Source organism: Lysobacter soli (assembly GCF_003382285.1).
Classification (GTDB): Bacteria; Pseudomonadota; Gammaproteobacteria; order Xanthomonadales; family Xanthomonadaceae; genus Lysobacter_J; species Lysobacter_J soli.
Genome location: NZ_QTJR01000011.1, coordinates 57,672 through 114,190 on the forward strand (window position 1 = coordinate 57,672; position 56,519 = coordinate 114,190).

General features: G+C 67.5%; 54 protein-coding genes, 1 tRNA gene, 1 pseudogene and 1 riboswitch (2 of these 57 cut by a window edge). Of the genes and pseudogenes, 33 read left to right on the plus strand and 23 right to left on the minus strand.

Features of this window, described 5'->3' with window-relative positions:
* From DX912_RS14305 to DX912_RS14330, 6 genes are all read left to right on the plus strand, one after another.
* On the plus strand, positions 1-7 hold the end of the coding sequence (locus tag DX912_RS14305) for a ribokinase (RefSeq protein ID WP_115843441.1). The gene continues 962 nt to the left of window position 1, outside the view; only the last 7 of its 969 coding nucleotides appear in the window; the start codon falls outside the window, past its left edge; its stop codon occupies positions 5-7.
* A gap of 141 nt (positions 8-148) precedes the next feature.
* Positions 149-2,290 carry a TonB-dependent receptor gene (locus DX912_RS14310; protein WP_115843443.1) on the plus strand — a complete coding sequence of 714 codons (2,142 nt, stop codon included), beginning with the start codon at positions 149-151 and terminating at the stop codon, positions 2,288-2,290.
* A gap of 18 nt (positions 2,291-2,308) precedes the next feature.
* Positions 2,309-3,391, plus strand: a complete 1,083-nt coding sequence (locus tag DX912_RS14315; RefSeq protein WP_181902844.1) for a PepSY-associated TM helix domain-containing protein — start codon at positions 2,309-2,311, stop codon at positions 3,389-3,391.
* A gap of 79 nt (positions 3,392-3,470) precedes the next feature.
* Positions 3,471-4,481: a tRNA dihydrouridine synthase DusB gene (dusB, locus tag DX912_RS14320; RefSeq protein WP_115843447.1), complete on the plus strand. Its 1,011-nt coding sequence runs from the start codon at positions 3,471-3,473 to the stop codon at positions 4,479-4,481.
* 78 nt (positions 4,482-4,559) lie between these two features.
* Positions 4,560-5,396 carry a class I SAM-dependent methyltransferase gene (locus tag DX912_RS14325; RefSeq protein WP_115843449.1) on the plus strand — a complete coding sequence of 279 codons (837 nt, stop codon included), beginning with the start codon at positions 4,560-4,562 and terminating at the stop codon, positions 5,394-5,396.
* 217 nt (positions 5,397-5,613) lie between these two features.
* Positions 5,614-5,931, plus strand: a complete 318-nt coding sequence (locus DX912_RS14330) for a hypothetical protein (RefSeq protein WP_115843451.1) — start codon at positions 5,614-5,616, stop codon at positions 5,929-5,931.
* Between the two features lie 143 nt (positions 5,932-6,074).
* Here the strand turns inward: DX912_RS14330 and DX912_RS14335 are convergent, their stop codons facing one another.
* Genes DX912_RS14335 through olsF form a run of 3 tightly spaced genes read right to left on the minus strand, consistent with a single transcriptional unit; the run spans position 6,075 to position 9,768 of the window.
* Positions 6,075-7,148, minus strand: a complete 1,074-nt coding sequence (locus tag DX912_RS14335; protein ID WP_115843453.1) for a metal-dependent hydrolase — start codon at positions 7,146-7,148, stop codon at positions 6,075-6,077.
* Positions 7,149-7,204: 56 nt separating this feature from the next.
* On the minus strand, positions 7,205-8,026 hold the full coding sequence (locus DX912_RS14340; RefSeq protein ID WP_115843455.1) for a UDP-2,3-diacylglucosamine diphosphatase: 822 nt from the start codon (positions 8,024-8,026) through the stop codon (positions 7,205-7,207).
* Complete coding sequence (gene olsF / locus DX912_RS14345) at positions 8,023-9,768, minus strand: bifunctional ornithine lipid synthase OlsF (protein WP_181902845.1); 1,746 nt, start codon at positions 9,766-9,768, stop codon at positions 8,023-8,025. The genes DX912_RS14340 and olsF overlap by 4 nt, the downstream gene beginning before the upstream one ends.
* Positions 9,769-10,007: 239 nt before the next feature.
* On the opposite strand from olsF, the gene metK reads away from it, so the two are divergent.
* The 6 genes from metK to DX912_RS14375 all read left to right on the plus strand — a co-directional run bounded on the left by metK (position 10,008) and on the right by DX912_RS14375 (position 16,320).
* The gene (metK, locus tag DX912_RS14350; RefSeq protein WP_115843457.1) at positions 10,008-11,228 is read left to right on the plus strand and encodes a methionine adenosyltransferase; all 1,221 of its coding nucleotides are present in this window, start codon (positions 10,008-10,010) and stop codon (positions 11,226-11,228) included.
* A 133-nt stretch (positions 11,229-11,361) separates the two neighbouring features.
* Positions 11,362-11,456, plus strand: a riboswitch (S-adenosyl-L-homocysteine riboswitch).
* A gap of 72 nt (positions 11,457-11,528) precedes the next feature.
* Entirely contained in the window at positions 11,529-12,974 is a 1,446-nt protein-coding gene (gene ahcY / locus DX912_RS14355; protein WP_115843459.1) for an adenosylhomocysteinase, read from the plus strand.
* A 144-nt stretch (positions 12,975-13,118) separates the two neighbouring features.
* Positions 13,119-13,946 (plus strand): methylenetetrahydrofolate reductase [NAD(P)H], encoded by an 828-nt coding sequence (gene metF / locus DX912_RS14360; RefSeq protein WP_115843461.1) that lies wholly within the window; start codon positions 13,119-13,121, stop codon positions 13,944-13,946.
* 86 nt (positions 13,947-14,032) lie between these two features.
* Positions 14,033-14,650, plus strand: a complete 618-nt coding sequence (locus tag DX912_RS14365; protein WP_115843463.1) for a hypothetical protein — start codon at positions 14,033-14,035, stop codon at positions 14,648-14,650.
* Positions 14,651-14,715: 65 nt separating this feature from the next.
* Positions 14,716-15,324 (plus strand): hypothetical protein, encoded by a 609-nt coding sequence (locus DX912_RS14370; RefSeq protein ID WP_115843465.1) that lies wholly within the window; start codon positions 14,716-14,718, stop codon positions 15,322-15,324.
* Positions 15,325-15,408: 84 nt separating this feature from the next.
* Complete coding sequence (locus DX912_RS14375; protein ID WP_115843467.1) at positions 15,409-16,320, plus strand: branched-chain amino acid transaminase; 912 nt, start codon at positions 15,409-15,411, stop codon at positions 16,318-16,320.
* A 69-nt stretch (positions 16,321-16,389) separates the two neighbouring features.
* Here the strand turns inward: DX912_RS14375 and DX912_RS14380 are convergent, their stop codons facing one another.
* The 6 genes from DX912_RS14380 to DX912_RS14405 all read right to left on the minus strand — a co-directional run bounded on the left by DX912_RS14380 (position 16,390) and on the right by DX912_RS14405 (position 22,381).
* Positions 16,390-17,742: a sensor histidine kinase gene (locus DX912_RS14380; RefSeq protein WP_233433601.1), complete on the minus strand. Its 1,353-nt coding sequence runs from the start codon at positions 17,740-17,742 to the stop codon at positions 16,390-16,392.
* Between the two features lie 4 nt (positions 17,743-17,746).
* Positions 17,747-18,427, minus strand: coding sequence for a response regulator transcription factor (locus tag DX912_RS14385; RefSeq protein ID WP_115843471.1), 681 nt, complete (start codon positions 18,425-18,427; stop codon positions 17,747-17,749).
* A gap of 458 nt (positions 18,428-18,885) precedes the next feature.
* Entirely contained in the window at positions 18,886-19,791 is a 906-nt protein-coding gene (rimK, locus tag DX912_RS14390; RefSeq protein ID WP_115843473.1) for a 30S ribosomal protein S6--L-glutamate ligase, read from the minus strand.
* A complete protein-coding gene (locus DX912_RS14395; RefSeq protein ID WP_325050585.1) occupies positions 19,788-20,402 on the minus strand; it encodes an ATP-dependent zinc protease family protein in 615 nt (204 codons plus the stop codon). The genes rimK and DX912_RS14395 overlap by 4 nt, the downstream gene beginning before the upstream one ends.
* Positions 20,375-20,448 (minus strand) — tRNA-Gly (locus tag DX912_RS14400). Before DX912_RS14400 ends, DX912_RS14395 begins: the two co-directional genes overlap by 28 nt.
* 97 nt (positions 20,449-20,545) lie before the next feature.
* Positions 20,546-22,381 carry an autotransporter domain-containing protein gene (locus tag DX912_RS14405; protein ID WP_115843477.1) on the minus strand — a complete coding sequence of 612 codons (1,836 nt, stop codon included), beginning with the start codon at positions 22,379-22,381 and terminating at the stop codon, positions 20,546-20,548.
* 182 nt (positions 22,382-22,563) lie between these two features.
* On the opposite strand from DX912_RS14405, the gene thiS reads away from it, so the two are divergent.
* The 4 genes from thiS (at position 22,564) to DX912_RS14425 (ending at position 26,446) form a co-directional block, all read left to right on the plus strand.
* On the plus strand, positions 22,564-22,764 hold the full coding sequence (gene thiS, locus DX912_RS14410; RefSeq protein ID WP_115843562.1) for a sulfur carrier protein ThiS: 201 nt from the start codon (positions 22,564-22,566) through the stop codon (positions 22,762-22,764).
* Between the two features lie 181 nt (positions 22,765-22,945).
* On the plus strand, positions 22,946-23,752 hold the full coding sequence (locus DX912_RS14415) for a thiazole synthase (protein ID WP_115843479.1): 807 nt from the start codon (positions 22,946-22,948) through the stop codon (positions 23,750-23,752).
* Positions 23,752-24,486, plus strand: a complete 735-nt coding sequence (trmB, locus tag DX912_RS14420) for a tRNA (guanosine(46)-N7)-methyltransferase TrmB (RefSeq protein ID WP_115843481.1) — start codon at positions 23,752-23,754, stop codon at positions 24,484-24,486. Before DX912_RS14415 ends, trmB begins: the two co-directional genes overlap by 1 nt.
* A 118-nt stretch (positions 24,487-24,604) precedes the next feature.
* Positions 24,605-26,446, plus strand: a complete 1,842-nt coding sequence (locus tag DX912_RS14425) for an SLC13 family permease (protein ID WP_115843483.1) — start codon at positions 24,605-24,607, stop codon at positions 26,444-26,446.
* A gap of 65 nt (positions 26,447-26,511) precedes the next feature.
* On the opposite strand, the gene DX912_RS14430 is transcribed toward DX912_RS14425, so the two are convergent.
* The 3 genes from DX912_RS14430 to DX912_RS14440 are packed head-to-tail and all read right to left on the minus strand — an operon-like array spanning position 26,512 to position 27,796.
* Positions 26,512-26,892, minus strand: a complete 381-nt coding sequence (locus DX912_RS14430) for an MAPEG family protein (RefSeq protein WP_220340812.1) — start codon at positions 26,890-26,892, stop codon at positions 26,512-26,514.
* A gap of 52 nt (positions 26,893-26,944) precedes the next feature.
* Positions 26,945-27,364, minus strand: a complete 420-nt coding sequence (locus tag DX912_RS14435; RefSeq protein ID WP_115843488.1) for a hypothetical protein — start codon at positions 27,362-27,364, stop codon at positions 26,945-26,947.
* Between the two features lie 48 nt (positions 27,365-27,412).
* Positions 27,413-27,796: a Rieske (2Fe-2S) protein gene (locus DX912_RS14440; protein ID WP_115843490.1), complete on the minus strand. Its 384-nt coding sequence runs from the start codon at positions 27,794-27,796 to the stop codon at positions 27,413-27,415.
* 60 nt (positions 27,797-27,856) lie between these two features.
* Between DX912_RS14440 and DX912_RS14445 the strand changes: the two genes are divergently transcribed.
* From DX912_RS14445 to DX912_RS14465, 5 genes are all read left to right on the plus strand, one after another.
* On the plus strand, positions 27,857-28,174 hold the full coding sequence (locus DX912_RS14445; RefSeq protein ID WP_115843492.1) for a hypothetical protein: 318 nt from the start codon (positions 27,857-27,859) through the stop codon (positions 28,172-28,174).
* 8 nt (positions 28,175-28,182) lie between these two features.
* A complete protein-coding gene (locus DX912_RS14450) occupies positions 28,183-28,902 on the plus strand; it encodes a fumarylacetoacetate hydrolase family protein (protein ID WP_115843495.1) in 720 nt (239 codons plus the stop codon).
* Positions 28,903-28,959: 57 nt separating this feature from the next.
* Complete coding sequence (gene mscL, locus DX912_RS14455) at positions 28,960-29,373, plus strand: large-conductance mechanosensitive channel protein MscL (RefSeq protein WP_115843497.1); 414 nt, start codon at positions 28,960-28,962, stop codon at positions 29,371-29,373.
* Positions 29,374-29,849: 476 nt separating this feature from the next.
* The gene (locus DX912_RS14460) at positions 29,850-31,277 is read left to right on the plus strand and encodes a M28 family peptidase (protein ID WP_181902850.1); all 1,428 of its coding nucleotides are present in this window, start codon (positions 29,850-29,852) and stop codon (positions 31,275-31,277) included.
* 9 nt (positions 31,278-31,286) lie between these two features.
* Positions 31,287-33,023 carry an EAL domain-containing protein gene (locus tag DX912_RS14465; RefSeq protein WP_115843501.1) on the plus strand — a complete coding sequence of 579 codons (1,737 nt, stop codon included), beginning with the start codon at positions 31,287-31,289 and terminating at the stop codon, positions 33,021-33,023.
* Between the two features lie 4 nt (positions 33,024-33,027).
* Here DX912_RS14465 and DX912_RS14470 read toward each other — a convergent pair whose 3' ends face one another.
* From DX912_RS14470 to DX912_RS14500, 7 genes are all read right to left on the minus strand, one after another.
* A complete protein-coding gene (locus tag DX912_RS14470; RefSeq protein ID WP_115843503.1) occupies positions 33,028-35,028 on the minus strand; it encodes a S9 family peptidase in 2,001 nt (666 codons plus the stop codon).
* Positions 35,029-35,101: 73 nt separating this feature from the next.
* Positions 35,102-35,461: a hypothetical protein gene (locus DX912_RS14475; protein ID WP_181902846.1), complete on the minus strand. Its 360-nt coding sequence runs from the start codon at positions 35,459-35,461 to the stop codon at positions 35,102-35,104.
* Positions 35,462-35,857: 396 nt separating this feature from the next.
* A complete protein-coding gene (locus tag DX912_RS14480) occupies positions 35,858-38,419 on the minus strand; it encodes a glycoside hydrolase family 3 protein (protein WP_233433602.1) in 2,562 nt (853 codons plus the stop codon).
* 31 nt (positions 38,420-38,450) lie between these two features.
* Positions 38,451-39,971: a tryptophan halogenase family protein gene (locus DX912_RS14485; protein ID WP_115843505.1), complete on the minus strand. Its 1,521-nt coding sequence runs from the start codon at positions 39,969-39,971 to the stop codon at positions 38,451-38,453.
* 39 nt (positions 39,972-40,010) lie between these two features.
* Entirely contained in the window at positions 40,011-41,042 is a 1,032-nt protein-coding gene (locus tag DX912_RS14490; RefSeq protein WP_115843566.1) for a cupin-like domain-containing protein, read from the minus strand.
* 23 nt (positions 41,043-41,065) lie between these two features.
* A complete protein-coding gene (locus DX912_RS14495; protein ID WP_115843507.1) occupies positions 41,066-41,803 on the minus strand; it encodes a SapC family protein in 738 nt (245 codons plus the stop codon).
* A gap of 254 nt (positions 41,804-42,057) precedes the next feature.
* Positions 42,058-45,249: a TonB-dependent receptor gene (locus tag DX912_RS14500; RefSeq protein ID WP_115843509.1), complete on the minus strand. Its 3,192-nt coding sequence runs from the start codon at positions 45,247-45,249 to the stop codon at positions 42,058-42,060.
* A 713-nt stretch (positions 45,250-45,962) separates the two neighbouring features.
* On the opposite strand from DX912_RS14500, the gene DX912_RS18705 reads away from it, so the two are divergent.
* Both DX912_RS18705 and DX912_RS18455 read left to right on the plus strand, forming a co-directional pair.
* Complete coding sequence (locus DX912_RS18705; protein ID WP_267896523.1) at positions 45,963-46,091, plus strand: hypothetical protein; 129 nt, start codon at positions 45,963-45,965, stop codon at positions 46,089-46,091.
* Positions 46,092-46,133: 42 nt separating this feature from the next.
* Complete coding sequence (locus DX912_RS18455; RefSeq protein WP_181902847.1) at positions 46,134-46,583, plus strand: hypothetical protein; 450 nt, start codon at positions 46,134-46,136, stop codon at positions 46,581-46,583.
* A 337-nt stretch (positions 46,584-46,920) separates the two neighbouring features.
* On the opposite strand, the gene DX912_RS14510 is transcribed toward DX912_RS18455, so the two are convergent.
* The 4 genes from DX912_RS14510 to flgA all read right to left on the minus strand — a co-directional run bounded on the left by DX912_RS14510 (position 46,921) and on the right by flgA (position 49,838).
* Entirely contained in the window at positions 46,921-48,168 is a 1,248-nt protein-coding gene (locus DX912_RS14510) for an ATP-binding protein (RefSeq protein WP_232338450.1), read from the minus strand.
* Positions 48,169-48,420: 252 nt separating this feature from the next.
* Positions 48,421-48,753, minus strand: coding sequence for a flagellar protein FlgN (locus DX912_RS14515; protein ID WP_115843513.1), 333 nt, complete (start codon positions 48,751-48,753; stop codon positions 48,421-48,423).
* Between the two features lie 10 nt (positions 48,754-48,763).
* A complete protein-coding gene (flgM, locus tag DX912_RS14520) occupies positions 48,764-49,081 on the minus strand; it encodes a flagellar biosynthesis anti-sigma factor FlgM (RefSeq protein WP_115843515.1) in 318 nt (105 codons plus the stop codon).
* An 88-nt stretch (positions 49,082-49,169) separates the two neighbouring features.
* Positions 49,170-49,838 (minus strand): flagellar basal body P-ring formation chaperone FlgA, encoded by a 669-nt coding sequence (gene flgA / locus DX912_RS14525; protein WP_115843517.1) that lies wholly within the window; start codon positions 49,836-49,838, stop codon positions 49,170-49,172.
* A 348-nt stretch (positions 49,839-50,186) separates the two neighbouring features.
* On the opposite strand from flgA, the gene DX912_RS14530 reads away from it, so the two are divergent.
* The 10 genes and pseudogenes from DX912_RS14530 to DX912_RS14570 form a co-directional block, all read left to right on the plus strand.
* Positions 50,187-51,113, plus strand: a complete 927-nt coding sequence (locus DX912_RS14530; protein ID WP_115843519.1) for a chemotaxis protein — start codon at positions 50,187-50,189, stop codon at positions 51,111-51,113.
* A 201-nt stretch (positions 51,114-51,314) separates the two neighbouring features.
* Positions 51,315-51,380, plus strand: a pseudogene (flgB, locus tag DX912_RS18805) (flagellar basal body rod protein FlgB); the annotation flags it as partial.
* A complete protein-coding gene (gene flgB, locus DX912_RS14535) occupies positions 51,375-51,674 on the plus strand; it encodes a flagellar basal body rod protein FlgB (RefSeq protein ID WP_425477954.1) in 300 nt (99 codons plus the stop codon). The pseudogene flgB (DX912_RS18805) and the gene flgB (DX912_RS14535), both read left to right, overlap by 6 nt.
* An 11-nt stretch (positions 51,675-51,685) precedes the next feature.
* Positions 51,686-52,093 carry a flagellar basal body rod protein FlgC gene (flgC, locus tag DX912_RS14540; protein WP_115843523.1) on the plus strand — a complete coding sequence of 136 codons (408 nt, stop codon included), beginning with the start codon at positions 51,686-51,688 and terminating at the stop codon, positions 52,091-52,093.
* Positions 52,094-52,125: 32 nt separating this feature from the next.
* On the plus strand, positions 52,126-52,788 hold the full coding sequence (locus DX912_RS14545) for a flagellar hook capping FlgD N-terminal domain-containing protein (protein ID WP_115843525.1): 663 nt from the start codon (positions 52,126-52,128) through the stop codon (positions 52,786-52,788).
* A 73-nt stretch (positions 52,789-52,861) separates the two neighbouring features.
* Positions 52,862-54,085 (plus strand): flagellar hook protein FlgE, encoded by a 1,224-nt coding sequence (flgE, locus tag DX912_RS14550; RefSeq protein WP_115843527.1) that lies wholly within the window; start codon positions 52,862-52,864, stop codon positions 54,083-54,085.
* Positions 54,086-54,115: 30 nt separating this feature from the next.
* Positions 54,116-54,859 (plus strand): flagellar basal body rod protein FlgF, encoded by a 744-nt coding sequence (locus tag DX912_RS14555; protein WP_115843529.1) that lies wholly within the window; start codon positions 54,116-54,118, stop codon positions 54,857-54,859.
* 167 nt (positions 54,860-55,026) lie between these two features.
* A complete protein-coding gene (flgG, locus tag DX912_RS14560) occupies positions 55,027-55,812 on the plus strand; it encodes a flagellar basal-body rod protein FlgG (RefSeq protein ID WP_115843532.1) in 786 nt (261 codons plus the stop codon).
* A gap of 8 nt (positions 55,813-55,820) precedes the next feature.
* Positions 55,821-56,504 (plus strand): flagellar basal body L-ring protein FlgH, encoded by a 684-nt coding sequence (flgH, locus tag DX912_RS14565; protein ID WP_115843570.1) that lies wholly within the window; start codon positions 55,821-55,823, stop codon positions 56,502-56,504.
* A 9-nt stretch (positions 56,505-56,513) separates the two neighbouring features.
* On the plus strand, positions 56,514-56,519 hold the 5' portion of the coding sequence (locus DX912_RS14570) for a flagellar basal body P-ring protein FlgI (protein WP_233433603.1). Its footprint extends 1,197 nt past the window's final position; the window shows 6 of its 1,203 coding nt (coding positions 1-6); its start codon is at positions 56,514-56,516; its stop codon lies beyond the right edge, outside the window.

Below are 56,519 nucleotides of genomic sequence, written 5' to 3' on the forward strand. Positions count from 1 at the left end.
CAGCTGACGCTTGAGCCCTCTCCCACCGGGAGAGGGGCTTTCACCGCGGGATGCGCGCGCCTGCCCGGACGCTACCACAAACCCGCGCCCTATCAAATAAGAATTATTCGCATTACCATGGCGGGCTTCGAAAGTCCCGGATCCCACGATGCTCCGCCGCCATGCCCTCGCCAGCGCCCTGCTGGCCGCCCTTGTCGTGCCCGTCGCCCATGCCGATGAGGCCACCGACATCGATCGCGTCACCGTCTCGGCCAGCACCAGCCGCGTTCCCGATTCCGAAGCCGCGCTGCCCAACACGATCACGGTGATCGACCAGGCGCAGCTGCAGCAACAGCTCGCGCTGACTCAGGACGTCTCGCAGGTGCTGGCGAACCTGATTCCGTCCTTCGCGCCGTCCCGCCAGAAGCTCACCAACAGCGGCGAGACGCTGCGCGGCCGCAAGCCGCTGTACCTGGTGGACGGCGTGCCGCAATCCACGCCGCTGCGCGACGGCGGCCGCGACGGTCACACCATCGATCCGTCGATGATCGAACGCATCGAGGTCATCCACGGCGCCAACGCGTTGCAGGGCCTGGGCGCGTCGGGCGGCATCATCAACATCATTACCAAGCGCGCGCCGCGCGAGGACGGCGCGACGCTCCAGGACGTCTCCGTCGCCGCATCGACGGCCGTCCCGCACGAAAGCGACAGCACCGGCTATCGCGCCTCGTATCTGTTCGGCACGCGCTCGGGTGCGTTCGATTTCGTCGGCGGCGCGTCCTTCGCCAGCGAAGGCCTGTACTACGACGGCGACGGCGACTCCATCGCGGTCAACGACGTGCAGGGCGACCTGATGGACGCGGAGAGCTACAACCTCTTCGCGAAGGCCGGCTGGAACTTCGGCGAAACCCGCCGCCTGCAGCTCAGCGCGAACCGCTACGAATTGCAGGGCAACAACAACTACCACGCTGTGAACGGCAACCCCGCGACAGGCCAGCTGGCGACGTCCGCGCGCGGCGGCAGCATCGGCGAAGGCCCGCGCAACCGCTCCACGTCGCTGACGCTGGACTACACCGACAAGGCGCTTGCCGGCGGCTACTTCCAGGCGCAGCTGTACTGGGTCGATTTCGAAGCCCTCTACGGCGGCAGCTACTGGGGCGATTTCTGGGGCGACGGCCGCGATCCGAACTGGTTCGACCAGTCGCAGAACCTCTCCGAGAAGCTGGGCGGCAAGTTCAGCTGGTCGCGCGGCGACCTGTTCGGCCTGCGCCTGCGCGCCACGGTCGGCCTGGACATCGCGCGCGACACCACCTCGCAGGAACTCGTGCGCGCCGGCATGGACTGGGTGCCGGAAACCTCGTACGAATCGGTGTCGCCCTTCGTGCAGCTGGAATGGTGGGTGGCCGACTCGGTCATGCTCACCGGCGGCCTGCGCCACGAGCGCGGCAAGCTGGACGTCGACGACTACCTCACCATTCCCGACCAGCGCCTCGCGCCTGCCGTGCACGGTCGCCGCTACCTGGTCGAAGGCGGCTCGCCGGAAACCAGCGAAACGCTGCCCAACGTCGGCATCGTGTGGGAAGCCACCGACGCGCTGAAGCTCTACGCGTCGTATTCGGAAGGCTATACGGTCGCCGACATCGGCCGCGTGCTGCGCGCGATCAACACGCCGAACCAGCGCGTGGACACCCTCGTCGACCTGCAGCCGGTGATCGCCGACAACCAGGAAATCGGCCTCGACTACGACAACGGCCGCTGGCTGGTGCACCTGGCGGCGTACTGGTCGGATTCCGACCTCGGTTCGCGCCTCGCGTTCGACAACGCGACGCAGACGTACAACGTCGTGCGCGAGCGCACCGAGATCGACGGCTTCGAAGGCAGCGTCGCCTACCAGTTCACCGATGCCACGCGTATCGGCTTGGCGTACGCGCAGACCGACGGCCGCTACGACAGCAACGGCGACGATCGCGTCGACAGCGACCTTCCGGGCATCAACGTCGCGCCCGACCGAGCGACCGCGTTCTGGGACCAGACGTGGACACAGGCGATCTCCACGCGCCTGCAGGCCAGCCATTCGTTCGATCGCGATTTCGACTATCGCGGCACCACGCTGCCGGACGACTTCGAGGGCTACACGACGGTCGACCTGCAGGCGCGCTTCCAGCTGCCGCTGGGTGCGTTGAACGTCGGCGTCGAGAACCTGTGCGGCGAGCAGTACACGACGTACTACTCGCAGACCACGCCGCGCGCCGACACCTACACCGCAGGCCGCGGTCGCGTGCTGACGGTGGGCTGGTCGCACCGGTTCTGATAAATCGCTCCGATGGACATGGCCGCGACAACGCCCGCCACGAAAGCAGTGCCGAAACGGCGGCTGCGGGCGGTGCTGTCCTGGCTGCACCTGTGGACCGGGCTGACGGCGGGGCTGGTGTTCGCGCTGGCCTCGCTCGCCGGCACGGTGCTGGTGTTCCATGTCGACCTGCTCAAGCTGCAGCATCCGCAACTCGCGCAGCACGCGCCCGTTGCCGATGGACGCGTGCTCGCGCAGCTGATCGAACGCTGGGGCCCGGACGGCATGCGCTCGCTCGACGTTCCACGCGATGAACTGCCGGTCTGGCAGGCGTATTTCGAGGACGGCCACCGCCAGTACTTCGCCCCCGAGGACGGCGCGCTGCTGCTCTATCGCAGCCAGCACGATGACGTGCTGCTGTGGCTGCACGAATGGCACGTCGACCTGCTCGGCGGAAAGACCGGGCGCGAAGTGTGGGGCGTGATCGGCTGCATCAGCCTGGCGATGATCCTCATCGGCCTGTACCTGTGGTGGCCGAAGCGCGGGCGCCTCATTGCGCAGCTGAAGATGCACGCCGGCCCGCCGGTACGGCGCTGGCTCACGTGGCATCGCAGCACCGGCGTGATCCTGCTTCCGTTGCTGTTGCTGGCGACGGTGACCGGCGTGGGCATGGTGTATTCGAAGGCCTTCCAGAAGGCACTGACGGCAACGCTCGGCGGGAAGAACGTGAAGGCGCCGGAACTGCCTGCCAGCGAGGCGGCGATCGACTGGACGACCGCGATCGCGAACGCGCGCGTCGCGATTCCCGATGCGCGGCTGGCGCGCGTGTCGGTGCCCGATGCGAGTGAAGGCGCGGTGTCGTTCCGCCTGCAGGCGAAGGACGAATGGCACCCCGTCGGCCGCAGCACGGTGGTGATGTCGCGCGATGGCCGCGTCGTGCAGGCCTTCGACGCGACGACGCACAAGCTCGGCATGCGCATGAGCCAGGCGTTCTACCCGCTGCACGTCGGCGCGGTGGGCGGCACGGCGATGAAATGGATCACCGCGTTCACCGGCCTGTTGCCGATGTTCCTGCTGGTCACCGGTTTCCTGTTCTGGCGGCGGCGGCGCGGGAAGCGCTGATCCGGGCTCGCGGATGGTTCGGGGCCCCGGGTCCCGGCCTTCGCCGGGATGACGGTTGGGGGCCGGTACAATCGACCCAATGTCCGCCCCCTCCTTCCGCATCGGTCCGCACGAGATCGCCCCGCGCGTCGTCCTGGCGCCGATGGCGGGCGTGACCGACAAGCCCTTCCGCATCCTGTGCAAGCGCATGGGGGCCGGGCTGTGCGTGTCGGAGATGACGACGTCCGATCCCCGCTTCTGGTCGACATCGAAGTCGCGCCATCGCATGGACCACGACGGCGAACCGTCGCCGATCAGCGTGCAGATCGCCGGCACGGTGCCCGAGGTGATGGCCGACGCGGCGCGTTACAACGTCGACCACGGCGCGCAGGTCATCGACATCAACATGGGCTGCCCCGCGAAGAAGGTGTGCAACGCATGGGCGGGCTCGGCGCTGATGCGCGAACCCGAACTCGTCGCGCGCATCCTCGACGCCGTCGTGCGCGCGGTGGACGTGCCGGTCACGCTGAAGATCCGCACCGGCTGGGCCGAAGGCCAGCGCAACGCGCTGCAGATCGCGCGCATCGCGCAGGACGCCGGCATCGCCGCGCTCGCCGTCCACGGCCGCACGCGCGACCAGCAGTACTCCGGCGTCGCCGAGTACGACACGATCGCCGAGGTGAAGGCCGCGCTGTCGATCCCGGTGTTCGCCAACGGCGACATCGATTCGCCGCAGAAGGCCGCGCAGGTGCTGGCGCATACGGGCTGCGACGCAGTGCTCGTCGGCCGCGCCGCGCAGGGCCGGCCGTGGATCTTCCGCGAGATCGCGCATTACCTCGAACACGGCGAAGTGCTTGCGGAGCCGACGCTGGCCGAGGTGCGCGACGTGCTGCTCGGGCACCTGGAACACCTTCACGCGTTCTACGGCGAGACTTCCGGCGTTCGCATCGCGCGCAAGCACCTGGGCTGGTACGCGAAGGACCGGCCGGAGAACGCGGCGTTCCGCGCTGTGGTCAATCGTGCGGAGACTGCCGAAGCGCAGCTGTCGCTCACGCGCGACTACTTCGATGCGCTGATCGCGGGCGTGCAGCCGCTGGGCGTGGCAGCGTAGGCGCAAGGCCGCGACCACGGCCCGCCCTTAACTTCTCCCGTGCGAGCATCTGCGCATCCGAACGCCAAGGGTGCGGCCATGTCCGACACGTCGTCTTCCTGCTCCGACTTCCCCTATCTGCACGGCTTCTCCTCGACCGAACAGGCGCGCCTGGTAAAGCAGGCCCGGCTGGCAGAGTCGACGATCTTTCACGACATCGACTACAGCAACGCGCGGCGGCTGCTCGAAGTGGGGAGCGGCGTCGGCGCGCAGACGGAGATCCTGCTGCGCCGCTTCCCCGAACTGCACGCGACCTGCGTCGATCTCAACGAGGCGCAGCTCGATGCGGCCCGCACCAACCTCGAGGCGATGCCGTGGCTGAAGGGACGCTACGAACTGCACCAGTCCGACGCGACGAACCTGCCGTTCGAACCGCGGACCTTCGATGCCGCGTTCCTGTGCTGGGTGCTCGAGCACGTGCCCTCGCCGGCGCGCGTGCTCAACGAGGTGCGTCGCGTGCTCGCGCCGGGCTCGCCGGTGTACATCACCGAGGTGATGAACTCCTCGTTCCTGCTCGACCCGTATTCGCCGAACGTCTGGCGTTACTGGATGGCCTTCAACGATTTCCAGTACGACAGCGGCGGCGATCCGTTCGTCGGCGCCAAGCTCGGCAACCTGCTGCTGGCCGGTGGGTTCCGCGACGTCACCACCGACGTGAAGACGTTCTATTTCGACAACCGCGAACCCGCGCGGCGCAAGACGATGATCGCGTTCTGGGAAGAGCTGCTGCTGTCCGCCGCCGACCAGCTCATCCAGGCCGGCAAGGTCACGCAGGACGTCGTCGATGGCATGCGGCGCGAAATGCATCAGGTGCAGAACGATCCGAACGCGGTGTTCTTCTATGCGTTCGTGCAGGCGCGCGCGGTGGTTTACTGAAGTTTCCGGTTTCGTGAGAAAGGTGAAGAAGGCGAAGCGCTTTCGCATGAAACCTTCATGCGCATGTGCGCTCGTCGCGCTCGCGACGAGCGGTGCAGGTCGAAAGTAACAGCCCCCTTCGGCCGATGTTTTTCTGGTCCGCATGACCCAACCTGCAAGCGTCGGGGCGTCCCCTCTGCGGGCCACCGCAGCGCCCCGGCGGACCAGGAGGCCACACATGAAAGCCAAGATTGCATTCATCGCGCTGGCGATGGCGGTAACGGCGCCGGCATGGGCCGCCGATCCGGTGGGCGATCTGTCGAAGATCACCGGACTGTCCGAGCGCAAGGTCACGATGATCGTCGGCAATCGCACCGCGTTTGCCGAGTATCCGTATACCTACGATCGCGCGCTCGACAAGTTCGTCGCCGCCATCGGCAAGGACAACTACAACCGCCTCATGGACGGCGAAGCCGTCGCGCTGCACGACGCCAAGGGCAACGAGTACATCGTGCAGATCGACGACGCGTTGCTGGAAGCGCATAACGCGCTGTGAGTCGGTTCGGGGCGCACGCGACGCGCGCGCTCCGGACCGGCCGGGTTTCGTCCTTCACAAGGTGCTGAAAGTGAAAAGCTCAACGTCCGCCTGAAGGGACCGCGTGTGCACGCCACGCGGCCCCGGCGGCAATGTTCGCCTTTTCAGTTTCCAGATCCTGGGGATCGTTCGATCGTCACGCCGTCGGCGTCGGCCGCAGCGGTTCCGTCTGCGGGTTCGTGCCAGATGCGCTCCCACATCGTGCGCAGGCGACGCCCGGCTTCCCACGGCCACTGCAGCTGTCGCGGTGGGATTTGCGTCCAGCTGCCGTCCGCGTCCTTGCGCGCGACGGCGAAACGGAAGCTGTAGTCGGGCTCGGCGCCCATGCGCAGGTCGGAGAGCACGAGTTCGCCTTCGCGTACCTGCGCCTTCATGAACCCGCGGTTGAACCACTGCAGCCGCTGTACGGCGGGAAAGTCGCGCACCTGCTCCATCGCGGGGACATCCGATGCGTGACGGCGAAACTGCATCGGTCCCGAGTCGGCCGCCAGTGAGCGTTCGCCTTCGACGAAGCCATCCGGCGTCATCGCCACCACGCGCCACAGCAGGATGTTGAACGGCATCGGCCCGGAAAACCTCGGCGCGGTCGCGAGGTCCCGCGACGCCAGCGCCTGTTCCGCCGCGCGTTCGACCTGGTGTTTCGCGACGAGCGACAGGCCCAGGTACAGCGAACTCAAGGCCAGACCTGCGACGAGCGCTGGCTGCACGATCCGGCGCTCGCGCGCGAACCACGCGACGACGCACGCGAGCAGCAGCCACACCGTATAGAGCGGATCGATGATGAACACGCTGGACCACATCACCGGCTGCGTCGGCAACGGCCACAGCAGCTGCGTGCCGTAGACGGTGAAGGCGTCCAGCAGCGGATGCGTCAACAATGCGCCCTGCATCGCCCAGAACCACCGCGTTGGCGATTGGGCCACACGGCCGCCGCGCGAACGGAACCACGCCCACAGCGCCCACGCGACGAACGGCAGCACCAGCAGCGAGTGACTCCAGCTGCGATGCCAGGTCATGCGCGCGACCGGGTCGTCGGTGATCAGGTTGATGGGCAACACGTCGAGGTCGGGCAAGGTGCCGAGCGCTGCTCCTGCGAGCAGTGCGGCACGACGGTGTTGAGGCGGGGCGATGGCGGCGGCAGCGGCCGCGCCGAGGACGATCTGCGTGAAGGAATCCATCGGGCGATGCTAGCGGCTTCCCGACGCCAGGTCGTCACCGCGGCGAGCCGGCGGACTCACGCTGCCCGCGGCTGCTCCATCGCCTCGGAACGATGACGCGGTTCGATCAGTGCGCGCGTCTCGCCCGTATGCGTCAGGAGACGCAACGTGCCATCCGGATCCTCCGCGAGCGCGCTGAGGCTTTCGACCCAGTCGCCGTCATTGGCGTAGATCAGGCCGTCGCGCTCGATGAGCGCCGCGCGGTGTATGTGGCCGCAGACGATGCCATCCAGGCCGCGACGCCGCGCATCGTCCAGGCCCGCATGGACGAAACGCTCGATGTAACGCTCGGCCGCGCCACTCTGCCGCTTCAGGAATTCCGATAGCGACCAGTAGCGTTGGCCGGCGAGGCGTCGCGCCCGGTTGAGCCACTGGTTGCCCGTCAGGATGCGGTAATACAGCCAGTCGCCGAACTGCTCCTGCAGCCCGCCGAAATGCGTGATGCCGTCGTAGTCGTCGCCGTGCGTGACGAGCAGGCGGCGGCCGTCGGCGGTGACATGCACCATGCGTCGGCGCACCCGCATGCGCGGCAACGCGAGACCGCAGAAGCGGCGGATCGGGCGATCGTGGTTGCCCGGCACGTAGATCAGTTCGGTGCCGCTGCGACGCAGCGCGTGCAGCGCCTCGACCACGCGGTTGTGCGGCGCGCCCCAGCGCGCGCGGCGTTGCGCCATCCACCACAGGTCGACGATGTCGCCGACCAGGTACAGGCGATCGCAGCGAAGTCCGGCGAGAAAGTCGGCGAATTCGGCGGCGTGGCAGTGTTTGGAGCCCAGGTGGACGTCGGACACGAAGACCGCGCGACGGCGCGGCGGCAACACGGTCGGCATCGACGTCATCCTGCGGTCTCCATGCACGGGTGGGCGGGCGCGACGCCGAGGTAGCGTTCGCGTTTCTTCGGACGAAGCAGGTCCAGGTCGACTTCGATCAATCCGTCGACCGCATCGCTGAAGGCCGGGTCCACGCCGAACGCGAGGAAGCGCGCGCCGCCCGGCTCGCACAGGTCGGTGTATTGCTTGTAGAGCATCGGCAGCGTGGCGCCGAGCGCGTCGAGGTTGGTCTTCAGCACGCGGAACGCCGTGCCCGCATCGACCTCGCCGAACTGCGGCGGCGCGGCCTGGTAGACGAAGGGCTGTCGCGATACCGCGCGCGTGGCCTCACTGCCGTAGTAGCGCGCGTAGTACGCGACGATCTGCTCGCGCGCCGCGGCCGGCAGCGCGGCGCTGATCGACACCGGCCCGAACAGGTAGCGCACATTCGGATGCCTGCCCAGGTACGCGCCGATGCCCTGCCACAGGTAGTCGATGCTGCGGCTGCCCCAGTAATCGGGCACGACGAAGCTGCGCCCCAGCTCCATGCCCTGCGCGATCCGCGGCACCGCGTCGTCGGCGTACTGGAAGAGCGAGGCGGTGTAGAAGCCGGCCAGGCCGCGTTCGCCCAGCACGCTCGCGCCGCGCGCGATGCGATATGCGCCGGCGATCTTCGACACCTCCGCATCCCACAGCACGATGTGTTCGTACCAGCTGTCGTAGAGGTCGACGTCCACCCGCTGGCCGGTGCCCTCGCCCACCGCGCGGAACGTCAGTTCGCGCAGGCGACCGATTTCCTGCAACAGCGGCGAGCCGGCGGCGAGTCGCCCGACGTGGATCTGCTTGCCGTCGAAGGTGCGGCCGAGCAGCGCCAGCGCTTCGATGCCCTCGCGCACCTGCGTCGCATCGACTGGATCGATCAGCGGCGCGATGAGCGGGACGACATTCGTTTCGACAGGCGCGGCATGCGGGCCCGCGCGACGCCGGCCGAGCGAGAACAGCTCGCGGCGCACCTCGCGCAGCAGTTGCTGGGGGTCGCCCTCCGCTGGCAGCGTCAGCGGATGGCCGATGCGCAGCGCGATGCGGTGCGCACGGCGCGCGAACATCTCCCGCGCCAGCAACGCGGTACCGACGGGCTTGAACAAGGCCGACGCGCCATAGAACAGCGCCGAGTTGCGCGCCTCGATGCGCACCGGCAACACCGGCGCATCGGCCGTGCGCGCGAAACGCAGGAAACCGCGGCGCCAGCGTCCGTCCGTTACGCCGCGCAGGCCGAGCCGTGCCACTTCGCCGGCCGGAAACACGATCACGCACTGGTCGGCGCGCAGCGCGTCGTCGATCGCGGCGAGGCTCTGCGGTGTCGGGCGGCCGCCCAGGATGCGCACCGGCAGCAGCAGGCCCGCCAGCGGCTCCAGCGCGCCGAGCAGGTCGTTCGCGACGATGCGCACGTCACGCCGCACGCGGCCGACGGCGTCCAGCAGCGCCAGCGCGTCGAGCGCGCCGGACGGATGGTTGGCGACGATCAGCAGCCGGCCGGTGGCGGGAATCCGCCCCAGTTCCGCGGCATCGACCACGTAGCGCGCCTGCAGGTGATCGAGCCCGGCGGCGACGAAGTCGAAATCGCGCAGGCGGCCGTTGGCCGACAGGAACGCCTCGACCTGGTCGAAGCGCGACCAGCGGCCGATCGTGCGCAGCAGGGGCCGGGCGACGTTCGCACGGCGTCCCCGGAACCAGTGCGGAAAGCGTTCTTGCAGGCGGCGTTCGAGTGGCATGCGTCGGCGCGGATCGCCCCGGCGGGGCTTTCGCCGCGGAAGGTTGGGATGCCCCGGCGACAGGGCGGTGGCGGTTTCGCGTCAGGACCGTGACAGCCGCGCCGGCGGCCGCAAGCCCGGCACGGCGGGCTCGCGCTTAACCACCGCGCAACATCTCCGTGGCGCACAATGCGCCGACCGGGACAAGCCTGTATCATGCCCGGCCATCCTTTCATCCGAATCAAGGGATATTGACCTCGATGTCCAGCTACCTGTTCACCTCCGAATCCGTCTCCGAAGGCCATCCGGACAAGATCGCCGACCAGATCTCCGATGCCGTCCTGGACGCGATCCTGGCCCAGGACAAGCGCGCGCGCGTGGCCTGCGAGACGCTGGTGAAGACCGGCGCCGCCATCGTCGCCGGCGAGGTCACCACCACCGCGTGGGTCGACATCGAGTCGCTGGCCCGCCGCGTCATCAACGAGATCGGCTACAACAATTCCGACGTCGGCTTCGACGGCCACACCTGCGCGATCATCAACATGCTCGGCAAGCAGTCGCCGGACATCGCCGCGGGCGTCGACCGCAAGAAGCCGGAAGAACAGGGCGCGGGCGACCAGGGCCTGATGTTCGGCTACGCCTGCAACGAGGCGCCGGAATTCATGCCGGCCCCGATCTACTACTCGCACCGCCTGGTCGAGCAGCAGGCCAAGATCCGCAAGAAGAAGAACTCGCCGCTGCCGTGGCTGCGTCCGGACGCGAAGTCGCAGGTCACCCTGCGCTACGACGCCAACCACAACGTCGCCGGCCTCGACGCCGTCGTGCTGTCGACGCAGCACGATCCGGGCATCAAGCAGAAGGACCTGGTCGAAGGCGTGTACGAGAACATCCTGCGCCCGGTGCTGCCGAAGAAGTGGCTCGAGTCGCTGCCGAAGAACAAGATCCACATCAACCCGACCGGCATCTTCGTGATCGGCGGCCCGGTGGGCGACTGCGGCCTGACCGGCCGCAAGATCATCGTCGACAGCTACGGCGGCATGGCCCGTCACGGCGGTGGCGCGTTCTCGGGCAAGGATCCGTCGAAGGTCGACCGTTCGGCAGCCTACGCCGCGCGTTACGTCGCCAAGAACATCGTGGCCGCCGGCCTGGCCGACCGCTGCGAGGTGCAGGTTTCCTACGCCATCGGCGTGGCCGAGCCGACCTCGATCTCGGTCACCACCTTCGGCACCGGCAAGATCCCGGACGAGAAGATCGAGAAGCTGATCCGCAAGCACTTCGACCTGCGTCCGTACGGCATCGTGAAGATGCTCGACCTGATCCACCCGGTCTACCAGGACACGGCCGCCTACGGCCACTTCGGCCGCAAGCCGAAGGAAGTGACCTACGTCGACGGCGCCGGCAAGAAGCAGACCGCCACGGCCTTCTCGTGGGAGAAGACCGACCGCGCCGACGCGCTGCGCAGCGACGCGAAGCTGAAGTAAGCGCCGCGTCCCGCGAGGGGCTGCGACATGGAAAAAGGCCGCGAAAGCGGCCTTTTTTCATTGATGCGGGAAGCGCCGGGCGACCCGTCCGGATTCACTCATCACGTCCCGTGAACGGCTAGAATGTCGCGTTCCCGCCGAGGGGCGCTGCAAGTCCGGATCCCACCATCGCGTGGCTCCCGGAATCAGGCTCGGCAGGACCTACACGAACAACGGCGCCCGGTTTGGCAGCCTTCGCGGCCTGCCCTCACCCCACCCTCTTCCCTCGCGGGAGAACGGGAAACAAACCGGAGCAATCTGATGAACGCACAGATCAAGACCTTCTCGACCGAAGGCGACTACAAGGTCGCCGACATCTCGCTGGCCGACTGGGGCCGCAAGGAGCTCGACATCGCCGAGCACGAGATGCCGGGCCTGATGTCCATCCGCAAGAAGTACGCTGCCGCGCAGTCGCTCAAGGGCGTTCGCGTGACCGGCTCGCTGCACATGACGATCCAGACCGCCGTGCTGATCGAGACGCTGCGCGACCTCGGCGCCGACGTGCGCTGGGCCTCGTGCAACATCTTCTCGACGCAGGACCATGCCGCCGCGGCCATCGCCAAGTCGGGCACGCCCGTCTTCGCGTGGAAGGGCGAGACGCTGGAGGAATACTGGGACTGCACGCTCGCCGCGCTGACCTTCCCGGGTTCGGGCGCCGACAAGTACCTCGGCCCGGAGCTGGTGGTCGACGACGGCGGCGACGTCACGCTGCTGATCCACAAGGGCTATGAGCTCGAGAACGGCAGCGACTGGGTCAACACCCCGTCGGGCAACCACGAAGAGCAGGTCATCAAGAACCTGCTGAAGAAGGTGCATGCCGAGCGTCCGGGCTTCTGGCACACCGTCGTGCGCGACTGGAAGGGCGTCTCGGAAGAGACCACCACCGGCGTGCACCGCCTGTACCAGCTGGCCGAAGCCGGCAAGCTGCTGGTGCCGGCGATCAACGTCAACGACTCGGTCACCAAGAGCAAGTTCGACAATCTCTACGGCTGCCGCGAGTCGCTGGCCGACGGCCTCAAGCGCGCGATGGACGTGATGCTCGCCGGCAAGGTCGCCGTCGTGTGCGGCTACGGCGACGTCGGCAAGGGTTCGGCGCACTCGCTGCGTGCCTACGGCGCGCGCGTGGTCGTCACCGAGATCGATCCGATCAACGCCCTGCAGGCGGCGATGGAAGGCTTCGAGGTCAACACCGTCGAATCGACGCTGGGCCGTGGCGACATCTATGTCACCACCACCGGCAACAAAGACGTGCTGACGCTCGAGCACATGTCGCAGATGAAGGACCAGGCGATCGTCTGCAACATCGGCCACTTCGACAACGAGATCCAGGTCGACCGCCTCAACGAGTCGGGCGCCACGCGCCTGAACATCAAGCCGCAGGTGGACAAGTACACCTTCAAGAACGGCAACTCGATCTTCCTGCTGGCCGAAGGCCGCCTGGTGAACCTGGGCTGCGCCACGGGCCATCCGAGCTTCGTGATGTCGAACTCGTTCTCGAACCAGACGCTCGCGCAGATCGACCTGTGGGCGAACAAGGACAGCTACGAGCCGAAGGTCTACATCCTGCCGAAGAAGCTCGACGAGGAAGTCGCGCGCCTGCACCTGGAGAAGATCGGCGTGAAGCTGACCACTCTGACCGACGAGCAGGCTGCCTACCTCGGCGTGCCGGTCGAAGGCCCGTACAAGCCGGACCACTACCGCTACTGATCCCCGGCTGTATCGCATCGCGATGCACGAAAACGGGCGCTTCGGCGCCCGTTTTCTTTTGGACGGCCTCCCGCGCCGCCCAAGTCCGTTCAATTCATCGCGATGAAGAGATAAACTCTCCCGAACCCTCCGCGAGCGGACCGCATGCCCACGCCCATCAGCTTCGAGTTCTATCCGCCCAAGACCGACGAGCAGCGCGCGCAACTGGACAAGACCGCGGCGAAGTTGAAATCGCAAAAGCCCGAGTACGTGTCGTGCACGTTCGGCGCGGGCGGTTCGACGCTGAGCTACACGCCGGAAACGGTCGAGCGCCTGCATCGCGAACATGGGCTGGACGCGGCGCCGCATCTGTCGTGCGTCGGCGGCACACGCGAGGAGCTCGGCGAACTGCTCGAGCGCTACAAGGCGATGGGCTGCCGGCGCATCGTCGCGCTGCGCGGCGACCTGCCCTCGGGCATGGGCCACACCGGGGATTTCCGCTACGCGACCGAGCTGGTGGAGTTCATCCGCCGCGAGCACGACGGCTATTTCCACATCGAAGTCGGCTGCTATCCCGAGTGCCATCCGCAATCCGACGACGCGCTCGCCGACCTGCGCCACTTCAAGGCGAAGGTGGATGCCGGCGCGGACGGCGCGATCACGCAGTATTTCTACAACGCCGACGCGTATTTCCGTTTCGTCGACGACGCACGCAAGCTCGGTGTCGACATTCCGATCGTGCCGGGCATCATGCCGATCTCGAACTTCTCGCAGCTTCGTCGCTTCTCCGATGCGTGCGGCGCGGAGATCCCGCGCTGGATCGGCAAGCGCATGCAGGCCTACGGCGACGACGTCGAAGCGATCCGCGATTTCGCCGCCGACTTCGTTGCCGACATGTGCCGGCGCCTGATCGACGGCGGCGCACCGGGCCTGCATTTCTACACGCTGAACCTGACCAAACCGACCCTGTCGGTACTCGCGCGGATTCGCTGAATCCGCGGGAAAACGCGGGAATCTCACACGCGACATTGACGGTTCCGGGCGGACGATGAGCGCACCCGCTCCCCCCGGGAACCGACATGACCACGTTCCACCACCGCGCGCGCATCAATCGCGCGCTGCGCCATCGCATGACACGCGCGATGGCCGCCTGGAGTCCGGTGTTGCTGCTGTTGTGCGCACTCGCCCCCGCGCACGCAGCAGGCGGCCTTCATCGCTGCGAAGCGCCCGACGGCTCGGCCGTCTATACCGACAGCGCGTGCGCCGCATTCGATGCGAAGCCCGCGCCGATGTCGACCGAACTGCTGAACCGCCTTGCGATGGACGACGCGGTGTTCAATGCGGACTCGTCGCGTGCGCGATCGCTGTCGACCGCGATCCGCGTGCGTCGCGCGCCGCAGGCCGGATGCGCGCGCAGCCCCGGGCAACTGTCGATGGACCTGCTGGCCTCCTTCGCCATGGGCGACGTGAACCGCATCGCCGAAAGCGTGCACTGGCCCGGCCTGCGCCACCGCCAGGCGCAGGTCGTGATGAACCGGCTGATGCAGCTCGCGCGCACGTCGCTGGTCGACGCCAGCTTCTGGCCGGGACTGGCTGATGGAAGCGGCGGCGCGATGCAGCTGACCTTCGATCGCCCGCAACGCGTGATGGAAGTCGGCGTGGAGCGTTACGCCGGTTGCTATTTCGTGCGCTTCTGAACGCCGGCGCCGGGACTGCGATGCACGCACTGTCTGCGGGCGCGCCGTCCCGCTAGGCTGCGCCGATGCACGCCCCGTACTTTCGCTCGATCGCCGCACTCTCCGCGTTTGTCCTGCTCGCCTGGTGCGCGCCGGCCGCGGCCGACGTCCGCCACTGCGTGTTGCCCGACGGGCAGAGCGTGTTCACCGATCGCGGATGCGCGGAAGTCGGCGGCGTCGAACAGACGGAGCAGCGCCCGGTCGTGGGCAATGTCGAAAAGAAGCGCGCGCCCGGCTGCGCCCGCAACATCGACGACCTGCTGTTCGAGATGAACACCGCCTTCAGCGCGCACGACGCGAACCGGCTGGCCGGCGTCTACCACTGGACCGGCATGTCGGGCAGCACGGCCTACAACGTGATGGAACGGCTCGATGCGATCGTCCAGCGGCCGCTGGTGGACATCGTTCCGGTAATGCCGGAGGAGGTCGCACCGGTCGTCGACGACCCGCCGCCCTACCCCGCCTTCACCGACGTCGAGGCGTCGCCCGCCGCCCCCGAGGCGCCCGCCGCGCCACCGCGTCCGCGCACGCCCGTCGCGGTGCGTGTCGAGCAGACGCAGGAAAACGGGATCACCCCGTCGCGGACCGTGTTCGGGCTGCAGAAGCACTTCGGCTGCTGGTGGATCAAGGGCTGAGCGGCCCGGACCGGCAAGCCCGGCGGTTTGGGAAGCGGGGGCGCCGCGAGGCACAATAGCGGTTTCCCCTGACGGACGGCCGCGATGCAATACCCCGACTGGATCTGGCACAACGGCGCGATCAAGCGCTGGGCCGAGGCCACCACGCACGTGATGTCGCACGCGCTGCACTACGGTTCGTCCGTCTTCGAGGGCATCCGCTGCTACCAGACGCCCAACGGCCCGGTGATCTTCCGCCTGACCGACCACAACACGCGCCTGTTCGCCTCGGCCAAGATCTACGACATGGCGATGCCGTACTCGCTGGAGCAGATCAACGCGGCCTGCCGCGAAGTGCTCAAGGCCAACGAGAACACCACCGACTACCTGCGTCCCGTCGCGTACCGCGGCCTGGGCGGTTTCGGGCTGTCGGCCGACACGCCGACCGACGTCGCCGTCGCCACGTGGAAGATGGGCCAGTACCTGGGCGCGAGCGTGCTCGAACAGGGCATCGACGCCTGCGTGTCGAGCTGGCAGCGCTTCGCCCCGAACACGTTGCCGGCCGGTGCCAAGGCGGGCGGCAATTACCTGTCCGGCCAGCTGGTCGCGCGCGAGGCGCGTCGCCTCGGCTTCGGCGAAGGCATCGCCCTCGCGTCCACCGGCCTGCTGTCGGAAGGCGCTGGCGAAAACCTATTCCTCGTCTTCGATGGCGCGCTGCACACCACGCCGGTGAGCGCGGCGCTGCTCAACGGCATCACGCGCAACACGATCATCACCCTCGCCCGCGACGCCGGCATCGAAGTGATCGAACGCGACCTGCCGCGCGAATACCTGTACCTGTGCGACGAGCTCTTCATGTGCGGCACCGCGGCGGAAATCACGCCGATCCGCTCGGTCGACGGCCGCCAGGTCGGCGCCGGCAAGCCGGGTTCGGTGACGCGCCGCATCCAGGAGCTGTTCTTCGGCCTGTTCGACGGCAAGACGCCGGACAAGTACGGCTGGCTGGAGGCGGTGTAAGCGCTCCGGCTTCCGCTCACGAAAAAGGCGCCGCAAGGCGCCTTTTTTGTTTCGTGCGGCTTGCAGGCCTTATGCCTTGCCGATCGAAAGCACGGGCGCATCGAACGTGAGCGTCGCGATGACGCCGCGCGGCTTGCCCGGGCGTACCTGCACTTCCCACGAGTACAGCGTGCACAGGCGTCGCACGATCGACAGGCCGATGCCGCCGCCCTGCGAATGCCCGGCGTGCGTGCCGCGATAGCCGCGCTGGAAGAGTTTCGCCGCATCTTCCTCGCTGAGCCCGGGTCCGGAATCGACCACGTCCACCGAACGCTTGCCGATGCGCACTTCGACCTCGCCTTCGGTCGTGTACTTCACCGCGTTGCCGATGAGATTGCCCAGCGCGACCGACACCGCCGCTTCCGGCGCATCGACGATCAAGCTCGGCTCGCCGACGACGCGAAGCTCCATGGGCTTGCCGCCAAGCTGCGCGCGGTGCGCGTCGAGCAATTGTTCGGCGACCTTCGCCACGTCCGTCGCGCCGTGGCCGCGCTCGTTGCGCGAGAGCAGCAGCAGCGCGCTGATCAGGTCCGTGCATTGCTGTTCGGCGCGCTGGATGCGCTGAAGGCGACTGCGCGTCTTCTCGTCGACGTCGGGCCGCGACAGCAGCAATTCGACCGCGCCCTTGATCACCGCCAGCGGCGTGCGCAGTTCGTGGCTCACGTCGGCGTTGAACTCGCGGTCGCGCTGCACCACTTCGGTCAGGCGTTCGGCGTAATCGTCCAGCGCTTCGGCGAGCTGACCGACTTCGTCGCTCGGGAAATGCGAGGCCAAGCCTTCGGGCTCGGCGCTGCGGCCGGACTGCTTGAGCCGGTTCGCCAGTTCGGTCACCGGGCTCATCACGCGCGAGGCCGACCACCAGCCGACCAGCAACGACAGCAGGGTGAAGAGGAACACCGCGGCCCAGATCGCCCGCTGGAACTGCGCCTCGCCGCGCGTCGCCTGCGACATGTCGTAGGCGAGGAAGAACCACGCCTTCGGCGTCTTGCGCACGGCGAGCTTGTACGCGAACGGCTCGCCGTTGGCGACGCCGGTCATGCCGTAGATGCCGTCGCGCAGTTCGTACCACTCCGGCCAGTTCACGCGCACCGAATCGATCTTGTCGATCGGATAGACGTAGGCGCGGATCTGGTCGACGGCGAACTGCGGATTCTCCGGATCCAGTTCGAACTGGCGCGCGGCCATTTCGATGTTCCGGTTCATCACGTCCTCGACCAGCTGGTTCTCCACGCGGTTTCGCGTCCAGTTGGTCGCCCACGCGAACATCGCCGTCAGGCCGAAGCCCAGCAGCACGAAGGCCAGGATGATTCGACTGCGAAGCTGCCGCCGGTAGCGCGTTCGCCTGCGCGGCGGCGTGGGCTCCTGCGGGGACGCTTCGGCCATCCGGTCAGCCGTTGTCGGGGGCGGCGATGCGGTAACCGATGCCATGGCGGGTCTGGATCAGCGGCACGTCGAAGGGCTTGTCGACCACGGCGCGCAGGCCATGGATGTGCACGCGCAGGCTGTCCGAATCGGGAAGCTCCTCGCCCCACACGCGTGTTTCGAGTTCCTGGCGCGTGACTACGGCCGGCGAGGCTTCCATCAGCGCCTGCAGGATCTTCAGCGCGGTCGGGTTGAGCTGCAGCAGCTTGCCCTGGCGACGGACTTCGAGCGTGTCGAGGTTGTATTCCAGGTCAGCGACGTTGAGCACGCGCGTCTGCACGCCGCGCCCGCGGCGCGAGAGTGCGTTGAGGCGCACTTCCACTTCCTGCAGCGCGAAGGGCTTGATGAGGTAGTCGTCGGCGCCGGAATCGAAGCCGGCTAGCTTGTTCTCCAGCGAATCGCGCGCGGTGAGCATCAGCACCGGCGTCTGCTTGCGCGCTTCGTTGCGCAGCTTGCGGCAGACCTCCAGGCCGTCGAGGCCCGGAAGGTTGAGGTCGAGGACGATCGCGTCGAAGTCGTGGACCACGGCCAGGTGCAGGCCGGTGACGCCGTCGGCGGCGAAGTCGACGGTGTGGCCGCGGTCCTCGAGAAAGTCGCCGAGGTTCGCCGCGATGTCCTGGTTGTCTTCGATGACGAGAATGCGCATGTGACCTTTCCTGGGTAATGGGCCTTCGACCGGCGTGCGCCGCGGCAGTTCCGGAAGTGCGAGAACTGAATGCGCGCGCGATGGCGTTGCCGGGGAGCTTAACGATTCTGCCAGAGCCGCTGGAGTGCGCCGATCACCGCGCGCTGACGTCGCAACGCACGTTTGCCATGACGCGAAACGAAGCCTCGGACGGAGAGCAGCCAAAACAAAGGCCCAGACACGGGGCCACCGTGCCTGGGCCAAAAAGGTATTGCCCCGATTACCGTAACCTGCATCGACCTGTTGCTGACGAGGAAGAGCGGCAGTGCTGCGGTAGGGACAGGCTACGCCGATTTCGATTAAAGGGTCGTTAAAAACGCCCGTTAAATCGATGTTATTCAGCTCCGAAAATAGCCGCTGAACCCGCCCCAATCGCCGAAGTTCGCCGAACGTGCCGTCATTCGCCGCGAACACCGGACTCAGCGGGCGGCGGCCCGTTTCGCGGCTTTCCGCCGGACGCGCTCGGCCAGGTAGGTGACGATCTCGCCGGCCACGTCCACGCCGCTGGCCTCCTCGATGCCCTCCAGTCCCGGCGATGCATTGACCTCCAGCACCAGCGGACCGCGCTTGGAGCGGATGAGATCCACGCCGGCGATGCCGAGGCCAAGCACGCGTGCGGCGCGGATCGCGACATCTTCTTCCGCCGCACTCGCGCTGACGCCCTTGGCGGTGCCGCCGCGATGCAGGTTCGAACGGAAGTCGCCCTTCGGCGCCTGCCGCTTCATCGCCGCCACCACGCGACCGCCCACGACGAAGCAGCGCAGGTCGGCGCCGCGCGCTTCCTCGATGAACTCCTGCACCAGGAAATTCGCGTACAGGCCGCGCAGTGCTTCGATCACGCCTTGCGACGCCGAGGGCTTCTCGGTGAGCATGACGCCCGCTCCCTGCGTGCCTTCGTTGAGTTTGATGACGTGCGGCGGCGCGCCGAGCATCGACAGCAGGTCGTGCGTGTCGTCGGGGTTGTCGCCGAAGACCGTGGTTGGCAGGCCGATGCGCTCGGCCGCGAGCAGCTGGTGGCAGCGAAGCTTGTCGCGCGCGCGCAACACGGCGTCGGACGAATTGGGCGTAAGCGTGCCCATCAGTTCGAACTGCCGCAGCACCGCCGAGCCGTAGCGCGTGATCGACGCACCGATGCGCGGGATCACCGCCTGGTAGCCGGAAATCGGCTTGCCCTTGTAGCGCATGCTGAATCCGTCGCTGGCGATGCGCATGTAGCAGCGCAGCGGGTCGAGCACGCGCACGCTATGGCCCTGGTCGCGCGAGGCTTCCACCAGGCGGCGCGTCGAATACAGTTTGCTGTTGCGCGAGAGGATCGCCAGTTTCATGAAGGGCGGCGGTGTGGGGGCTGAGTGGGAAAGGGAAGCGCCTCGCCGGGAGCGGCGGGACGCGAGATGACACCCGGCTCGCGCCGGCTGAGCCGGCCGTGCAGGAAGGATCGTCCCGGATCGACCGTGAAGGCACGTGCGAGCGCGGTACGGCCGAGCAGCATCGGGAACAGCATCCCGCGCCGATCGGACAGATTGATTTCAATCTCGCGCTCGATGCCGGCCACCGCCAGCGTCGTGCGCACGAACACGCGGCGCGTGCAGTGGCCGCCCGAATCGGTGACTTCGCGTTCGTCGAACACCGGAGCCGCCGCTTCGATCACGCGCGCGCCGTGCCCGGGACTCAGGCAGAAACCCACCCACGGACTACCGCGTTCGGTGAACCGCCACTGCGTGTCGACGTGGAGCGCGGAGCTGCGCGCGCCGCTGTCCACCTTCGCCCGCAACCGTTCGATACCCAGTTCCGGCAGGGCTATCCACTCACGCCAGCCGAGCACGATCTTGCTTGCCATCGCGCCTCCAGGACCTCGCCTGAAAGACAAAAACGGCGGCCACTGTAAAGCAGGCCGCCGTCGCAATTGTTTGGAGCGGGTGATGGGAATCGAACCCACGCTAGCAGCTTGGGAAGCTGCAGTTCTACCATTGAACTACACCCGCGTCGCGATGAAGTCTATGCCTCCGCACGGAGGCTTGGCAACGCGGCGCCGGGACTTCCCCGCGGCGCCGCGTGCCGGTTCAGCGTGTCGTCGTCGACTTAGAAGCCGCCGCCGAAGCTGACGAACAGCGTCGCGTCGTTGCCGCCCTTCTGGCCGACCGTGACGTTGGCGCCGATGTCGGTGCGCAGGCCGAACAGCTCCGTGCGCGCGCCCATCACCAGCGTGCCGTAGTCCTGGTCGTATTCCAGGCCGCGAACCGCGTACGCGCCGACGCCCGGCAGCGAACGCAGCGAGGCGGTGGCTTCCTTCGGGGCATCCTCGAACTCGTGGTCGTAGGTCAGCTTGGCGTACGGCTGCAGGTGCTCGTTGATCGCGTAGTTGACCTGCCAGCCGAGGCTGCCGATCAGCGAATCGAATTCCTGGTCGCCGAAGGAAAGCGCGGTGGACTCGTTGCTGTTCTCGTCGAAGCCGTCGACTTCGATCGTCTGCGACACCAGCTGCATCACCGGGCCGTGCTTGAGCGAGCCTTCGCCGAAGTTCCAGCCGGCCGCGAACGCGGCGGTCAGGTTCGTGCCGTCGGCCGAGCCGCTGTGCACGCGCGAGGTCGGACCGAGGTTCACGCGACGGTCGATGTCGTAGGAGACCCAGGTGTAGCTCAGCTGGCCGTTGATCCACGCCGAACCGGCCGACCACGCGAGGTAACCGCCGAGGGTCGCGTCGTCCTGGTCGAACTGGCCGCGATTGAGGCCCCAGTCCATCTTCTGCTGGCCCCAGCCGGCGAAACCGCCGTAGACGAGGTTGCCGCTGGCCCAGTCGAGGCCGGCGGTCAGCGTCGGGCCGAAACCGTCGTAGTTGTCGCCGCCGCCGTAGCGCTGCGAATCGCCGCGCACGTCGGCCCACCAGCGCATGCCGTCGCCCTCGGGACGCGTGGCCGCCTGCGCACCGACGCGTTCGGCACGTGCGCGACCGACCATCGCTTCGCTATGCGGCAGCACGGCGATCTGGCGCGGCGCTTCGAGCAGTGACAGCGCGTAGTCGGCGACGATCTCGTGGGCACGCGACGAGGGATGCACGCCGTCGGCGAAGACGTAGGTGTTCGCCGCATCCGGCGAGACCATGCTGCCCGGCGTCACCGGGTTGCAGGTGATCGACTGCGCGGTGATCTGCGGATTGCAGGCCGTGCCGGTGGTGTTGGTGAAGCCGTACGGCGCCGGGTTGGCGACGATTTCCTGCAGCAGGTGGAAGGTGTCGACCGGGATGAAGCGCGCGCCGGCGGACGCCAGGCCCGCGTACAGACCGTTGTTGTAGCCCGTCGCCAGCGCCGTGCCGGCGGCCGCGCCCGCAGCGCCCTGCGCGCGGAACTGCGGCGTGATGCCGAGGTCAGGCACGTTCGGCACGAGGATGTACTGTGCGCCGGCGTTCTGCAGCGTCATGACGTTGGTGACCTGGCCGGTGACCGCCGCGCCGACGATCGCCTGCGCCGACGCCGGAGCGGCGGCCGCGGCGAACAGGTCGTTCGCGCCGCCCCACACGGTGTAGAGCGCATTCGGATCCGCGGCCCCGCCGTTGGCGGCGAGATAGCGCGTGATCTGCGAACGCACGGAAAGCGTCGGCAGCTGCGCGGTCAGGCCGGCGCGGTCGGTGCTGACCATCGCGCCGCCGATGGCGTAGTTGGTGCCGCCGGCGTTGAACGGGCTGGCGTTGGTGCCCAGCTCCGTCGCCAGCTGTTCGGACCACACCAGGCCCGGGTTGGTCGTGAACTTGCCCAGCAGCGCGCCGGCCGAGCCGGCCTGGGCGATGATCGCCGGGCGGAAGTAACCCGCGTCCGTCAGGCTGTCGCCGAAGAACACGGTCTGCGAATAGTCCTGCGCGAAAGCCGGCGCGGTCGCCAACGCAAGGGCCGCGGCGAGCACGGAGCGGACGGGTTTGGTCATCTTCGATTCCTTGGTGGATGAGCTTTGATGGACGTGCGGTGACGCCGTGGGAGGCGGATCCGGGAGTACATACGCCCGCGGATGGCGGCATCGAACCACGCGGCGTGAACGCACTCACGCCGCACTGCGTCAAAAACCGTGCCGACTGGCCCGCCACTGCGGCGAGCGGCGACAATACGCGAATGCAGATCCAATTGAACGGCGAGCCGCGCGCGATCGCGGCGCAGACCACCGTGCTCCAGCTCGTGCAGGCCGAGGGCCTGGGCGAGCGCCGCGTCGCTGTGGAGGTCAACGGCGAAATCGTGCCGCGTGGGCGGCATGGCGAACACGCGCTCAGCGATGGGGATCGGGTGGAGATCGTGCACGCCCTTGGGGGCGGGTGAGGCCGCGCGCTTGCGAACCACCGGTTCGCGCGCGGCCGAACGACCGTCCATGGATGGACGGGCCGGGCGATCCGAAGCCATGGCGTCGCCATGGGTGCCTGCGATGCCCACGCAGAACGCGGTGCTTCTCCCGCGCACCAGCACGCCGGGCTGCCATCACCCCGGCTGCTAAACTAGCGAAATGACCGCCCCGCACTCCCCCCAGTTTCCGGCCGAACCGCTGGTGATCGCCGGCAAGGCCTACGCGTCGCGCCTGCTCACCGGCACCGGCAAGTTCACCGACCTCGAGCAGACCCGCCTGGCCACCGAAGCCGCCGGCGCGCAGATCGTCACCGTCGCGATCCGCCGCAGCAACATCGGCCAGAACCCCGGCGAGCCGAACCTGCTCGACGTCCTCCCGCCCGATCGCTACACGATCCTTCCCAACACCGCCGGCTGCTACACCGCCGACGACGCGGTGCGCACCTGCCGCCTCGCGCGCGAACTGCTCGATGGCCACACGCTGGTGAAGCTGGAAGTGCTCGGCGACCAGAAGACGCTCTACCCCGACGTCGTGCAGACGTTGGCCGCCGCCGAGCTGCTGGTGAAGGACGGCTTCGACGTCATGGTCTACACCTCCGACGATCCGATCCTTGCCAAGCGCCTGGAAGAGATCGGCTGCGTCGCGGTGATGCCACTGGCCGCGCCGATCGGCTCGGGCCTGGGCGTGCAGAACAAGTACAACCTGCTGGAGATCGTCGAGAACGCCAGGGTGCCGATCATCGTCGACGCCGGCGTGGGTACGGCGTCCGATGCGGCCATCGCGATGGAGCTCGGTTGCGACGGCGTGCTGATGAACACCGCGATCGCCGGCGCGAAGGATCCGGTGCTGATGGCTCACGCGATGAAGCTCGCCGTCGATGCCGGTCGCGCCGCGTTCAAGGCCGGCCGCATCCCGCGCAAGCGCTTTGCTTCGGCGTCGAGCCCGGTCGACGGACTCATCGGGTGATGAGCGACACCCCCAAGGGCAAGCTTCCGCCCAAGCCCTTCACCCTCGAGGAAGGCCGTCGCCAGGTTCGCAGTTTCGTGCTGCGCCAGGGCCGCTTCACCGAAGCGCAGCAGCGCGCGTTCGACACGCTGTGGCCGCGCTACGGCCTCGACTACACCGGCACACCGCGCGATTTCGACGCCGCCTTCGGCCGCAACGCGCCGCGCGTGCTGGAGATCGGTTTCGGCAACGGCGAGGCGCTCCGCTTTGCCGCACAGCACGACCACGCGCGCGACCTGATCGGCATCGAGGTGCACGCGCCCGGTGTCGGCCGCCTGCTCAACGCGCTCGCGCAGGACGAAGCGCAGCACGTGCGCCTGTACCACCACGACGCCGTGGAAGTGCTGCGCAACGAGATCGCCGACGGCGCGCTCGACGAGATCCGCATCTACTTCCCCGATCCCTGGCACAAGAAGCGGCACAACAAGCGCCGGCTGGTGCAGCCGGAGTTCGCAAACCTGCTCGTGGCCAAACTGGCGCCGGGCGGCCGCTTGCACCTCGCCACCGATTGGCAGGACTATGCCGAGCAGATGTGGGACGTGCTTGATGCCACGCCCGGCCTGGTGAATCGCGCCGGTCCGCGCGGCAGCGTCGAGCGGCCGCAGTGGCGACCGCAAACGCATTTCGAAACCCGCGGCCAGAAACTCGGCCACGGCGTGTGGGATCTGCTGTACGACAGAAGCCGGGATTCGTGATTCGGGATTCGAGATTGGAAACCGCCCGCCACCATAGCTGCGTCCACGCCGGCAACGCTGCAGGCCCGAATGCCTGCCTTTGCGAATCCCCAATCCCGAATATCCAAACCCGCGCCTGATGGACACCGCGCTGACGCTCACCACCGACATGAAGCTCGTGCTCGGGCTGGTGGGCTTCACGATGGTGATGTTCCTCTTCGAACGCATCCGCGCCGACGTCGTCGCGCTCGTGGTGCTCGTACTGCTGGGCCTGTCGGGCCTGGTCGAACCGGACGAGCTGTTCAACGGTTTTTCCGGTAACGCGGTGATCAGCATCGTGGCGACGATGATCCTCGGCGCCGGCCTGGATCGCACCGGCGCGCTGAACCGCCTCGCCGGCTGGCTGCTGCGCCGCGCGAAAGGCATGGAGAGCCGACTGCTGCTGCTCACCAGCGGCGTGGCCGGCATCAATTCCTCGATCATGCAGAACCCGTCGGTGATGGCGCTCTACATGCCGGTCGCCGCGCGGTTGTCCTCGCGCACGGGCATCGCGCTGCCGCGCCTGCTGCTGCCGCTCGCCGCGGCGATCGTGATGGGCGGCGCGCTGACGATGGTCGGCAACTCGCCGCTCATCCTGCTCAATGACCTGCTGATCGCGGCCAACAGCAACCTGCCCTCGGGTGCGGCGACGCTGGAACCGCTGAAGATGTTCGCGCCGCTGCCCATCGGCATCGCGCTGCTCGCCGCGTCGCTGGCGTACTTCCACTTCTTCGGCGACAAGCGCCTGCGTCACGACGACGACGGCACCGGCGCGACGCCCGCGCGCACGCAGAGTTATTTCGCGAAGGCCTACGGCATCGACGGCGACGTGTACGAACTTACCGTCACCGCCGACAGCCCGCTGGTGGGCATGTCGCTGGGCGAAGCCGAAGCGCTGCACCACGCGCCGCTGCTGCTGGCGCTGAAGAGCGATGGCGAAGCGCGCCTGGCGCCGGCGGCGGACACGCGCATCTGGGTCGGCAGCGTGCTCGGCGCGATGGGCCCGAAGCAGCAGGTGAGCGACTTCGCGCAGAACCATTTCCTGCGCCTGTCCTCGCGCCTGCGCAACTTCGGCGACCTGTTCAATCCCAGCCGCGCGGGCATTTCCGAAGCGGTGGTGCCGGCCACGTCCAAGTTCATCGGCAAGAACGGCCGCGACCTGCAGCTGCGCAAGCAGATGGGCCTGAGCCTGCTGGCCATCAACCGCGACAAGGCCGTGCTGCGCGAAAACGTGCGCGACGTGAACCTGCGCGCCGGCGACATGCTGGTCTTCCACAGCATCTGGACCGACCTGCACGAAGCGGCCGCGAGCAAGGACCTCGTGGTCGTGACCGACTACCCCAAGGGCGAGCAGCGCCCGCACAAGTTCAAGATCGCGATGGCGATCTTCGCCGTGTCGATGCTGCTGGCGCTGTCCTCGCGACTGCCGGTGTCCATCGCGCTGATGACCGGCGTGGCCGGCATGCTCATCGCCGGCGTGATCCACATCGACGAGGCGTACGCCGCGATCAACTGGAAGACCGTCTTCCTGATGGCGTGCCTGATTCCACTGGGCTGGGCGATGGATTCCAGCGGCGCGGCGGCGTGGGTCGCCGGCCACACCATCGAGCGATTACCCACCGGCACGCCGGTGTGGCTGCTGGAAATCCTGGTTGGGTTGTTCACCACCTTGTTCTCGCTGGTGATCAGCCACGTCGGCGCGACGATCGTCACCGTGCCGCTGGCGATCAACCTCGCGCTGGCCGCGGGCGGCAACCCGACGGCGTTCGCGCTGATCGTCGCGCTGTCGGCATCGAACAACTTCATGACCGCGTCCAACCCGGTCATCTCGATGATCACCGGCCCTGCCGGCTACAGCGGCAAGGAACTGTGGAAGATCGGCGGCCCGCTCTCGCTGATATACACCGTCGTCGCCGTGGCGATGGTGAATCTGCTGTATTGATCGATTCGGGATTCGGCAACAGCGTTCGCGATCCGTCATCCCGGCGAAAGCAGCCCAGGCACTTCTCAAGCGAGAAGCGATCTTCCGACCACCACCGCCCACAGCGCGAGCACGGCGAGGAAGTTCACCATGAACACCAGTCCTCGCAGCCGCACATTGGCCGTGCAGATCTGCACCACGCTATGCAGCACGCGACCTGCGATGAAGATCCACGCGAGCATCTGCGGCAGCGGGCCGATGTCGCGGGCGACGATCAGCAGCACGCACGCGACATGGAAGAACAGCGGCCACTCGAACTGGTTCGACAGATTGGCGCTGATGCGCGGTTCGAGCTTCGCCCACGGATTGCCGCCGTCGGGGCGCCGCCCGATGCCCCACACGGCCGGCGCGCGGGCGATGGTCAGCAGCACGTAAAGGAAGGCGGCCCACGCGACGTGGGCGGCCATTGGAACGATCAGCGGGTTCGGCATGGGGCCTCGCTGCGGCTTTACGACCGGGTCACATCACGACGGCGAAGTTGAACCGCTCCGCGTCCGGCTGCGAGCGCACGAACGCGATCACGCCGGCAAGCTCTTCCACGACGGTCGCGTGCTGGTCGCTCAGCAGGCCGAAGCGGGGCTTGGTCTCGCGGATGTGCGCGTGCAATCCCTCCAGCATCGCCAGCGCATCGGCGCGCGCAAGCCAGGCACCGTCGGCGGCCATCACCTCGTTGGTCGAGGTCATGCCAGCCGGCAACTCAAGATCCTGGAGGTTGTAGCGCATGTCGGTCTCGTCGCAGGCGGCCATGAACGACGGCAGCCGCAACGACTTTGAGATCGCATCGAGTTTCTTCGCGTGCCGGTACAGCGCCGCGCGATCCTCCTGATCGGAACACACCTCACCGCCGACCAGGCAATTGGCCCACAACACCGTGCTCATGTCGTCCCCTGTGGTTTTCAAGATGCGGCGCAGCCGCGTTGCAAAAGCTCAGTCGCCCAGCCAGACCGCGCCGTCGCGCACCGTCACTCCGATCGCGCGCAACGATTCCCCGCGACACGGCCCGGCGACGCATTCGCCACCGGTCAATTCGAAGCTCGCCCCATGCGCGGCACATACCAGATGGCCGTCCTTGCTCTTGAGGAACTGGCCCGGCGCCCAGTCGAGGCGGCGACCCGCGTGCGGGCAGATGTTGAGCCAAGCCCGGACGTGATCGCCGTCACGATACACAATCAGGCTTTCCGCATCGCCGTCGACGACTGCCTCGACCTCGGCGAAAGCCCCGTCGGGCAAGCGTTCCAGCCTCACGAGCGGCTCCGCTGAACGGTCGACATCGTGTGAAATGCTTAACGAAGTTCTCACACCCTCGCTCATGGCTGGCCCGATACTCGCCTCCCCGGCGCTTGTTGCCGCATTGTGTCACGACGCAATCCGATGTTTGCCCAGACCTTCCGCTTCGGTACCTCCCACTTCCATTCGCGCGTGCGTTCGGCGTTCGAGCCGCGCAAGCCGCGCCATCGCCTGCTGCGTTTCGCGCTCGGCGTCGTCGGCCTGGGCGTGCTCGCGGTGCTGGTTGCGTTCTCGGTGGCGCTGGGCGCGGCGATGATCGCCGCCGGCATGCTCTACAAGCTGTGGAAGCAGCGCGGCAAGCGCCTTGCGCGTTCGCAGCAGGACGCGCGCATCGTCGAAGGCGAATTCCGCGTCGTCGGCCAGCCGGCGATCGAACAGCCCCGCTCGCACACCACCCTCTAAGGGCCCGCATGAGCGACGTGATCGCGGCCCTGCCGCAGCCGCGCGTTCCGGTCCGCGGGACGGACCAGACTTTCCCCGTACACCGCATCTACTGCGTCGGTCGCAATTTCGCCGACCACGCACGCGAGATGGGCGCCGCCGTTCCGGCGTCGCCCGCCGACCGCGGCACGCCGGTGTTCTTCCTCAAGCCGGCCGACGCGATCGCGCTGCAGTCCGAAGTGCCCTACCCGCCCGGCACGCAGGACCTGCACCACGAGGTCGAACTGGTCGTCGCGCTCGGCAGGGACGCGCCCGCAGGCGTGCTCGATCCTGCCGACGCGATGAACCTCGTCTACGGCTACGCCGTCGGCCTGGACCTGACGCGTCGCGACCTGCAGGGCAACGCCAAGGCCAAGGGCCTGCCGTGGGACACCGGCAAGGCGTTCGACCATGCCGCGCCGATCAGCGCGATCGTGCCGGCCACCGATGTCGGTGAACTCGGCGCCCGCCGCATCCGCCTTTCGATCAACGACCAGGTGAAACAGGACGGATCGCTCGCCGACCTCATCTGGACGGTGCCCGACATCCTGCACGAGTTGTCGAAGCTGTATGCCCTTCGCGCCGGCGACCTGATCTTCATGGGCACGCCAGCCGGCGTCGGTCCGCTGCAGCCGGGCGACCGCTTCCACGCCGCCATCGAAGGCATCGCCGAACATTCCGGGACGATCGTCACCGGTCGGACGGTATAGTCCGAAGCCGCGCGGCGCGCGCCGCCGCCTAACGTCAACGCTGGAGAACACGACGCCATGGGCCTGATCACCGAGTTCAAGGAATTCATCTCACGCGGCAACGTGGTCGACCTGGCCGTCGGTGTCGTGATCGGTGCAGCCTTCGGCAAGATCGTCACCGCGCTGGTGGACGGCATCGTGATGCCGGCGATCGGCGCGTTCACCAAGGGCGTGAGCGTCAGCGACTGGAAGTACGTGATCAAGCCGGCGCAGCTGGATTCGGCCGGCAAGGAAGTCGCGACCGAGCTGGCGATCCGCTACGGCATGTTCGTGCAGACGATCATCGACTTCCTGCTGATCGCGCTGGTGATCTTCCTGATCCTCAAGGCGTACAACCGCGTGCGCGCACCCGCCGCCGCAGCTGCCATCCCGGAAGAGGTGCTGCTGCTTCGCGAGATCCGCGACGAGTTGAAGAACAAGCCGGGGCCTTGAGCCCCTGAAACCGCGGAGCTTTGAGCCCCTCTCCCCACGGGAGAGGGGTTGGGGTGAGGGGCAACGAAGCTGGCGCGACAAACCGCCCGTGCCGCACAGCGCTGCGGCGTTGCTTCGTCAGATCCGCTAGATCTCGTCAGATCCGCCATATGAAGCCAGATGGCTTCCAGCTTTCGCTGGAATGATGGTGATGTCGGGCACCGGCATCGGAGTGCCCATACGTTCCGGGCCTGGGTCCCGGCCTTCGCCGGGATGACGATGATGTTGGGCACCGACGCCAGAGTGCCCATACGCCCCAGGCCTGGGCCCCGGCCTCCGCCGGCATGACGGGTGATTTTTCTTGCAGCCACACCCGGCAAACCGCCCCGCATCGCCGCGTGACTGACGACACCCTGCCCACCCGGCGCGAGTTGCTACGCTCGCGGTTTCGTCGTCCTTTCGACGCCGTCTTCCAGGGGAGTTGTTCGATGCGCGCAATGCTGTCGGTGGCGATCGCCACCTGTCTGTTCGCCGCCGCCGCAAGCGGTCACGCAGCCGAGCGCGAGACGCGCATTCCCGACAAGGCCATCGCCACCGCCGCGCAGCTGCGCGAAACCGCGCTGAAGAGCGACCTGGGCTACCGCATCACCGAATCGCTCACCACCGAAGTCGGCCCGCGCCTGGCCGGCAGCGAAGCCGACGCGCGCGCCGTCGCGTGGGCGGTGGCCAAGTTCAAGGAACTGGGCTTCGACAAGGTCTGGACCGAACCGGTCACGTTTCCGAAGTGGGAACGCCGCAGCGAGTCGGCGCATGTCGTCGGCGCGAACGCACAGCCGCTGCACCTGACCGCGCTCGGCGGCAGCCCCGCGGGCAACGTCGAAGGCGAAGTCGTGCGCTTCGCCGACCTCGCCGCGCTGGAAGCCGCGCCGGCCGGTTCGCTCGCCGGCAAGATCGCCTTCATCGACTACAGGATGGAACGCGCGCGCGACGGCGCCGGCTACGGCCCGGGCTCGCGCGTGCGCAGCAAGGGCCCGTCGGCGGCGATCCGCGCCGGCGCGATCGGCTACCTGATGCGCTCGGCCGGTACCGATTCGCATCGCAATCCGCACACCGGCATCACCCGTTTCGATGAGGGCCTCAAGCCGATTCCCTCCGCCGCGCTCGCGGTGCCCGACGCCGACCAGCTCGGCCGCCTGCTCGCGCTCGGCAAGCCGGTGAAGGTGAAGCTCGCGCTGGATTGCGGCTGGGATGGCACGTACACCTCGCAGAATGTGATCGGCGAGATCCGCGGGTCGAAGAAGCCGGACGAAGTCGTCGTGATCGGCGGCCACCTGGACTCGTGGGACCTCGGCACCGGCGCGATCGACGATGGCGCCGGCGTCGGCCTGACGATGGCGGCGGGCAAGCTCATCGGCGACCTCAAGCAGCATCCTGCCCGCACGATTCGCGTGGTCGCGTTCGCCAACGAGGAACAGGGCCTGTACGGCGGCAAGGCCTACGCCGACGCGCACATGAAGGACGTCGCCAAGCACCAGATCGGTGCCGAAAGCGACTTCGGCGCCGGTCGCATCTACGCCTATTCCAGCTCCGCGCCGGAGCATGCGAAGGCGGCCGACGCGCAGATCGCGCAGGCGCTCGCGCCGCTGGGCATCGAATACGTGCCCGGCCAGGGCGGCCCGGGGCCGGACGTCGGTCCGTCGGCCGAGAAGGGCATGGCGTGGGCGCGCCTGGCGCAGGACGGCACCGATTACTTCGATCTTCACCACACCCCGGACGACACGTTCGATAAGATCGACCCGCAGGCGCTGGCGCAGAACGTCGCGGCCTACGCGGTCTTCGCCTACCTGGCGGCCTCCGCGGACGGCGACTTCGGCAGCGGCACGCCCCCGCAGAAACCCGCAACTCCCCCGGCAGCAAAGAAGTAGTCCGAAGAAATGGCGCAGCGGTACGACGAGAAGGTTGATACCGCGGTCGATCCCATCACCGGGCTCCACCGCCTCGGCGCCAACGGACCCAGCCTGGCGACCGCCATCGCGGTCGCCGGCGCGACGCGACGACGCATCGCGCTGCTGCACATCGACGTGGACATGTTCCGCTCGATCAACACCAACATGGGCACGGCGACCGGCGACCAGGCACTGGCCGCCATCGCCCAGCGCCTGCGCCGCGCGGTGCCGCGCGATGGCTGGATCTGGCGCCTGACCAGCGACGAGTTCGTCATCGGCATCGGCTACCGCGAAGGCGAACTCGACGGCGCCGGCCTCGCGGAACGTCTGCGCGACGCCTTCGAAACGCCGCTGTCGATCCCGCCGTACACGCTGCCGGTGACGCTCTCCATCGGCATCGCCGTCTTCCCCGACCACGCACCCAACGCCGCGACGCTGCTGTCCAAGGCCGAGGAAGCGCTGCGTCGCGTGAAGCAGGACGGCCTGAACAACGTCGGCCTGTATTCGGCGGCGTCGGAGGATCGCGGCGCGCCCAACGACGGCTTCGCGCAGCGGTTCATCGAAGCGCTCGATCGCGGCGAGTTCCGCCTGTACTACCAGCCGCAGGTCGCCGCGCACGACGGCAGCGTCACCGGTTTCGCCGCGTTGCTGCGCTGGCAGACCGATCGCGGGCTGCTGCGCCCCAGCCAGTTCCTCGAGCCGATCAATCGCGTCGGCCTCGCCGCGCGCCTCGGCGCGTGGGTCGTGGAATCGGCAATCGCGCAGCTCGCGCAATGGCGCGCCGAAGGCCTGGATTACCTGTCGATGTCGGTGCACCTGTCCGGCCCGCTGCTGGTGCAGCGCGACTGCCTGGACCGCATAGGCGAGCTGCTGCATCGCTACGGACTGCCCGGCAACGCGCTGGAGTTCGAGATTCCCGAAAGCGTACTGGTCACCGACAGCCATCGGGTGCACGACACGCTCGCCGGCCTGCGCGCGATGGGCGCGACGCTCACCGTGCAGGACTTCGGCCTGGGCGGGCTGTCCTTCGCCGCGCTCGGCCAGTACCCGCTGGACCGCATCAAGATCGACCGCAGCTTCATCCGCAACGTCGCCAGCGATCCGCGCAGCGCCGCGATCGTGCGCGGCATCATCGCGATGGGCCACCAGCTGGGCATGAAGGTCATCGCCAAGGGCGTGGAAAGCGAGGCCGAACTCGGCTTCCTGCGCCGCAATCATTGCGATTTCTTCCAGGGCTATCTGTTCAGTCCGTCTGCTCCGGCGGACCAGCTCGGCGAAATGGTGAGCAAGCGCTTCCTGCTGCCGGGTGCGTTCGCCGCGACGCGGCCCGAACGCACGCTGCTGCTCCTGGACGACGAGGAAAACGTGCTGCGCTCGCTGGTGCGCCTGTTCCGCCGCGATGGCTACCAGATCCTCACCGCCAACAGCGTGCGCGAAGCGTTCGATCTGCTGGCGAGCAACACCGCGCAGGTGATCCTGTCCGACCAGCGCATGGCCGACATGAGCGGCACCGAATTCCTCACGCGTGTGCGCGACCTTTATCCCGACACCATCCGCATGGTGCTGTCGGGGTATACGGACCTGGCGACGATCACCGAGGCGATCAACCGCGGCGCGATCTACCGCTTCCTGACCAAGCCGTGGAACGACGAGGAACTGCGCGAGCACATCCTCGACGCCTTCCGCGCGCACGAACGACGCGCGGCTGGCGAATCGGTGTACTGACGCGTCACGATGCTTCGGCAGCCGCGGTGGCGGCTTCGTCTTCCTCGCGCTGCGCCTGCTGTTCCGACGAATCCCCCGCGTAGCGCATCACCCAGTCGACGAGACGCCGGTGGAAGTCCACGCGATGGCTCGGCCGCCCGCTGCCGGACAGGCCGTGGCTTCCACCGGGATACACGACCATGGTCGGCGCCTTTCGGGAAAGCCGCAGCAGGTTCGCATACAACTCCTCGGATTGCCCGAGCGGACAGCGCTGGTCGTCCTGGCCCTGCAGCATCAGCACGGCCGCATCGACGTGCGCGCTGTACTCGATGGGCGACAGGCGGTGATAGCGTTCGCGCGCTTCGTCGATCTCGCCGCCCATCGCGTAGGGCGTTACGTAGAACCCCGTGTCCGACGTTCCCGTGTGGGACTCGACGTCGCTGATCGGCGCACACACCACGGCCGCGCGGAACACGTCGCTGTTGCCGATGGCCCATGCGCTTAGGAAGCCGCCGTACGACTTGCCGGCGCAGGCGATGCGGTCGTCGATGAGGCCGTCCTTGCGCAGGCGGTCGAGGATGGCGAGGTACTGCGGCAGGTCGCGCTCGCCCCAGTGCCCGATCAGCCGTCGGGCGAACTCCGCCCCGTAGCTGGCCGAACCGACGGCGTTGGGCGCGACGATCATCCATCCGCGCGACACCAGTTCGTACCAGTAGACGTGGCTGGGGTAATCCACCAGCACCGTGCTCTGCGGCCCGCCGTGCATGTCGACCACGACGGGAAACGGGCCCTTTCCCGGCGGACGCAGCAACCACGCATCGATGCGTTCGGTTCCGCCTTCGCCATCGGGCACGTCGAACGCGCGAACCGTCACGCGCGGCGCCGCACGCTTGCGGATCCACGGACGGTTGAAACTGGTGTGGCGCTGCTGCGATCCGCCGTCCCAGTCGCAGCTGAACAGTTCTTCGGGCTTGCGCATCGTCGCGCACGAGAAGATGAGACGGCCGTTGCTTTCGCCCAGTTGCATCACGTGGCGCAGCCGGCGCGGGAAGTGATGCACGCGATTGTGCTCGCTGTCGATCACGCAGATTTCCTGCATGCCGCGGATCGACACGACGGTGGCGATGCGCACGCCGTCCTCGTGCCAGAAGAACTGGTCGCCTTCCAGGTGCAGGTCGTCGTTGCCGAGCTGGGTGAGCGTGCCGTCGGCTACGCGCAGCAACCACGGGTGATCCAGCGAATCGCCCGGCGTCGTGTTCCCGCCGAAGACCAGCCGACTCGAGTCGGGCGACCACTGCAGTCCCTGCACGGCCGCGAGCCTGGTGGTGACGCGACGTGCGTTGCCGCCATCAATGTCCGCCAGCCACAGGTCGGCGCGATGCCGTTGCTTTTCCTCGCGCGTGCGCACGAACGCCAGGCGCTTTCCATCGCGCGAACAGCAGGCTTCCTTCACGTCGAAGTCGCCGTGCGTGATCTGTGTTGCCTCCCCGCTGTCCGCATCGATGCGGAACACGTGCATGCGCTTGCCGACGGACGGGCCGCTGCCGTCGATCTTGTAGGGAAGATGCGTCACGACGAGCGGGCGCGTGCCATCGGCAAGGCTTGCATCGTCCTGCGCGTCTTCGGCCCAGGGCACGGACGCGCTCACCAGCAACGCGCTTCCATCGGGCGTCCAGCCGTGGATGATTTCCGGCGAGTGTTCGAGCGACGTCAGCCGACGCGCCTCGCCGCCGGACAGCGACAGCAGGTACACCTGCGTGCCCTGCTTCTGTTGCCGATTGGACAAGAACGCGAGCGTTTTTCCGTCGTGGGAAAGTCTTGGCGAGCGGGCGCTGGACTCGTTCGAGGTCAGCTCGCGCGGCGCGGCATCGCCCGACGTGTCCACGCACCATGCCGTGGAGCTGTAGCCGTCGCGTTTGCGCGAAGGCCGTGAACGTGCGAATACCGCGATCGAATGCCCCGGCGCGCCCTGCACCGAAAGCAGCGTGGAATGCAGGTACAGATCATCGACAGCGAATGGCTTCATCCGTGGTCCTTTGCTCCGAACAGCGAAGCGCCCGGAATCGTTCCGGGCGCCGTTGCCTGGCTAGTGGCATCACTCAGCGACGCTGGCTTCCACCGCGCTCTTCGTCGCGCTGGCTGCCGCCTCGGCCGCCGCCATCCTCGCGCTGACCGCCCTGCTGGCCGCCACCGCCCTGACCGCCACCCTGCTGGCCGCCACCACCCTGCTGGCCGCCCTGCTGACCGCCACCACCCTGCTGCCCGCCCTGCTGGCCGCCGCCACCCTGCTGGCCACCTTGCTGGCCGCCGCCACCCTGCTGGCCGCCCTGCTGACCACCGCCACCCTGCTGGCCGCCGCCCTGCTGGCCACCACCGCCCTGGCCCTGCATGCCGCCCTGTCCACCCTGGTTCTGGTTTTGGCCGCCCTGGTTCTGCTCACGCTGGTTGTTGTTAGCCATTACTGCATCTCCGATGTTCAGGCGGATTGCCTGACAACGTAGACAACGCAAGCGTCATGCCAGCGATTCTTCGCGCGATGCATACGCACCGCGGTCGCGTCCGCTACGCATTCAGTGTGCGCACGAAGTGTGCGCACGACGAAATACGTGTCGCGATGGCACATGGCAGGTCCAACGCCGGTGAAGAACGCAACGCGCGTGCGTCGCGGAACAATGTGCAAGCAGCGCGCAAGAGGTGCGGACTCGGCCGCAACACGCTTGCATTGCGCGTGACGATCGCGCGCGCATGCGGTCGTTCATGCGCTCACGCGTTCGTGATGGTACCTGCGCGTCGCGCGACGGAAAAAGAGAAGGCCGGCAATCGCCGGCCTTCTGCTCAACGCATTGCGATTGAATTCACCACTTGCAGGGCAGCACGTGCTCGGCTTCGTTCGATGCGCCCAGCGCGATGCGCGATACCGACATCTGCAGCTTGCCCTTGCTTTCCAGCACCAGCACCGAATCGAGCTTGCGCATGTCCGCGCCCGCCGTCGCCAGGCACTTCAGCGGCACGCCGAACGTCGTCCACTGCCCGGCAGGCAGCTTCGCCAACGCGTCGCGCGCGGGCAGGCTCGCAGGCTTGCAGCCGGCGCCGCAGGTCACGCCGACGGACACATCGCCTGCCGGCGCGGATTCCACGCGCGTGGTCAGCACGATCATCACTTCGCCGTTGGTTTCGCGCATGAGGTTCATCGGCTTGTCGGTGAGCAGCGTCGCCGTCGCGGCCTGCGCGCCGGACCAGTCGAGGCGCCGCGCGTCTTCCTGCGCTTCGTGGTCGACCGCGGTGACGGCGAGGCTGCCGTCGGGCAGCTTCGCCGGCAACGTCGTCACGTCGACGTTCTGCCCTGCCGCGTTGCTCAGGCGAAGACGCAGGCCATCGGCGAGCGTGCCGCGCGCGTAGAACGTGCCGGCTTCGGTCTGGCCGGGCTTCACGCCGGATTCCTCCGGCAGCGGCGCGAGATTGCCGTCGTCGGCATACGTCAGGCCGAAGCCGAACGCGAACTGCGGGTCGTAGTCCTTCTGCCCGACGTTGTTGGCGACCTGGATCGCCGTGCGCGGCCAGCTGAAACCGAGCTTGCCCTTGAAGTCGTTCTGCACGCTGCCATCGGCCTTGCGCAGGATCACGTCGGCGACGCCCGCGCCTTCCGAACCCGGCAGCCACGCGGCGACGAACGCGTCGCTCGCGTTGATCTCGCGATTCATCCACAACGGACGGCCGCTGAGGAACACCGACACCACCGGAATGCCCGCGGCCTTCAGGCGCTTGATCAGTTCGAGATCGGAATCGTCGCCCGGGCGATACATCAGGTTGGGGATATCGCCCTGGAACTCGGCGTACGGATCCTCGCCGAAGACGACGACGGCGACGTCCGGCTTCTCCGTGAACTTTCCGTCCACCGCCATCGTCGCTTCGCCGCCGGCGGCCTTGGCCTGCTGCGCGATGCCTTCGAAGATCGTGTCGGCGTTGGGGAAGTCCTCGCGCTTGCTGCCCGAACCCTGCCAGCTGTACGTCCAGCCGCCGACCTGCTTGGTCATGTCGTTCGCGCCGCTGCCGGCAACGAGGATGCGCTTGCGCGGATCCAGCGGCAGCACGCCGCCCTGGTTCTTCAACAGCACCAGCGATTCGCGCACGGCCTGTCGCGCGACCGCGCGATGCTCCGGCGCACCGAGCAGCTCGAACTTGCCGCCGACCGCACGCTGCGAAGGCTTGCCCGCTTCGAACAGCCCGAGGCGGAACTTCACGCGCAGGATGCGGCGCACCGCGTCGTCGAGGCGTTCCTGCGGAATCGTGCCGGCCTTCGCCGCGGCGAGTGCGGTGTCGTAGAAGCCCTTCCAGCTGTCCGGCGCCATCGCCATGTCGAGACCGGCGTTGATCGTCGCCGGGCAGTCGCTCGGCGTGCAGCCGTCGACCTGGCCGTGGCCGTTCCAGTCGCCGACGACGAAGCCGCCGAAATTCATGCGGCCCTTCAGCGCGTCGGTCAGGAAGGCCTTGTTGCCGTGCATCTTCACGCCGTTGACGCTGTTGAACGAAGCCATCACCGATTGCGCGCCGGCGGCGATCGCCGGCGGATAACCCGCCGCGTGGATGCGCACGAGGTCGGCTTCGCTGAGCTTCGTGTCGCCCTGGTCCTCGCCGTTGGCGGTGCCGCCGTCGCCGAGGAAATGCTTCACCGACGAGATCACATGGCGACCGTCGAGGAATTCCTTCGTGCCGACCTTGCCCTGCAGGCCTTCGACCATCGCGCCGGCGAAACTGGCGACGACCTCGGGCGATTCCGAATAGCCTTCGTACGAACGGCCCCAGCGATCGTCCTGCGGCACGGCGACGGTCGGCGCGAACGCCCATTCCATGCCGGTGGCGCGCGTTTCCAGCGCGGTGATCTCGCCGATGCGGCGCAGCAGTTCGGGATTGCGCGTGGCGCCCAGGCCGATGTTGTGCGGGAAGATCGTCGCGCCGACGATGTTGCTCTGCCCGTGCACGGCATCGATGCCGAACATCACCGGGATGCCCTTGCCGCCTTTCGACTTGTCGATCGACGCCTCGTAGAACGCGTCGGCGAGCGCGAGCCATTCGGCCGGCGTCGCGTTGTAGCGCCCGCCCGGATCGGAATTGCCGCCGGCCAGCACGGAGCCGAGGTGGTAGGTGCGCACGTCTTCGGGCGTGATGCTGCTGATGTCGCCCTGCACGATCTGGCCGACCTTTTCCTCGATCGTCATCGACGCCAGCAGATCGTTCACGCGCTTCTCCAGCGCGGGATCCTCGGGCAGCGGCCACTTCACTTCCGGCCACGGCGATGCGCCGGCCTGCGGCTGCGCGCCGGCCTGCGGCTTGTCGTCGCCCTTGCATGCGGCCAGCGCCAGCAACAGCGCCGACACCAGTACGCCACTTCCGATCCGACCGATGTTCCCTGCTTTCACCGTACCGCCTCCTGTGTGTCGTGCGATGTCGTCATGCCTGGACCGCCGGCCGCCGCGCGCCCCACACTTCCGGCGCGGCCTTGCAGTAGCGGTCGATGAATTCCTGCTGCGTCGGGAACTTCGCGACCGCCTCGTCGATGGGCTTGCGGATCTGGTCGAGGAAGCGACGCATCTGGTCGTCCGGCAGCGCGCGCGTGAGCGGATGGTGCTGCTGCGGCTCAAGCCCCTGGCCGAGCATCACGTGCGTCCACGAATCCACGCGGAACAGCTCGTTCGCGCCCTGCCACGCGTGCGCGCGATCGCGCCATGCGCGCAGCCGGATCGAGAGCGAATCCGGAATCTCCATCTCGCGGCACTGCTTCCACATCGGCTCGTCGCGCTGGTTGGCGTGGTAGTGCAGGATGATGAAGTCGCGCACGTGTTCCATCTCGCGACGGCCGGTGTCGTTGTAGATCTCCGTCAGCGACTCGGGAATGCCGTCGAACGGGAAGGCCTCGATCAGCCGGATGATCGACGTCATCGACAGGTGCAGGCTGGTCGATTCCAGCGGCTCGATGAAACCGCTCGCAAGTCCGAGCGACACCACGTTCTTGTTCCATGCCTTCAGGCGGCGACCGCTGCGGAACGGCACGCGCCACGGATCGCGGATCGGTGTCGCCGCTGCGTCCTTCAGCAATCGCGCCGTGGCTTCGTCGTCGGACATGTGCTGGCTGGAATACACCCAGCCCGTGCCGACGCGATGCTGCAACGGAATGTGCCAGCGCCAGCCGGCGTCGTGCGCGATGGCGCGCGTGTACGGCACCGGCCCGCCGGTCGATTCGGTCTGCACCGCGACCGCGCGATCGCACGGCAGCCACTGGTGCCAGTCCTCGTAACCGGACTTGAGCGTCTGTTCGATCAGCAATCCGCGGAAGCCCGTGCAGTCGATGAACAGATCGCCTTCGATGACCTGGTCGTCTTCCAGCACCAGCGCTTCGACGAAACCCGATTCGCCGTTCTGCCGCACCTCGCGGATCTTGCCTTCGATGCGCTTGAGACCGAATGCTTCCGAACGCTTGCGCAGGAAGCGCGCGTACAGGCCGGCATCGAGGTGGTACGCGTAGTTGACCTGCGGCTGCGCCGGCAACGCGAAGCGGTCGGCGAGCGCGGCCTGCGTTTCCAGGCAGAAATCGCCGAGCTTCGAGTCCATGCCGCGCTGCAGGCTTTCCAGCCAGAAGTGGTGGAACGCCGCCACCAGCGTGCCCTGCCCGGTGATGCCGAACGGGTGGATGTAGCGCTCGCCATGCCGGCGCCAGTTCTCGAACGAGATCGCCAGCTTGAACGTGCCGGCGACTTCACGCAGGAACTCCTGCTCGTCAATCTGCAAAAAACGATGGAAATTGCGGATCGGCGGCACGGTCGATTCGCCGACGCCTACGGTGCCGATCTGCTCGGATTCGATCAGCACCACGTCGAGCAGATCGCGGAACTGGTGCGTCAGCGCCGCTGCGGCCAGCCAGCCGGCGGTGCCGCCACCGGCGATCACGACCCTGCGGATCCTGCCCTTCTCCATCTTCACTCCCTCGTGTGATGTGATGTCGAGCGCATGCGCTCAGCGGTTGAGTTTGGCGAGCAGCATCGCGCGCAGTTGCCGCGCGAGCACGTCGTCGACCGGCGCGAGCGCGCCACGCGCCTGCGCCGGAAGATGCGCGCCGGCCAGTTCCGGATCGCCGAAAACGTAGTAATCGAACACTTCGCGCCACGCCTGCTTCTCGCGCTCGGGGCGATCGCGCAGTGCCCAGATCGCGTGGTACAGCGCATGCATCGGCGTGGGCACGTGCGCCGGCACGCTGCTCCACCACGTGTTCACCAGCACGTTGAACGCTTCCAGCGCCTGCACGTGGTGCCACCACAGGCTCGGCATGAAGATCGCATCGCCCGGCTCGAGCACGGCAGTACGCGCGACGGCGAGCGCATCGCGGAAACGCGGATAGCGCGCGAAATCCGGTGCGTCGAAATCGACCACGCTGACCTGCTGCCCGCCCGGCGTCGGTTCCAGCGGACCCGGATAGAGGTTGTGGATCTGCTCCGGCGGAAACAGCGTGAAGCGGCGACGCCCGACCGCGCACACGGCGATGTTGTTCATCGCATCGTAATGGCACGACGCGGTGACGCGGTTGCCGATCCAGATGCTCGGCGGCGCGTCGATGCCCTGCGTTGCGAGTCCCAGGTCATTCTTCGCGCGAAGTCCGGGCAGGCGCGTGTCGATGAGCAGCGAGGCGACGTACCAGGTCGGAGGTATCGCATCGTTCGCGTGCGACGCGATCTCGTCCAACACTTGCGACAGCACGCCGCGACGCACCTCGAAATTGAGCTGCGTGAAGTCGTCGTTGTAGAACGGACGTCCGCGGATCTCCGGCGCGCCCCACGAATACGTCACCGGCTGGCCGTTGTCGTGACGACGCAGGTAGTCCATCGCCGATTGCATCGACTGCTCGCCCGCGTTCACCAGCTCCCAGTCGCGCGCGATGCCGCGCAGCACCACCGGTTTGCCGCCCGCGAGCAGTTCGTCGATCGGCAATGAATCCGCGTGCAGGCCGTGCAGCTCGGCGATCGGCTGCGTCGCGCCGGCGCGCGCATGCATCGTCGCGTCGCCGGCCAATGCGTTCACTGCGCGGTCTCTCGCAGCCGCCGCTGCTTTTCGGCCATCAGCCGGCGCAGGTTGTGGACCGAGGCGAGCACGAGGTACACGCCTTCGAGATAACCCGCGCGATGCAACGCGTGCAGCTGGTCGGCATCGAGCGCGGCCAGCCGGTCGCGGTCGATGTTGTGCAGGCCCGCCAGGCTCACGCGATGACCTTCGTCGAGCGTGATTTCCAGCGACACCGGCTGGATGAGTCCGAGCGCGTCGAGCGCGGCGTACATCGCCTGACCGGCATCGACGCCGTCGCGGATGCCGCGCAACACGGTGGAAATATGATCGAGGTAGGCGCTGTTGCCGCCCTGCGGGAGGAACACCGCCTCGCCGTCGCCGGCCTGGATGCGCGGGTGATCCATGTCCACGTGCACGACCGGTTCGCGGCGGAGTTCGCCTTCGATGCGCTGCTCCTGGAAGCCGATCAGGAACGGTCCCTTCGCGATCGCACCGGGCAGGTAGGCGGCATTCCAGCGTTCGCCCTGCAGGAAGAGGTTTTCCTTCGCGTCGAAACCCAGCAACGCGACCGCCTGCCACTGGCCGCTGTCGCGATCCTTGCGGAAGAAGATCGGGTATTCGCGCTGCAACTCGGCGAACTCGGTCGGAAACGCCATGACCATGCCGACGTCGTCGCCGAATTCGCGACCGAAGCGCGTGGCCACGCGCAGGTCCTTGTGCGTGATGTTGTTGAGCAGTTCGTATCGGGCCATGTCGGGCTGGCAATGGGCAGGCTTTCGCACGTTATGCGCCTGCCGTTCGACGGAAGCAAGGGTTTCGGAATGTCGCGATTGCGGCGCCGCAAACGAGAAGCGAGAAACGCGGGATCGCGAGCGTCACGGGAGGGAGAGCGTCCTCCGTGCCGCGTGCGATGGCCCCTCGTTCCTCGCGTTGGATGGAGTCCGGGAAACGGGAGGACGCATCGCGCCTCCCGTCCCCGCACCCGCGTTTCCTCGTACGCGTGCCGTCAGTAGCGCCAGCGCACGCCCAGCATGTAACGCGGGCTCTGGTCGACCAGCTTGATCATCTGCTTCTCGGAGCGGCCGTGCCAGCGCACGTCCTCGCCGGTCAGGTTGATCGCTTCAAAGCCGACCTGCCAGTTGTCGTTGAACGAGTAGTTGACGCTCAAGTCCCACTGCTCGTATTCCTCGACGTAGAACGGATTGCGGTTGGAGCCGTTCTCGTTGGCCGCGATCAGGTACTCGTCGCGCCAGTTCCAGGCCAGTCGCGCGGACCAGCCGTACTTCTCGTACATGAACATCACGTTGGCCGTGTCGCTCAGGCCGAGCAGCGCGAACTGGTCGCGATCGACCACGGTGTTATCGAACGCGACGTCGCCGTCCACCAGCGTGTAGTTGGCGAAGATGCCGAAACCCGACTCGCCGAAGAAGTACTGGCCACCCATTTCCCAACCGTGCAGGTTGGCGTTGTTCTGGTTGACCGGACGCTGCACGTCGAACTCGTACAACGGATCATCCGCTTCGCCGACCAGGTCGTAGGCGTTCTCCATCGCCAGCGACTGCGCGGACGTACCGTTGTACGCGCCCAGGCCGCCGGTTTCCGGATTGCGCAGCATCGCCACCGCCGTGAACAGCGCGGTGTCGTTGGCCGAACACGCCTGCGCGAGGTCCGCGCCCGCCGCCGTGGCCTGCGTCGCGCACGCCTGGCTGGTGAGGAACGCGAGCGCCGCCTGTGCATCCGGACCGGAGGTCGGATCGCGCAGGCCGTACAGGTTCTCGCGCACCACCGAGCTGCCGACGAAGTTCTTCACGTCCTTGTTCCAGAACGTGACCGAGACGAAGCTCGCGTCGGCGAAGTACCACTCCACCGCCAGGTCGAGGTTGTCCGATTCCAGCGGATCCAGTTCCGGGTTCTGCGCATCGCCGTCCGCACGCGTGGACGGGTTGATCAGGATCGAACCGGTGGGCTGGTTCGGCGTGGGGCCGGCGTACAGGCTGCCGTACGGCGCACGCGCGATGGTCTGGCTGAACGACGCGCGACCCTTGATCTCATCGGTGAAATCGATACTGAAATCCAGGTTCGGCAGCACGTAGTCGTAGCTGTGCGTTTCCTTGAAGGGCTGCGTGTCCTCGCCGCGCAGGATGCGGAAGTCGTTGTTCGCCTGCCACTGGATCGCGGTGGGAATGGCGACCTGCGACGTCGAGGTCAGGTAGGTCTTCTCGTAACGCACGCCGATGCGCGTGTGCGTCGGGAAGCCGCCCAACGTGCCGTCCATTTCGACCTGGCCGTACACCGAGTCGGTGTCTTCCTCGATTTCGTTGTCGGCGGCCAGCTGGTCGTTGCGACGCGTCTGCGCGCCGTAGAAATCGCCCGCCCACAACGCGCCGGCCGTGGCATTGCCGCGCCATGCACCGCGCGCCGCGCCGTCCGTGTTCCAGTCCTCGAACATGCCGACGATGCTGATCGGCGTCAGCAGTTCCTGCAGGCCCGGTTCGTTGCCGGTGTTGGCCACGCCCCAGTCGCCGAGCGTGGAATACGCCTCGGTCGCCTGCATGCGCCTCATGGTGACGTTGGACGAATCCACGCCGAACAGGAAGCGGCCGTCATCGAAGTTGTATTCGCCGTCGATGCGGCCCTGCTTGACCTCGGTTTCCTGGCGCTGGGAATTGATGCGCAGCACCTGCGAACCGATCTGCTCCGGCGGGAAGTCCGGGTTGACCGTGCCGTTGGCGCCGCTCGCGGCCGAAGCCGGATCGGTGTACCACGTGCGCGCGCCGATCGGCAGGCCGTTGTTGAACCACAGCTCCTGCGCCCAGTTGCCGCCGCAGTACGGGCCCACGGTGCAGTTGTTGGTGCCGGCGATGGAGAAGAACGTCGAACCGCCGCCGGTGACCGGATCGTTCGGCAGGCTCTTGGACGTGGTGTTGTGCGCGTCGAAGGCCAGGCGGAAGCGGTCGGTGACGTCCCACTTCACGTTCAGGCCGATCGAATCGAGCGTGTATTCTTGCTCCTGGCGCTGCTGCTCGTAGCCGAAGTCCTTGGTGCCGACGATGTCGCGAAGGTAGATCGGCGTTGCGACCTCCTCGTTGGTATCGAAGGTGAGGTGGCTGAAGCTGTTGGCGCGCTGCAGCCAGATCGTCTGCTCGCCGCGGTCCTCGGTGATCTCGTTGCTGGAGTAGGTGTAGTCCAGCGTGAAGGTCAGCGCATCGGTCGGCGCGAACTGCAGCACGGCCTGGCCGTTGATGCGTTCGCGTTCGAAATCGGCGAAGGCGTAGCGCAGGTCGTTCGGCATGCCGTACAGCTGGCCGATCGCCGGCGCGTTGGTCACGATCGCGTCCGGACGCAGTGCCGGATCGGTGCCGGTCCAGCGCTGCATGTTCCAGGCGTTCTCGGTCGACTGCACCGAACCGCCGTGGCGCTTCTGATAGCTCGCCGACAGGCCCACGCCCCACGTCTTGTCGGCGTTGGCGTAGCTGAAGATGCCCGACACTTCCGGCGTGATGTCGGTTTCGAACGGCTGCGATTCGTCGTAGACGGCCTTGGCGCCGAGGTTGGCGATGACGTTGCCGCCCTGGTGGTTGAACGGGCGATCGGTCTGGATGTCGATCGTCGCGCCGATGCCGCCGCTGGGCACGGTCGCCTGGCCCGTCTTGTAGACCACCAGCGTGTCGATCGCTTCCGATGCCAGCTGCGCGAAGTTGAACGCGCGCGTGCCGCCGTCGACGCCGCCGATCGGGATCTGCCCCGGCGCACCGAACGCGTCCGCGCCCGGGATCTGGCGACCGTTGAGGGTGACCATGTTGAACTGCGGGCCGAAGCCGCGCGCGGTGATCTGCGCGCCTTCGCCGTCGCGGCGCTCGATCGAGATGCCGGTGATGCGCTGCAGCGATTCGGCCAGGTTCGTGTCGGGGAACTTGCCGATGTCTTCGGAACTGATCGCATCGACGACGCCGGCGGCCTCGCGCTTGAGTTCCATCGACTGGTTGAGCGAGTTGCGAAGACCGGTGACGGTCACCGAATCGAGCGTGGTGGCCTCGTCGGCGGGGTTCTGTGCCTGCAGCACCTGCCCCTGCGTCGCCTGCGTGGCGTCCTGCGCGAACGCGGGATTGATCACCAGCATGCCGCCGACGAAGGTGAACATCGCCGTGCGCTTGAGGATGCGGCTGTTGAACTTCGTGTTGGACGTCCTGCGGCTCATGGCGCGGCCCTCCGCTGGACGGCTCGTTGATCGGAAAAAACCTTGTCCTGCGACGGCGGCTCGATGGTGGCCGCTTGCTTGCAGGACGCGCTTGCTGCGTCGGACCGGAACCAAATCATGTGGTCTGCCCTCTACTTCGATCGATGGATGTCTCGCCCCTCCCCAGGGCACCCGCGGGCAACGCCCGCACGCTTCCAAACCGGGCGATCGAGTCGCCCGTCCCGCACCTCGAAAACCGACTTCCCTTGCGGTTCCAGTGACCCGTGCAGTCGCAGTAATCGCGTGTTCCCGGCGTCGGGTGGCCCACCCCTGTGATAGCGCTACCACGACGCCTTAACCAAAACTAAGCAAAGTGTGCCGAGTTTGTCATCGTGCAATGCAGCAACGGGCTGATGGGCCTACAGGTTTCGGTTGAAACCTTACGCACCGCGTGAGGTGTCGCCGCGGCTGAATGGGGTGGGTTTCGGCGATTCCGCGGGGTTTTCAACGGGCGCGGTGCGTGGTGCTGGATGTGAGGGACTAGCGCGCGGGAAGCCGGACACCGGACTGATCGCGCGTGCAGCATGGCCTCTGCGCACCGAGCTTGCCTGTCGACGCTTGCGGCGCGGTAGCGGGCTCATGCGGCGGAATGCGTTTGCGATGCGTGGATCGCGGCGGGCGCTTGGAAGCTTGGCTCGTGGTTCTTCCTTGCTCTGCCGGGCTGCAAGGAAAGCGTGAAAAGTCCCTGGATTCCCGCCTTCGCGGGAATGACGAGCAAGAGCGACGGCGACGGCGACGGCGGCAGCGGCAGCGGCAACGGCAACGGCAACGGCCGCGGCAACGGCAACGGCATTGCAACGTGAACTGCAATCGAAAGATCAAGATGGATTCCAGCTTTCGCTGGAATGACGATTCTGTCGCTGTCGCTGTCGCTGTTGCTGCTGTCGCTGTTGCTGCTGTCGCTGTCGCTGTCCCTGTCCCTGTCCCTGTCCCTGTCCCTGTCGCTGTTGCTGTGGCTGTTGCTGTTGCTGTTGCTGTTGCTGTCGAAGAGCCTATTCGTCACTAGCCCCGAAGGGCGCCGCACAGGATGTGCGGCGGTGAGCGCTGAGCCATGGATGGCGAATCGCGAACGCGCCCTTTTGCTTTCCGGTCGTGGGATTGGGTTGGACTTGTACGCACTTTCTTTGGGTTACTTTTCTTTGTGCGAGCAAAGAAAAGTGACCCGAGCGCCGCAGGCGATCGGAAGCTTGGCTGGTGATTCTTCTTTGCTCTCTCGGCTTTGGGTAAACCATGGAAAGTCCATGGATGGTGCCGCCATTCGGCGGCCCAGAAGCGGCCCGCCTTCGCGGGAATGACGAGCAAAAGCAACGGCAAGATGGATTCCAGCTTTCGCTGGAATGACGATGATGTGGCTCACCGCTGCCGGAGTGCCCGGATGTTGCGGGCCTGGATCCCGGCTTTCGCCGGGATGACGGTGAGGTTTGGAGCTGTCGAGAGAGTGCCCGAACGTTGCGGGCCTGGGTTCCGGCTTTCGCCGGGATGACGGTGAGGTTTGGAGCCGTCCAGAGAGTGCCCAAACGATACGGGCCTGGGTCCCGGCCTCCGCCGGGATGACGGTGAGGTTTGGAACCGTCGAGGGAGTGCCCGGACGCTGCGGGCCAAGTCCCGGCGTTCGCCGGGATGACGGTGAGGCTACTTCCCCCGCGGACGCGACAGCACCGGCTGCGAGATCGGCAGTACCACGCGGAACGTGCTGCCTTCGCCCGGGCGGCTGTGCACCTCGATGCGGCCGTGATGCTTGGCGACGATGCGATACGCGATCGCCAGCCCGAGGCCCGTGCCGCGGCCGATCGGCTTGGTCGTGTAGAACGGATCGAAGATCCGCTGCAACGCTTCTTCGGGAATGCCGACGCCATCATCGGCAACGCTCACCCACACCTCGTCGCCTTCCACGCCCATCGCGAGCGTGATCAGCCCGCGGTCGTCGATCGCCTGCCCCGCGTTGATCAGCAGGTTCATGAAGACCTGGTTGATCTCCGACAGATAGCACTCCACCAGCGGCACGTCGTGGTAGTGCTTCTCGACCTTCGCCTTGTACTTGAGGTCGTTCCACACGATGTTGAGCGTGGATTCCAGGCCTTTGCGAAGATCCGACGGACGCATCGGCTCGTCGCGCTCGACGTGCGAGAACTCCTTGAGGTCCTGCACGATCTTGGTGACGCGCTCGATGCCTTCGCGCGATTCCTCCAGTAGCTTCGGCAGGTCGCCCACGATGAAATCGACGTCGAGGCGGTCGCGCATCTGCTTCAGCAACGGGCGGCTCGATGCGGGATCGCTGGACTGCAGCGCGTCGGCGTAGCCGTCGACGAGCGCGAGCAGCGCGCTGGTGTATTCCTGCAACGTGCCGAGGTTGGAGTGCACGTAGCCGATGGGGTTGTTGATTTCGTGCGCGACGCCCGCGGCGAGCTGGCCGATGGATGCCATCTTCTCCGACTGCAGCAGTTGTTCCTGCGCGCTGGCGAGGCGGTCATAGGTCGACTGGAGTTCGTCGTGGCGACGACGCAGTTCGCCCTCGCGCGCCGAACGCACCGAGATGTCGGTCATCACCGTGTAGCGACGGCAGCGGCCGCGATCGCGACCGGCGAACGCCTTGATCTCCAGCACCAGGCCGGGGAGCGCGGTGGGCACCTCGCCGATCCAGCGGCCGTCGCGCTGCGCGATCTGCCAGCCCTGTTCGGGGATGTACGACAGCAGGATCGCGGGATCGGGATGCGGCTCGTCCGGATGCAGTCGCATCGCGAGCACGCGCCCGGCGTCGTTGCTGTGCAGCAGCCGCCCCTGGTCGTCGAGCAGGAAGACCGCAAGGTCCGACATGGCGACCGCCCAGAGCATGTCTTCGCTCCAGGTGTCGACGGTGGTGGTGTTCGTGGTTTCGCTCATCCCGCTCCGGGCCTGCTGCGTGTGGCCGGGCCAACTTATCGCATGCGGGGTGTCGGAATCACGCGGGAGCGGGCGCGAAGCGGTTTGCGTGATGCACGGCTTGGCTCGGAGGCGTCATTCCCGCGGAGCCGAACATCCAACCATCCAATGATGTTCGGCCTTCGAAGGCGGTGACGCTCGCGGCATGGATCCCCGCCTTCGCGGGGATGACGGCAACGTGTGCGGTTCGAGGACGCGGAACCGGTCGGGAAATCAGACCGACACGTTGAGCCGGCTGTGCGGCTTCGCGCCGGACTGCCCGGTGGCGTCGTAGGTGGTGTCGGCATCCAGGCGGCCGAGGTGGCGCAGAGCCCAGTTCACTTCGCGGCGGCGACGCGCGAGCAGTGCGCCGTTGGCGTGGTTGAGCTCGCTCAGGGCGAGCACGCGCGGTGCGTCGTTCGCCGCGGCGCCGGCGTGTTCGGCCGCGCGCAGGGCTTCGAGCTTGGCCTGCGTGGAACGCAGCAGCGCCTCGACGTCGTGGTCGAGCAGCGCGCGGCGCTCCTCGTTGAGGGCGAACTCGAGTGCGTCCAGCGGGTGCGCGTTCATCCGCGGTGGCTCACTTGGACAGCGCGTTCTCGAGCGACAGCATGCGATCGGCGATCGCCTGCGGGTCGACCTTGTAGCTGCCGTCGGCGAGCGAGGTGCGGATGGCGTTGACCTTCGCCACGTCGATGCCGGCCGGGGCCGCACCGAGCTCGCGCTCCAGCGCCTGCAGGTTCGTGGCATCGCCGGTCAGGCGCATCTGGTCGGCCGCGGCGGTGGCGCCGACAGGCTGGCCGCGGTCGGCACCGGAGCGCGACTGCACGGACGTGCTGCCGGTCGCTTCGATCTGGCGCAGGGCGGGCGACATGGCGCCGTCGATCTTGTGGGTCATGGCTGACTCCTTGAGAACGTGTTCGAACTGGATAACGGCCGCCCGCGGCCGGACTTGAGGGGAAAACCTGACAACTTTGTAAGGAACGTCACAAATTGACTTCCACGAGCCCGGGACCCGTCACGCGGCCCCGGATGATACGGCGCGAGGCGGTGTTCTCGACCGAGATGGTCGATCCCAGCTTCCCCGCGCCCATCGCGCGGCCGCCCATGCGCACTTCCATGCCGCCGGCGCGCGACACCAGCGTGACCGGGTCGCCGCGCTTGAGCGCGTCGTCGCCGCCCACGTCGTCGGCCTGGAGCACCGCACCGGCCGGCATCGCCTTGCGAAGGCGCTTGCCGACCAAGGCGGCCGGGTCGGTCACGACCGGGCCGTCGCTGGCGCCCAGTTCGCGACGCTGCACGGCCAGGTGCTCCGGCCCGATCGGCTCGTCGCCACGGACGGCCCGGGCGAGGACGACCACGTCGGCTTCGCGCCGCACCCGCACCGGCACGTAGAGCTGCCACCCCGGGGTATCGGCACAACGCACGGCCACTGAAGTCGGCCCGGTGACGGTCGCCGCCAGTGGCTGCGCGCACGCGGGCATGCGCAGTCGCGAATCGACGGACGCCTCGGCCTGCCCGTTCGCGGCCGTCGCGCCGAGGGCGGCGATCGCGGCGTCGCGGATGGACCCGACTGGCTGGAACTCGCCCGCGATCGCCCACGACGGCGCCAGCGCCACGAGGGCGGTCAGCAGGACGTTGAGGATGGCGCGCATGGCGGGGCTCCGGAGAGATTCGGAGGGTGCGTGCAGGATTTGTGCCGGAACGCCTTCCCGCTAATCGCCGTCATTCCCGCGAAGGCGGGAATCCAGGGACGTTTCATGCTTTCCCCGGAGCGCCGCAAGTTGCGGGATGCGAGGCACGACCCCGCGACCTGACGTCTGGCCAGTGAAGCGTGGAAAGTCCCTGGATTCCCGCCTTCGCGGGAATGACGAGCAAAAGCATCGAGGAATGACGGGCCAGGCCGTCGGGGAATGGCCGGCAGCGTCATCCCGCTCCCGGCCCGCCCCTTGCACCGCCGCCGGCATGCTCAAGTCCCGCCGTCCCCGGCCGACAACCCGACCATGAGTCAGGACCTGCTCGACCGCATCGACCAACGCACCCGCCTGGCCGGCCACAACCGGCTGGCGCTGCTGCTGTTCCGCCTGGGAACGCGTCAGCTTTTTGGCGTGAACGTCTTCAAGGTGCAGGAGGTGCTCCCGCGCCCGCCGCTGTTCACCCTGCCGCAGCTGCCGCCGGCGTTCAGCGGCGCGGCCGACGTGCGTGGGCGCAGCATCCCGGTGCTCGACCTGGCGCGCGCCATCGGCCACGGCGATGCCGACTCGGTCGAACCGAAGTACCTGGTGGTCACCGAATTCAACCGATCGGTCCAAGGCTTCCTGGTTTCGGCGGTCGACCGCATCGTCAACATCGCGGTGCAGGACATCCACCCGCCGCCGGAACACGGCGCCGAGCAGCACTACCTCACCGGCGTCACGCGCCACCACGGCGAGCTGATCCAGCTGATCGACGTGGAAAGCGTGCTGGCCGAGTCCGCGCCGCGCGCCAGCGACGCCGACCGCATCGCCCCGCTTGCCGCCACCAGCCCGACCGCTCCGCGCGAAGTGCTGGTGGTCGACGACTCGCGCGTGGCGCGCAACCAGATCCGCCTCGTGCTGGAACAGCTGGGCCTGGGCTCGACCCTGCTGTCCGACGGCCGCCAGGCGCTGGAGCACCTGCAGGCGCTGGTCCTGAGCGGCATCGACCCGCACGAGCGCTACGCCATGGTCATCTCCGACATCGAGATGCCGGCCATGGACGGCTACACCCTGACGACGGAAATCCGACGCGACCCGGCCCTGCGCGACATGTTCGTGCTGCTGCACACCTCGCTGTCGGGCGTGTTCAACCAGGCGATGGTCGAGCGCGTGGGCGCGGACGACTTCGTGCCCAAGTACTCCGAACACGAGCTGGCGCAGCGCGTGGCGGCTCGGGTGAATGCGCTGGCTTGATCGCTCCCTCCCCTACTTGTAGGGGAGGGTTGGGGAGGGGTCGCGACGGCGCGTAAGCGCCGAGCTCACCGCGCGCAGGCTCGCCGCCACGCGGCTTCGCACCCCTCCCCAACCCTCCCCTGCACGCAGGGGAGGGGGAAAAGAGCGCCTTCTGGCACGCGCCTTGCCTCTGCTCCGGGTGAACCCGACCCCGGAGGCGTCATGTCCGATTTCCTTGGCATCCACGGCACTGCGCTGGCCCTGCGCGAGCAGCGGCTGCAGTTGCTGTCGGCCAACCTCGCCAACGCCGATACCCCCGGCTTCAAGGCGCAGGACCTGGACTTCACCTCGGCGCTGCAGTCGGCGCTCCAGCCCAATGCCGCCGCCGGCGATGCCATCGACGCCGCATCGCAGGGTGCGCGTTTCGCCCGGCCCAGCAGCCAGCCCAGCGTCGACGGCAACACCGTCGATGGCGAGCGCGAGCACGCGCTGTTCGCGCAGGCGGCGCTGGAGTACCGCGCCTCGCTGACCTTCGTCGAATCCAAGGTGCGCGGAATGCTCACCGCGATCACCGGTCAGTAAGGAGCGCGCGCATGAGCAACCTGCCCATTTTCGACGTCGCCGGTTCGGCGATGAACGCGCAGTCGGTGCGGCTGTCGACGATCGCCTCCAACCTCGCCAACGCCGACTCCGTCGCGGGCAATCCCGACGAGGTCTATCGCGCCAAGCAGCCGGTGTTCCGCGCCGAAGGCGTGCCGGGCGATCCATCGCTCGCCGGCGTCAACGTCACCGAGGTGCGCGAGAGCACCGACGCGCCGCTCAAGCGCTACGAACCCGGCCACCCGCTCGCCGACGCGCAGGGCTACGTGTACGCGCCCGCGGTCGATCCGGTGGCGCAGATGGTCGACCTCATTTCCGCCTCGCGCAGCTACCAGGCCAACGTCGAGGTGTTCAACAGCGCCAAGGAACTGGCGTTGTCGACGTTGCAGATGGGCCGTTGACCGCGCGCCGCCGAACCTGACCAGGACTTCCGATGACTTCCATATCCGACTTCGTCTCGACCTACGGCGCCAGCAGCACTGGCACCGACACCACCAAGAAGTCCGACTCGCTCGGGCAGGCCGATTTCCTGCGCCTGATGACCGAACAGCTGCAGCACCAGGATCCGCTCAATCCGATGGAGAACAGCGAATTCCTCGGGCAGCTCGCGCAGTTCTCCACCGTGCAGGGCATCCAGGGTCTGCAGACGTCGATGGACGGCTTCAAGGGATCGCTCGCCACCGACCAGATGCTGCGCGGCGCCTCGCTCGTCGGCCGCAGCGTGCTGGTGCCGTCGGCCAAGATGGCGCTGGGCGCCGAGGGCAGCGTCAACGGCGTGGTCGCCGCACCCGATGCCGGCACCGTCACCTTCGACATCACCGATGCCAACGGCCAGAGCGTCCGCAAGATCACCGTGCAGGCCGAAAAGGCCGGCGAAGTGGCCTTCGAATGGGACGGCAAGGACGCGAGCGGCAACCGCCTCGCGGCCGGTACGTACGGCGTCACCGCGACGATCGGGTCGGGCGAAACGAAGAACGACCTGAGCACCTACGTCGAGTCGCGCGTGGACAGCGTGACCGTCGGCAGCGACGGCGTGTTCCTCGATCTGGCGGGGCTGGGCACGGCACCGCTGGATTACGTGCTCCGCATCCGCTGACGAACCGCAGCCCTCACCCCAAACCCCTCTCCCGCTCGCGGGAGAGGGGCTTCCTCTCTCCGGAGAACATCCAATGGGTTTCAACACTTCGCTGTCCGGCATCAACGCCGCCAACGCCGACCTCAACGTCACGGCGAACAACATCGCCAACGTCAACACGACCGGCTTCAAGGAATCGCGCGCCGAGTTCGCCGACCTGTTCTCGTCGACCGCGTACGGCCTGTCGCGCAACGCGATCGGCTCGGGCGTGAAGCTGAGCAACGTCGCGCAGCAGTTCTCGCAGGGCAACATCGATCCGACCGGCCGCGGCCTGGACGTCGCGATCGACGGCGAAGGCTTCTTCGTGCTGAACGACAACGGCGCGCGCGTGTACTCGCGTGCGGGCAACTTCCAGCCCGATCCGAACGGCTTCATCGGCACGCCCGACGGCAAGCGCCTGCAGGTGTTCGCGCCCAATGCCAACGGCAACGGTTTCGACGTGGGCCGCCTGGTCGACCTGCAACTGCTGACCACCACGAGCCCGCCGCAGGCGTCGGGCAACGTCGACATGCAGGTGACGCTGCCGGGCAACGCGGCCGCGCCGACGGTCACGCCGTTCGATCCGACCGACACCAACACCTACAACCACTCCACCGGCGGCGCGACGGTGTACGACTCGCTCGGCGTCGGCCACGTGCAGACGTCCTACTTCGTGAAGACCGCCAACCCGAACGAGTGGCAGGTGCACAACTACATCGACGGCACCGCCGTCGGCGCGCCGACGACGCTGCAGTTCAACGGCTCCGGCGCGCTGGTCACGCCGGCGAACGGCCAGATCACGATGGCGCCGTTCACCCCGACCACCGGCGCCGGCGTCATGAACCTGACGCTGAACCTGTCCGGCTCGGCGCAGTACGGCTCGGCCTTCGCGCTGCGCGAGATCAACCCCGACGGTTATGCCGCCGGCAAGCTCAACGAGATCGACATCGACTCCACCGGCGTGGTCTACGCGCGCTTCTCCAACGGCGCCGACCAGGCGCTGGGCCAGGTCGCGCTGAGCACGTTCACCAACCCGCAGGGCCTGCAGCCGCAGGGCAACAACGTGTGGGCCGAAACCTACGCGTCGGGCGATCCGCGCATCGGTGCGCCGGACACCGCCGACTTCGGCGTGCTGCAGTCCGGCGCGCTGGAAGCGTCCACGGTCGACCTCACCGAACAGCTGGTCAACATGATCACCGCGCAGCGCAACTTCCAGGCGAACGCGCAGATGATCTCGACGCAGGACCAGGTCACCCAGACGATCATCAACATCCGCTAAGCGCGGGTGGGATGACACAGGAGGTCCGCCATGACCGACCGCGCGCTCTACATCGCGATGACCGGCGCCAGCACGTCGCTGAAGACGCAGGCGTCGGTGTCGCACAACCTCGCCAACGCGAACACGGTGGGGTTCCAGGCGACGCTCGCCGGTTCCACCGCCACGCCGGTGAAGGGCAACGGCCACGCCTCGCGCGTGGCCGCCGCATCCCAGACCTACGGCGTCAGCGACACGCACGGCGCGATCCTCAACACCGGCAACACGCTGGACGTTGCGCTGAACCAGGATCGCTGGCTCACCGTGCAGGACGCGCAGGGCAACCCCGCGTACACGCGCGCCGGAAACTTGGCGATGAACGCCAACGGCCTGCTGACGAGCAACGGGCGCCCGGTGCTCGGTGCCGACGGCGCGCCGCTCACGGTGCCGCCGTACCAGTCGATGGACATCGCCAGCGACGGCACGATCTCGATCGTTCCCCAGGGCCAGCCGGCCAACACCATCGCCGAAGCCGGACGCCTGGGCGTCGTGCAGGCGCGCACCGCCGAACTGGTGCGCGGCGACGACGGCCTGATGCGCCCGGCGAACGGCCAGCCGCCCGCCCCCGCCGCGGGCGATTCGCTCACGCCCGGCGCGGTGGAGAACAGCAACGTCGAGGCGACCTCGATGCTGGTGCAGATGATCCAGACCGCCCGCGCGTTCGAGATGCAGGTACGCGTCTTGCAGAGCGTGGATGAGAACGCACGCAGCGCGAATTCTCTGCTTGGTTCGAGGTAACGAGCCTCGTCATTCCAGCGAAAGCTGGAATCCATCTTGATCTTCGCCGTGTCGCAGCCGATCCGGGAGCCCGTCGAAGAGCCAGATGGATCCCAGCTTTCGCTGGGATGACGGGATTCCGGATACATCGCCGCTCACCGCCCTACCCGCTTCAGGAGACACACGCCATGACCCAGGCTCTATGGATCGCCAAGACCGGCCTCGACGCGCAGCAGACGCGCATGGCGGTGATTTCGAACAACCTGTCCAACGTCAACACGACCGGTTTCAAGCGCGATCGCGCCGAGTTCCAGGACCTGCTGTACCAGACGGTGCGCCAGCCCGGCGGCGCGACGTCCGAGCAGACGCAGGCGCCGACCGGCCTGTCGACCGGTACCGGCGTGCGCGTGGCGGCGACGGCGAAGGAGTTCTCGCAGGGCAACCTCAACGTCACCGGCGGCGCGCTCGACGTCGGCATCGACGGCCGCGGCTTCTTCGAAGTGCTGATGCCCGACGGCAGCAGCGCCTACACGCGCGACGGCAGCTTCAAGCGCAATTCGCAGGGCGAGATGGTGACCAGCGACGGTTATCCGGTGCAGCCGGGCATCCAGTTCCCCGAAGGCACGCAGAGCGTGACCATCGGCGCCGACGGCACCGTGTCGGTGAAGGTGCAGGGCCAGGCCGACGACGTGCAGGTCGGCGCGCTGACGCTGGCCGACTTCGTCAATCCGTCGGGCCTGCAGGCCATCGGCAAGAACCTGTTCGTCGAGACCGGCGCCAGCGGTCCGGCGCAGCAGGGCGCGCCGGGCACCAACGGCATCGGCCAGCTCGCGCAGGGCCAGCTGGAAGGCTCCAACGTCAACGTCGTGGAGGAGCTGGTGTCGATGATCGAAACCCAGCGCGCGTACGAGACCAACGCCAAGGCGATCTCGACCACCGATTCGATGCTCGGCTTCCTCAACAACAATCTGTGAGTGCAGCCGTGAACGCGTTCTTCCGTCTTTCCATCGCCGGCGCGACGCTCGCGCTGGCTGGCTGCGCCGCCGTGGTCGGCGATGTGCGCCCGTTCGCGCCGATGGCCGCGCCGCCCGCGGCGATCGTCGCCCCGGCCGCGCCCGCCAGCGAGGGTTCCATCTACGCCAGCCGCAGCCTGCGCCTGTTCGAGGACAACAAGGCCCGCGACGTCGGCGATCTGGTCACGATCGTGCTGGTGGAGAACACCAGCGCGCGCGCCCAGGCGAACACGTCGGTGAGCAAGGAATCGGGCATCGACATGGCCGCGCCGACCATCGCCGGCGTGCCGATCACCTACAAGGGCAACCCGATTCTCGAAGCGTCGGTCGAGGGTTCGCGCGACTTCCAGGGCGCTGGCAACAGCACGCAGAGCAACCGCCTCAGCGGTTCGGTGACGGCGACCGTCGTCCAGAACCTGGGCAACGGCAACCTGCTGGTGCGCGGACAGAAGCAGCTGCGCCTGAACCAGGGCGACGAGCTGATCCAGGTTCAAGGAATCGTGCGGACGGCCGATATCGGTCCCGACAACCGCATTTCCTCCGATCGCGTGGGCGACGCGCAGATCGTCTATGGCGGCCGCGGCACGCTCGCGCGTTCCAACGCGATGGGCTGGCTCGGCCGGTTCTTCAATTCCGCCGTTTACCCGTACTGAGGAGGGGCCATGGAT

Bases quoted from the DNA above. Each gene is read 5' to 3' on its own strand.
- DX912_RS14310 (WP_115843443.1), top strand. From the start codon at position 149: ATGCTCCGCCGCCATGCCCTCGCCAGCGCCCTGCTGGCCGCCCTTGTC.
- DX912_RS14315 (WP_181902844.1), top strand. From the start codon at position 2,309: ATGGCCGCGACAACGCCCGCCACGAAAGCAGTGCCGAAACGGCGGCTG.
- dusB (WP_115843447.1), top strand. From the start codon at position 3,471: ATGTCCGCCCCCTCCTTCCGCATCGGTCCGCACGAGATCGCCCCGCGC.
- DX912_RS14325 (WP_115843449.1), top strand. From the start codon at position 4,560: ATGTCCGACACGTCGTCTTCCTGCTCCGACTTCCCCTATCTGCACGGC.
- DX912_RS14330 (WP_115843451.1), top strand. From the start codon at position 5,614: ATGAAAGCCAAGATTGCATTCATCGCGCTGGCGATGGCGGTAACGGCG.
- DX912_RS14335 (WP_115843453.1), bottom strand. From the start codon at position 7,148: ATGGATTCCTTCACGCAGATCGTCCTCGGCGCGGCCGCTGCCGCCGCC.
- DX912_RS14340 (WP_115843455.1), bottom strand. From the start codon at position 8,026: ATGACGTCGATGCCGACCGTGTTGCCGCCGCGCCGTCGCGCGGTCTTC.
- olsF (WP_181902845.1), bottom strand. From the start codon at position 9,768: ATGCCACTCGAACGCCGCCTGCAAGAACGCTTTCCGCACTGGTTCCGG.
- metK (WP_115843457.1), top strand. From the start codon at position 10,008: ATGTCCAGCTACCTGTTCACCTCCGAATCCGTCTCCGAAGGCCATCCG.
- ahcY (WP_115843459.1), top strand. From the start codon at position 11,529: ATGAACGCACAGATCAAGACCTTCTCGACCGAAGGCGACTACAAGGTC.
- metF (WP_115843461.1), top strand. From the start codon at position 13,119: ATGCCCACGCCCATCAGCTTCGAGTTCTATCCGCCCAAGACCGACGAG.
- DX912_RS14365 (WP_115843463.1), top strand. From the start codon at position 14,033: ATGACCACGTTCCACCACCGCGCGCGCATCAATCGCGCGCTGCGCCAT.
- DX912_RS14370 (WP_115843465.1), top strand. From the start codon at position 14,716: ATGCACGCCCCGTACTTTCGCTCGATCGCCGCACTCTCCGCGTTTGTC.
- DX912_RS14375 (WP_115843467.1), top strand. From the start codon at position 15,409: ATGCAATACCCCGACTGGATCTGGCACAACGGCGCGATCAAGCGCTGG.
- DX912_RS14380 (WP_233433601.1), bottom strand. From the start codon at position 17,742: ATGGCCGAAGCGTCCCCGCAGGAGCCCACGCCGCCGCGCAGGCGAACG.
- DX912_RS14385 (WP_115843471.1), bottom strand. From the start codon at position 18,427: ATGCGCATTCTCGTCATCGAAGACAACCAGGACATCGCGGCGAACCTC.
- rimK (WP_115843473.1), bottom strand. From the start codon at position 19,791: ATGAAACTGGCGATCCTCTCGCGCAACAGCAAACTGTATTCGACGCGC.
- DX912_RS14405 (WP_115843477.1), bottom strand. From the start codon at position 22,381: ATGACCAAACCCGTCCGCTCCGTGCTCGCCGCGGCCCTTGCGTTGGCG.
- thiS (WP_115843562.1), top strand. From the start codon at position 22,564: ATGCAGATCCAATTGAACGGCGAGCCGCGCGCGATCGCGGCGCAGACC.
- DX912_RS14415 (WP_115843479.1), top strand. From the start codon at position 22,946: ATGACCGCCCCGCACTCCCCCCAGTTTCCGGCCGAACCGCTGGTGATC.
- trmB (WP_115843481.1), top strand. From the start codon at position 23,752: ATGAGCGACACCCCCAAGGGCAAGCTTCCGCCCAAGCCCTTCACCCTC.
- DX912_RS14425 (WP_115843483.1), top strand. From the start codon at position 24,605: ATGGACACCGCGCTGACGCTCACCACCGACATGAAGCTCGTGCTCGGG.
- DX912_RS14430 (WP_220340812.1), bottom strand. From the start codon at position 26,892: ATGGCCGCCCACGTCGCGTGGGCCGCCTTCCTTTACGTGCTGCTGACC.
- DX912_RS14435 (WP_115843488.1), bottom strand. From the start codon at position 27,364: ATGAGCACGGTGTTGTGGGCCAATTGCCTGGTCGGCGGTGAGGTGTGT.
- DX912_RS14440 (WP_115843490.1), bottom strand. From the start codon at position 27,796: ATGAGCGAGGGTGTGAGAACTTCGTTAAGCATTTCACACGATGTCGAC.
- DX912_RS14445 (WP_115843492.1), top strand. From the start codon at position 27,857: ATGTTTGCCCAGACCTTCCGCTTCGGTACCTCCCACTTCCATTCGCGC.
- DX912_RS14450 (WP_115843495.1), top strand. From the start codon at position 28,183: ATGAGCGACGTGATCGCGGCCCTGCCGCAGCCGCGCGTTCCGGTCCGC.
- mscL (WP_115843497.1), top strand. From the start codon at position 28,960: ATGGGCCTGATCACCGAGTTCAAGGAATTCATCTCACGCGGCAACGTG.
- DX912_RS14460 (WP_181902850.1), top strand. From the start codon at position 29,850: ATGCTGTCGGTGGCGATCGCCACCTGTCTGTTCGCCGCCGCCGCAAGC.
- DX912_RS14465 (WP_115843501.1), top strand. From the start codon at position 31,287: ATGGCGCAGCGGTACGACGAGAAGGTTGATACCGCGGTCGATCCCATC.
- DX912_RS14470 (WP_115843503.1), bottom strand. From the start codon at position 35,028: ATGAAGCCATTCGCTGTCGATGATCTGTACCTGCATTCCACGCTGCTT.
- DX912_RS14475 (WP_181902846.1), bottom strand. From the start codon at position 35,461: ATGGCTAACAACAACCAGCGTGAGCAGAACCAGGGCGGCCAAAACCAG.
- DX912_RS14485 (WP_115843505.1), bottom strand. From the start codon at position 39,971: ATGGAGAAGGGCAGGATCCGCAGGGTCGTGATCGCCGGTGGCGGCACC.
- DX912_RS14490 (WP_115843566.1), bottom strand. From the start codon at position 41,042: ATGCATGCGCGCGCCGGCGCGACGCAGCCGATCGCCGAGCTGCACGGC.
- DX912_RS14495 (WP_115843507.1), bottom strand. From the start codon at position 41,803: ATGGCCCGATACGAACTGCTCAACAACATCACGCACAAGGACCTGCGC.
- DX912_RS14500 (WP_115843509.1), bottom strand. From the start codon at position 45,249: ATGAGCCGCAGGACGTCCAACACGAAGTTCAACAGCCGCATCCTCAAG.
- DX912_RS18455 (WP_181902847.1), top strand. From the start codon at position 46,134: ATGACGATTCTGTCGCTGTCGCTGTCGCTGTTGCTGCTGTCGCTGTTG.
- DX912_RS14510 (WP_232338450.1), bottom strand. From the start codon at position 48,168: ATGAGCGAAACCACGAACACCACCACCGTCGACACCTGGAGCGAAGAC.
- DX912_RS14515 (WP_115843513.1), bottom strand. From the start codon at position 48,753: ATGAACGCGCACCCGCTGGACGCACTCGAGTTCGCCCTCAACGAGGAG.
- flgM (WP_115843515.1), bottom strand. From the start codon at position 49,081: ATGACCCACAAGATCGACGGCGCCATGTCGCCCGCCCTGCGCCAGATC.
- flgA (WP_115843517.1), bottom strand. From the start codon at position 49,838: ATGCGCGCCATCCTCAACGTCCTGCTGACCGCCCTCGTGGCGCTGGCG.
- DX912_RS14530 (WP_115843519.1), top strand. From the start codon at position 50,187: ATGAGTCAGGACCTGCTCGACCGCATCGACCAACGCACCCGCCTGGCC.
- flgC (WP_115843523.1), top strand. From the start codon at position 51,686: ATGAGCAACCTGCCCATTTTCGACGTCGCCGGTTCGGCGATGAACGCG.
- DX912_RS14545 (WP_115843525.1), top strand. From the start codon at position 52,126: ATGACTTCCATATCCGACTTCGTCTCGACCTACGGCGCCAGCAGCACT.
- flgE (WP_115843527.1), top strand. From the start codon at position 52,862: ATGGGTTTCAACACTTCGCTGTCCGGCATCAACGCCGCCAACGCCGAC.
- DX912_RS14555 (WP_115843529.1), top strand. From the start codon at position 54,116: ATGACCGACCGCGCGCTCTACATCGCGATGACCGGCGCCAGCACGTCG.
- flgG (WP_115843532.1), top strand. From the start codon at position 55,027: ATGACCCAGGCTCTATGGATCGCCAAGACCGGCCTCGACGCGCAGCAG.